General features: G+C 60.8%; 50 protein-coding genes and 2 tRNA genes (1 of these 52 only partly in view). 31 read left to right on the forward strand and 21 right to left on the reverse strand.

Translation table 11 applies throughout. The features are described 5' to 3' along the window. The 3 genes from G5193_RS15730 to G5193_RS15740 all read left to right on the forward strand — a co-directional run. On the forward strand, positions 1-256 hold the end of the coding sequence (locus tag G5193_RS15730; RefSeq protein ID WP_421206343.1) for a serine dehydratase subunit alpha family protein. It extends 1,031 nt beyond the left edge of the window; 256 of the gene's 1,287 nt are visible here — the last part of the coding sequence; its start codon lies beyond the left edge, outside the window; it ends in the stop codon at positions 254-256. 133 nt (positions 257-389) lie between these two features. Then, positions 390-1,790, forward strand: coding sequence for an L-cystine transporter (locus G5193_RS15735; RefSeq protein WP_421206345.1), 1,401 nt, complete (start codon positions 390-392; stop codon positions 1,788-1,790). A gap of 97 nt (positions 1,791-1,887) precedes the next feature. Then, complete coding sequence (locus G5193_RS15740; RefSeq protein WP_421206347.1) at positions 1,888-3,216, forward strand: CoA-disulfide reductase; 1,329 nt, start codon at positions 1,888-1,890, stop codon at positions 3,214-3,216. Positions 3,217-3,288: 72 nt separating this feature from the next. Here the strand turns inward: G5193_RS15740 and arnF are convergent, their stop codons facing one another. From arnF to arnB, 7 genes are read right to left on the reverse strand one after another with little or no spacing between them, the layout of a single operon-like run. After that, positions 3,289-3,696 carry a 4-amino-4-deoxy-L-arabinose-phosphoundecaprenol flippase subunit ArnF gene (gene arnF / locus G5193_RS15745; RefSeq protein WP_216952260.1) on the reverse strand — a complete coding sequence of 136 codons (408 nt, stop codon included), beginning with the start codon at positions 3,694-3,696 and terminating at the stop codon, positions 3,289-3,291. After that, positions 3,693-4,037: an EamA family transporter gene (locus G5193_RS15750; protein WP_421206349.1), complete on the reverse strand. Its 345-nt coding sequence runs from the start codon at positions 4,035-4,037 to the stop codon at positions 3,693-3,695. Before G5193_RS15750 ends, arnF begins: the two co-directional genes overlap by 4 nt. Beyond that, on the reverse strand, positions 4,037-5,680 hold the full coding sequence (arnT, locus tag G5193_RS15755; protein ID WP_421206351.1) for a lipid IV(A) 4-amino-4-deoxy-L-arabinosyltransferase: 1,644 nt from the start codon (positions 5,678-5,680) through the stop codon (positions 4,037-4,039). Before arnT ends, G5193_RS15750 begins: the two co-directional genes overlap by 1 nt. Before the next feature lie 31 nt (positions 5,681-5,711). Beyond that, a complete protein-coding gene (gene arnD, locus G5193_RS15760; protein WP_216952257.1) occupies positions 5,712-6,611 on the reverse strand; it encodes a 4-deoxy-4-formamido-L-arabinose-phosphoundecaprenol deformylase in 900 nt (299 codons plus the stop codon). Beyond that, positions 6,604-8,595, reverse strand: coding sequence for a bifunctional UDP-4-amino-4-deoxy-L-arabinose formyltransferase/UDP-glucuronic acid oxidase ArnA (gene arnA, locus G5193_RS15765; RefSeq protein ID WP_421206353.1), 1,992 nt, complete (start codon positions 8,593-8,595; stop codon positions 6,604-6,606). The genes arnD and arnA overlap by 8 nt, the downstream gene beginning before the upstream one ends. Further along, positions 8,592-9,572 (reverse strand): undecaprenyl-phosphate 4-deoxy-4-formamido-L-arabinose transferase, encoded by a 981-nt coding sequence (arnC, locus tag G5193_RS15770; protein WP_421206355.1) that lies wholly within the window; start codon positions 9,570-9,572, stop codon positions 8,592-8,594. The genes arnA and arnC overlap by 4 nt, the downstream gene beginning before the upstream one ends. A gap of 6 nt (positions 9,573-9,578) precedes the next feature. After that, positions 9,579-10,715, reverse strand: a complete 1,137-nt coding sequence (gene arnB / locus G5193_RS15775) for a UDP-4-amino-4-deoxy-L-arabinose aminotransferase (protein WP_216952254.1) — start codon at positions 10,713-10,715, stop codon at positions 9,579-9,581. Between the two features lie 401 nt (positions 10,716-11,116). On the opposite strand from arnB, the gene G5193_RS15780 reads away from it, so the two are divergent. Together G5193_RS15780 and G5193_RS15785 are read left to right on the forward strand one after the other, a co-directional pair. Continuing rightward, the gene (locus tag G5193_RS15780; RefSeq protein ID WP_216952253.1) at positions 11,117-12,484 is read left to right on the forward strand and encodes a UDP-glucose dehydrogenase family protein; all 1,368 of its coding nucleotides are present in this window, start codon (positions 11,117-11,119) and stop codon (positions 12,482-12,484) included. Then, positions 12,471-14,153 (forward strand): ArnT family glycosyltransferase, encoded by a 1,683-nt coding sequence (locus G5193_RS15785; protein WP_323913234.1) that lies wholly within the window; start codon positions 12,471-12,473, stop codon positions 14,151-14,153. The genes G5193_RS15780 and G5193_RS15785 overlap by 14 nt, the downstream gene beginning before the upstream one ends. Positions 14,154-14,443: 290 nt before the next feature. Here the strand turns inward: G5193_RS15785 and G5193_RS15790 are convergent, their stop codons facing one another. Continuing rightward, positions 14,444-15,199 carry an outer membrane protein assembly factor BamD gene (locus G5193_RS15790; protein ID WP_005339769.1) on the reverse strand — a complete coding sequence of 252 codons (756 nt, stop codon included), beginning with the start codon at positions 15,197-15,199 and terminating at the stop codon, positions 14,444-14,446. Positions 15,200-15,316: 117 nt separating this feature from the next. Here G5193_RS15790 and rluD point away from each other — a divergent pair, with 117 nt between their 5' ends. From rluD to G5193_RS15810, 4 genes are all read left to right on the forward strand, one after another. Further along, positions 15,317-16,297 carry a 23S rRNA pseudouridine(1911/1915/1917) synthase RluD gene (gene rluD, locus G5193_RS15795; protein ID WP_227341786.1) on the forward strand — a complete coding sequence of 327 codons (981 nt, stop codon included), beginning with the start codon at positions 15,317-15,319 and terminating at the stop codon, positions 16,295-16,297. A gap of 212 nt (positions 16,298-16,509) precedes the next feature. Next, positions 16,510-17,247 carry a peptidoglycan editing factor PgeF gene (pgeF, locus tag G5193_RS15800; protein ID WP_421206357.1) on the forward strand — a complete coding sequence of 246 codons (738 nt, stop codon included), beginning with the start codon at positions 16,510-16,512 and terminating at the stop codon, positions 17,245-17,247. A 202-nt stretch (positions 17,248-17,449) separates the two neighbouring features. Beyond that, positions 17,450-20,023 (forward strand): ATP-dependent chaperone ClpB, encoded by a 2,574-nt coding sequence (gene clpB, locus G5193_RS15805; protein ID WP_421206359.1) that lies wholly within the window; start codon positions 17,450-17,452, stop codon positions 20,021-20,023. Between the two features lie 60 nt (positions 20,024-20,083). Next, positions 20,084-20,908, forward strand: a complete 825-nt coding sequence (locus G5193_RS15810; protein ID WP_421206361.1) for an MBL fold metallo-hydrolase — start codon at positions 20,084-20,086, stop codon at positions 20,906-20,908. Positions 20,909-21,117: 209 nt separating this feature from the next. Here the strand turns inward: G5193_RS15810 and asnA are convergent, their stop codons facing one another. Further along, entirely contained in the window at positions 21,118-22,110 is a 993-nt protein-coding gene (gene asnA, locus G5193_RS15815; protein ID WP_005339781.1) for an aspartate--ammonia ligase, read from the reverse strand. 154 nt (positions 22,111-22,264) lie between these two features. On the opposite strand from asnA, the gene asnC reads away from it, so the two are divergent. After that, positions 22,265-22,726, forward strand: a complete 462-nt coding sequence (gene asnC / locus G5193_RS15820) for a transcriptional regulator AsnC (protein ID WP_005339783.1) — start codon at positions 22,265-22,267, stop codon at positions 22,724-22,726. An 8-nt stretch (positions 22,727-22,734) separates the two neighbouring features. Here asnC and G5193_RS15825 read toward each other — a convergent pair whose 3' ends face one another. Beyond that, a complete protein-coding gene (locus tag G5193_RS15825; RefSeq protein ID WP_421206364.1) occupies positions 22,735-23,499 on the reverse strand; it encodes a substrate-binding periplasmic protein in 765 nt (254 codons plus the stop codon). An 87-nt stretch (positions 23,500-23,586) separates the two neighbouring features. Here G5193_RS15825 and G5193_RS15830 point away from each other — a divergent pair, with 87 nt between their 5' ends. Beyond that, the gene (locus G5193_RS15830) at positions 23,587-24,123 is read left to right on the forward strand and encodes a DUF2301 domain-containing membrane protein (protein ID WP_213388076.1); all 537 of its coding nucleotides are present in this window, start codon (positions 23,587-23,589) and stop codon (positions 24,121-24,123) included. Here G5193_RS15830 and G5193_RS15835 read toward each other — a convergent pair. Beyond that, positions 24,120-24,524: a CBS domain-containing protein gene (locus G5193_RS15835; protein ID WP_005356342.1), complete on the reverse strand. Its 405-nt coding sequence runs from the start codon at positions 24,522-24,524 to the stop codon at positions 24,120-24,122. The two genes, G5193_RS15830 and G5193_RS15835, sit on opposite strands and share 4 nt — an antisense overlap. A gap of 162 nt (positions 24,525-24,686) precedes the next feature. Between G5193_RS15835 and G5193_RS15840 the strand changes: the two genes are divergently transcribed. After that, a complete protein-coding gene (locus G5193_RS15840) occupies positions 24,687-25,391 on the forward strand; it encodes an SDR family oxidoreductase (RefSeq protein WP_216979930.1) in 705 nt (234 codons plus the stop codon). On the opposite strand, the gene G5193_RS15845 is transcribed toward G5193_RS15840, so the two are convergent. Next, on the reverse strand, positions 25,317-25,892 hold the full coding sequence (locus G5193_RS15845) for a 2-amino-4-hydroxy-6-hydroxymethyldihydropteridine diphosphokinase (protein ID WP_216979931.1): 576 nt from the start codon (positions 25,890-25,892) through the stop codon (positions 25,317-25,319). The genes G5193_RS15840 and G5193_RS15845 overlap by 75 nt on opposite strands. Positions 25,893-26,016: 124 nt before the next feature. Here G5193_RS15845 and G5193_RS15850 point away from each other — a divergent pair, with 124 nt between their 5' ends. The 4 genes from G5193_RS15850 to G5193_RS15865 all read left to right on the forward strand — a co-directional run bounded on the left by G5193_RS15850 (position 26,017) and on the right by G5193_RS15865 (position 29,414). After that, positions 26,017-26,109, forward strand: coding sequence for a YnhF family membrane protein (locus G5193_RS15850; RefSeq protein WP_216952243.1), 93 nt, complete (start codon positions 26,017-26,019; stop codon positions 26,107-26,109). A 103-nt stretch (positions 26,110-26,212) separates the two neighbouring features. After that, positions 26,213-27,622, forward strand: a complete 1,410-nt coding sequence (locus G5193_RS15855) for a sensor histidine kinase (RefSeq protein ID WP_421206386.1) — start codon at positions 26,213-26,215, stop codon at positions 27,620-27,622. Next, the gene (locus G5193_RS15860) at positions 27,619-28,137 is read left to right on the forward strand and encodes a hypothetical protein (protein ID WP_337073300.1); all 519 of its coding nucleotides are present in this window, start codon (positions 27,619-27,621) and stop codon (positions 28,135-28,137) included. The genes G5193_RS15855 and G5193_RS15860 overlap by 4 nt, the downstream gene beginning before the upstream one ends. Continuing rightward, a complete protein-coding gene (locus G5193_RS15865) occupies positions 28,134-29,414 on the forward strand; it encodes a sigma 54-interacting transcriptional regulator (RefSeq protein ID WP_421206366.1) in 1,281 nt (426 codons plus the stop codon). The genes G5193_RS15860 and G5193_RS15865 overlap by 4 nt, the downstream gene beginning before the upstream one ends. A gap of 1 nt (position 29,415) precedes the next feature. Here G5193_RS15865 and G5193_RS15870 read toward each other — a convergent pair whose 3' ends face one another. Next, positions 29,416-29,898 carry a DUF1097 domain-containing protein gene (locus tag G5193_RS15870; protein WP_421206368.1) on the reverse strand — a complete coding sequence of 161 codons (483 nt, stop codon included), beginning with the start codon at positions 29,896-29,898 and terminating at the stop codon, positions 29,416-29,418. Between the two features lie 369 nt (positions 29,899-30,267). Between G5193_RS15870 and msrP the strand changes: the two genes are divergently transcribed. Beyond that, positions 30,268-31,269: a protein-methionine-sulfoxide reductase catalytic subunit MsrP gene (gene msrP, locus G5193_RS15875; RefSeq protein WP_421206370.1), complete on the forward strand. Its 1,002-nt coding sequence runs from the start codon at positions 30,268-30,270 to the stop codon at positions 31,267-31,269. Continuing rightward, entirely contained in the window at positions 31,260-31,886 is a 627-nt protein-coding gene (gene msrQ / locus G5193_RS15880; protein WP_421206372.1) for a protein-methionine-sulfoxide reductase heme-binding subunit MsrQ, read from the forward strand. Before msrP ends, msrQ begins: the two co-directional genes overlap by 10 nt. Here the strand turns inward: msrQ and G5193_RS15885 are convergent. Beyond that, positions 31,883-32,131: a PepSY domain-containing protein gene (locus G5193_RS15885; RefSeq protein ID WP_013724184.1), complete on the reverse strand. Its 249-nt coding sequence runs from the start codon at positions 32,129-32,131 to the stop codon at positions 31,883-31,885. The two genes, msrQ and G5193_RS15885, sit on opposite strands and share 4 nt — an antisense overlap. A gap of 63 nt (positions 32,132-32,194) precedes the next feature. Between G5193_RS15885 and G5193_RS15890 the strand changes: the two genes are divergently transcribed. The 4 genes from G5193_RS15890 to G5193_RS15905 are packed head-to-tail and all read left to right on the forward strand — an operon-like array spanning position 32,195 to position 35,060. After that, the gene (locus tag G5193_RS15890; RefSeq protein WP_042063810.1) at positions 32,195-32,533 is read left to right on the forward strand and encodes a PepSY domain-containing protein; all 339 of its coding nucleotides are present in this window, start codon (positions 32,195-32,197) and stop codon (positions 32,531-32,533) included. A 21-nt stretch (positions 32,534-32,554) separates the two neighbouring features. After that, entirely contained in the window at positions 32,555-33,211 is a 657-nt protein-coding gene (locus G5193_RS15895; protein WP_005341873.1) for a response regulator transcription factor, read from the forward strand. Next, positions 33,208-34,557: a sensor histidine kinase gene (locus tag G5193_RS15900; protein WP_216952239.1), complete on the forward strand. Its 1,350-nt coding sequence runs from the start codon at positions 33,208-33,210 to the stop codon at positions 34,555-34,557. The genes G5193_RS15895 and G5193_RS15900 overlap by 4 nt, the downstream gene beginning before the upstream one ends. A 41-nt stretch (positions 34,558-34,598) precedes the next feature. Then, the gene (locus G5193_RS15905) at positions 34,599-35,060 is read left to right on the forward strand and encodes a hypothetical protein (RefSeq protein ID WP_216952238.1); all 462 of its coding nucleotides are present in this window, start codon (positions 34,599-34,601) and stop codon (positions 35,058-35,060) included. A gap of 85 nt (positions 35,061-35,145) precedes the next feature. On the opposite strand, the gene torA is transcribed toward G5193_RS15905, so the two are convergent. Then, entirely contained in the window at positions 35,146-37,626 is a 2,481-nt protein-coding gene (gene torA / locus G5193_RS15910) for a trimethylamine-N-oxide reductase TorA (protein ID WP_421206375.1), read from the reverse strand. Between the two features lie 23 nt (positions 37,627-37,649). Further along, positions 37,650-38,780: a NapC/NirT family cytochrome c gene (locus tag G5193_RS15915; RefSeq protein ID WP_216952236.1), complete on the reverse strand. Its 1,131-nt coding sequence runs from the start codon at positions 38,778-38,780 to the stop codon at positions 37,650-37,652. A gap of 275 nt (positions 38,781-39,055) precedes the next feature. On the opposite strand from G5193_RS15915, the gene G5193_RS15920 reads away from it, so the two are divergent. The 3 genes from G5193_RS15920 (at position 39,056) to G5193_RS15930 (ending at position 43,617) form a co-directional block, all read left to right on the forward strand. After that, positions 39,056-41,023 carry an ATP-binding protein gene (locus tag G5193_RS15920; RefSeq protein WP_323913241.1) on the forward strand — a complete coding sequence of 656 codons (1,968 nt, stop codon included), beginning with the start codon at positions 39,056-39,058 and terminating at the stop codon, positions 41,021-41,023. A 55-nt stretch (positions 41,024-41,078) separates the two neighbouring features. Then, positions 41,079-41,576, forward strand: a complete 498-nt coding sequence (locus G5193_RS15925; protein WP_236347921.1) for a response regulator — start codon at positions 41,079-41,081, stop codon at positions 41,574-41,576. A gap of 67 nt (positions 41,577-41,643) precedes the next feature. Next, on the forward strand, positions 41,644-43,617 hold the full coding sequence (locus G5193_RS15930; protein WP_421206377.1) for a DNA topoisomerase III: 1,974 nt from the start codon (positions 41,644-41,646) through the stop codon (positions 43,615-43,617). Between the two features lie 40 nt (positions 43,618-43,657). Here G5193_RS15930 and G5193_RS15935 read toward each other — a convergent pair whose 3' ends face one another. Together G5193_RS15935 and G5193_RS15940 are read right to left on the reverse strand one after the other, a co-directional pair. Further along, positions 43,658-44,098: a DUF417 family protein gene (locus G5193_RS15935; protein WP_199415248.1), complete on the reverse strand. Its 441-nt coding sequence runs from the start codon at positions 44,096-44,098 to the stop codon at positions 43,658-43,660. A 14-nt stretch (positions 44,099-44,112) separates the two neighbouring features. Continuing rightward, positions 44,113-44,646, reverse strand: coding sequence for a carboxymuconolactone decarboxylase family protein (locus G5193_RS15940; RefSeq protein WP_421206379.1), 534 nt, complete (start codon positions 44,644-44,646; stop codon positions 44,113-44,115). A gap of 101 nt (positions 44,647-44,747) precedes the next feature. Between G5193_RS15940 and G5193_RS15945 the strand changes: the two genes are divergently transcribed. Further along, positions 44,748-45,578 (forward strand): cupin domain-containing protein, encoded by an 831-nt coding sequence (locus G5193_RS15945; protein WP_421206381.1) that lies wholly within the window; start codon positions 44,748-44,750, stop codon positions 45,576-45,578. 41 nt (positions 45,579-45,619) lie between these two features. Here the strand turns inward: G5193_RS15945 and G5193_RS15950 are convergent, their stop codons facing one another. Continuing rightward, positions 45,620-46,975 carry a TrkH family potassium uptake protein gene (locus tag G5193_RS15950; protein ID WP_042082855.1) on the reverse strand — a complete coding sequence of 452 codons (1,356 nt, stop codon included), beginning with the start codon at positions 46,973-46,975 and terminating at the stop codon, positions 45,620-45,622. Further along, on the reverse strand, positions 46,972-47,625 hold the full coding sequence (locus G5193_RS15955; RefSeq protein WP_005339863.1) for a potassium channel family protein: 654 nt from the start codon (positions 47,623-47,625) through the stop codon (positions 46,972-46,974). Before G5193_RS15955 ends, G5193_RS15950 begins: the two co-directional genes overlap by 4 nt. Positions 47,626-47,752: 127 nt before the next feature. On the opposite strand from G5193_RS15955, the gene murB reads away from it, so the two are divergent. Both murB and birA read left to right on the forward strand, forming a co-directional pair. Next, a complete protein-coding gene (gene murB / locus G5193_RS15960) occupies positions 47,753-48,790 on the forward strand; it encodes a UDP-N-acetylmuramate dehydrogenase (protein ID WP_421206384.1) in 1,038 nt (345 codons plus the stop codon). Continuing rightward, positions 48,787-49,752: a bifunctional biotin--[acetyl-CoA-carboxylase] ligase/biotin operon repressor BirA gene (gene birA / locus G5193_RS15965; protein WP_227341803.1), complete on the forward strand. Its 966-nt coding sequence runs from the start codon at positions 48,787-48,789 to the stop codon at positions 49,750-49,752. The genes murB and birA overlap by 4 nt, the downstream gene beginning before the upstream one ends. An 81-nt stretch (positions 49,753-49,833) precedes the next feature. On the opposite strand, the gene coaA is transcribed toward birA, so the two are convergent. Then, complete coding sequence (gene coaA / locus G5193_RS15970) at positions 49,834-50,772, reverse strand: type I pantothenate kinase (protein ID WP_005339877.1); 939 nt, start codon at positions 50,770-50,772, stop codon at positions 49,834-49,836. A 263-nt stretch (positions 50,773-51,035) separates the two neighbouring features. Here coaA and G5193_RS15975 point away from each other — a divergent pair. From G5193_RS15975 to G5193_RS15985, 3 genes are all read left to right on the forward strand, one after another. Next, positions 51,036-51,120: transfer RNA gene (locus tag G5193_RS15975), tRNA-Tyr, on the forward strand. Positions 51,121-51,158: 38 nt separating this feature from the next. Next, positions 51,159-51,233, forward strand: a tRNA-Gly gene (locus G5193_RS15980). Positions 51,234-51,401: 168 nt separating this feature from the next. Further along, a partial coding sequence (locus tag G5193_RS15985) for a GTP-binding protein (RefSeq protein WP_021139867.1) occupies positions 51,402-51,721 on the forward strand: 320 nt, incomplete at its 3' end.

Consider the following 51,721-nt stretch of genomic DNA (forward strand, 5'->3'; position numbering starts at 1 on the left):
GATTGGCGATGTCTCCGGCATCATCTGCGACGGCGCGGGCAGCGCCTGCTCCATGAAGGTCTCCACCTCCACCTCGGCGGCGGTTAAGTCTTCGCTGATGGCTATCAACAACCTGCATGTCCCCCAGAGCGAGGGGATCGTCTCCGACGATGTGGACCAGACCATCGCCAATCTGGGCCGCCTCTCCAAAGAGGGGATGCTGGATACAGACATCGAAATCATCAACATCATGCGAGCGAAACAGCAGAAGCAGTGAATCTGTGACAAGGGGGCGATAGACCCCCTTGTTCTTGTCACGACGGCGCAGACCGTCTGACACGGTTGCCAGGGCAAGCATGGCGCTTGCTCTTGTTTCTCGGGCCCAAGCCCACTTTTTGGGGAGTCATACCATGACATTTAGCGTTATCGGCAATCTGGCCATCGCCGCCATCTTGCTGTTCTTTCTCTACCGGTTACAGGAAAAACATGTGAGCTTCACCCGCCGGGTATTTGCCGGTCTGGGGCTCGGTATTCTGTTCGGCGCCGCGTTGCAACTGCTTTACGGTGCAGGTTCGCCCGTCATTGTTCAGACCATCGACTATCTGGATATCGTGGGTAGCGGCTATGTGAAGCTGCTGCAGATGATCATCATCCCGCTCATCATGGTCTCCATCATCAGCGCTATCTTGAAGCTCAATGGTGGCACTGCGCTGGGCAAGATCAGCGCCATGACCATCGGCGTGCTAATCTTCACCACCGCCATCGCCGCCGGGGCGGGCATCCTGATGTCCAACCTGTTTGGCCTGACTGCTGAAGGGCTCACCTCCGGTGCCGCCGAGAGCGCCCGGGGCGCCGCGCTGCAGACCACCCTCGGCAGCGTCGAGAGCATGTCTTTCGCCAAGATGATGCTGGAGTTCATTCCCGCCAACCCCTTCCTCGACATGACCGGGGCGCGCAAGACCTCCACCATCGCCGTGGTGATCTTCTCCATCTTCATTGGCCTCTCAGCTACCGGCATCGCCCGCAAGAAGCCGGAGATCTTCGCCAGCTTCAGCCACTTCGTGGCTGTGGCTCATGCCATCGTGATGCGAATGGTGACCCTGGTGCTGCGCCTGACCCCGTTTGGCGTGCTGGCGCTGATGACCAAGGTGGTCTCCGGTTCCAACTATGCTGACATCCTCAACCTGCTCAGCTTTGTGATGGCCTCTTACGGCGCCATCGCCATCATGTTTGTCGTGCACCTGCTGCTGGTGAGCATGGTCGGCATCAACCCGCTGCGCTTCCTCAAGAAGATCACTCCGGTGCTGGCGTTTGCCTTCACCTCGCGCACCAGTGCGGGCTCCATTCCGATGAACGTGCAGACCCAGACCAAGTCGCTGGGTATTCCGGAGGGGATCGCCAACTTCGCCGCCTCCTTCGGTTCCACCATCGGCCAGAACGGCTGCGCCGGTATCTATCCGGCCATGCTGGCCGTGATGATTGCGCCGACCGTCGGGGTTAACCCGGTGGATCCCGGCTTTATCATGACCCTGATCGCCATCATCACAGTCAGCTCCTTCGGGGTGGCCGGGATTGGCGGTGGCGCCACCTTTGCCGCGCTGATCGTGCTCTCCGCGCTGGACTTCCCGGTGGCGCTGGCCGGTCTGCTTATCTCCATCGAGCCGCTGATCGACATGGGCCGTACCGCGCTCAACGTTTCCGGCTCCATCACCGCAGGGACGGTCACCAGCCGCCTGATGGGCGAGACCGACATGCATGTGTTCAACAGCGATCACGAAGTGAGTCTGGACGGCGAAGAGTCCACCGTCTGATTTGCGTCGGTTGATCTGCCAGTGGAAAGGGGCGACCCTTTCCCGTCATAGACCGCAGGGAGGGCATGCCCTCCCTGCGCCATTGAGAGGAAAAACAATGAGAATTCTGATCATCGGTGGCGAAGCCGCCGGTATGAGTGCGGCGGCCAAGGCTCGCCGTCTGGCCATCGATGCCGAAATCGTGGTGTATGAGGCCTCCGAAGTGATCTCTTTCGGTGCCTGCGGCCTGCCCTACTTCGTCGGTGACGAGTTTCAGGAGCCCGGCTACATGGCCGAGTTCACCCCGGAGCAGTTCGCCGCCAAGGGGATCGAGGTCAAGATTGGCCATCGGGTATTGAGCGTTGACGCAACTGCCCAGACTCTGGTGGTGGAGCACAACGGCGACACCTTCACCGACCGCTACGATCGGCTGATGATCGCCACCGGCGCCCGTGAAGTGATGCCTCCCATCCCTGGCTTGCAGCAGCAAGGGGTATTTGGTCTGCGCCGGATGGCCGACGGGCTGGCGCTCAAAGCTGCGGTACAAGACAAGAATAATCGCCGCGCAGTGGTGATCGGCTCCGGCTTTATCGGGCTGGAAGTGGTCGAGGCGCTGGTCCATCAGGGCAAAGAGGTGCGTCTTATCGAGCTGGCGGATCGGGTCATCCCCGATGCGTTTGATGGCGAGATCACCCAACACATCGAAACCGAACTGCGCGAGCAGGGGGTCTCTCTCCATCTGGGTGAGCGAGTTGAAGCGCTGCTGGGGGATGGTCGGGTGACCGGCGTGCGCACCAGCCAGGGCGAGTACGAGGCCGATATCGTGGTGGTCTGTACCGGGGTCAAGCCCAGCACCGAGTTTCTGGCCGATACCGGCATCGAGCGGCTCGGCAACGGCGCCATCAAGGTGGATCGTCAGGGGCGTAGCTCGCTCGCCAACGTCTGGTCGGCCGGTGACTGTGCCAGCGTCTGGCATAGCGTGAAGCAGCAGCAGGTCTATGTGCCGCTCGCCACCATCGCCAACAAGCTGGGGCGCATGGTGGGTGAGAACCTGGCGGGGGCCGAGCAGGAGTTCCCGGGCACCCTCGGCTCTGCCGCGCTCAAGGTGCTGGGGCTGGAGGCGGGCCGTACCGGCCTCTCCGAGCAGGAAGCCAGGGCGATGGGGATCGACTATCGCACTGTGGTGATCAAGGACAAGTGCCACACCAACTACTGCCCAGGTCAGTCCGACATCCACGTCAAGCTGGTCTACGAGGCGGGCAGCAAGCGGCTGCTGGGTGGCCAGATCCTCGGTCGCAAGGGGGCGGTCCACCGCATCGACGCGCTGGCGGTTGCCATCACCATGGGAGTGACCACCGAGCAGCTCGGCATGCTGGACTTTGCCTACGCGCCCCCCTTCTCCCGCACCTGGGATGCCCTGAACGTGGCGGGCAACGTCGCGAAGTAACAGGCGCTGGTCAGGCGGAAAATGAGAAGAGGCGGCACAGAGTGCCGCCTCTTCTTTTTGTTTAAAGCTGCCTCAGGGATTGGCAGGGGGATCTTGCCGCTCCGGCTTGCCTGTCGCCGGTTTGCTGCCGACCAGCACGGCGCCGAAGAAGATAAGCGCAACACCTGCCGCCTTGCTTGCCACCAGCGGTTCGGCAAAGACCGGCATGCTCACCGCCAGCAGATAGACCAGCCCGTAACTGGTGCTGAGCAGTGGGTAGGCGATATTGAGCGGTGTGGAGTGCAGCGCGGCCAGCCAGCAGAGCAGCGATAGCCCGTAGCAGAGGATGCCGATGACGATGGTGAGGAGTGGCAGGGGGTGAGCCAGCATCACGGCGGGATCGGCCTGCCATGCAGGGAGGCTGATCGCTCCCCACTTCATGCAGAGCTGCGCCACCGTCACCAGCACTATGCTGCCTAACACGTAGAGATAGCCCTTCATAGCAGACCTCCCAGCAGCAGGGCGCCGACGATGATGGTGGCAGCCCCCAGCCAGTTGTGGCTGCTCACCGGCTCGTGGAAAAAGTGGCGCGAGCCGAGCAGCACCAGCACCAGATTAATGCTGAGCATGGGGTAGGCCATGCTCAGCGGCAGTCGTTGCAACAGATAAATCCAGAGCAGCATGCCACTGCCAAGTGCTGCCACGCTGGCAACAAGCCAGGGGGAACGCAGCTTTTGCAGGTGGTTACAGGGGTTACGCTGCCAGCAGATAACGGCCTGCTTTTGCAGCATCTGGCCGCTGCTGGTCAGCAGGCACACCAGTAATAGCAGCACTATATCCATCAGCGTACTCCATGGTAGATGAGCAGGGTCAGCCGGTGGCTGACGAGGGTCTCGTCGGCAGGGGGCAGAGGGCCGGTCTCTCCGTCGTGATCGGTCTTCATCAGCAGGGCAACTTGCCCCTTCTCACGCGCTTGTGCCAACCATCTCGGGAACTCTGCACGGGCAACATAGCGGCCCTTGGCATCCGGATAGCCCAGGCCGTAAGCTAGCTCTCCTTTGTCGTCGAACAGCATGATCTCGCCGCGCCGGGTGCTCCGGGCGAGAGCGGATGCCAGTCCCGGATCGCTGGCCAGCAGAGTCTCTGAACCCTGCAGCACGGCCTGATTAGTCTCGATGAAACGCTCTGGCAGCTTTGAGTCGATCAGTGATTGCGGCAGCGCCCAGGGCAGGCCGATGGCCAGTATCATGGGGCAGAGCGCGCTCAGGACCCAGCGGCGACTGACCGCCTGCAACTGGATGAGTCCGAGCAGGGACCAGCCGATAAAGATGGCCATGGCCACCGACAGTGCCCCGTGATCCTCTTCACCGTAGATGGCTTGGTCGCGGGATAAAGCCAGCACGGTCAGCACTACCAGTCCGATGAGGCCGAACAGGCCGTTCAGCCAGGCGTTGAGTTTGAAGGCCCGCTCTTTACCTTCCTTGATTTTGTCCACGGCGCTGGTGGCCATCAGCATGGCCAGCGGGGCGAAACAGGGCAGGATATAGGTGAGCAGCTTGCCTTTGGCAATGCTGAAGAAGAGCAGCGGCAACACCACCCAGGCCAACAGATAGAGGGTTTCCGGGCTGTTCTTGCGCGCTTGCCATCCTTGCTTCAGTGCCCCCGGCAGCAGGCCGAGCCAGGGCAGGGTGCCGAGCAGCCCCATCGGCAGGTAGTACCAGAATGGCGCCTTGTGCTGCGCATCTTCCGAGGCGAAGCGCTGGATGTGCTCAATCCAGAAGAAGTAGTGCCAGTAGTCCGGCTCGCGCAGGTGTACGGCGATGGCCCAGGGGGCGACCAGCAGAGCCGCGCTAAGGATGGCCAGCGGCCCGAAACATACCAGCTCGCGCAGGCGGCGCTGATAGATGGCGTAGGGCATGATGGCTACCACGGGTACCGCCAGTGCGATAAAGCCTTTGGTGAGAAAGCCCATGCCGCAGGCGAGGCCGAACAGCAGATAGCCTGCCACTCTGCGACCGGGCGGCCCTTCTTGCCGGATGAGGTAGAAGCTCACCATGGCGGCATTGAGCCAGAGGGTGACCATGGCATCCAGCACGCTGTAGGTGCCGATGCCGTAGACGATCAGGGTCGAGAGATAGATCAGGCTGGCGAACCACGCTGTACGCCGGCACTGCCACAGCTGCAGAGCGAACCAGAAGATCAGCAGGGCGCTCAGGCCGGTGGCTGCGGCCGAGGCGAAGCGGACCGCAAAGTTGCTCTCGCCAAACAGCAGCTGGCTGAGGCTGTTGAACCAGTAACCGGCGATGGGTTTCTCGAAGTAGCGCAGGCCAAGGAAGTGGGGCACCACCCAGTCACCCGTGGTGATCATCTCCCGGCTGATCTCGGCGTAACGGTTTTCGTCCGGGCTCCACAGCATCCGCTGGTTGAGTGGCAGCAGGTAAAAGGCGAGGAAGAAAAGGGGCAGGGCCCATCGGGTCATCTTCATGAGATTCTCTGTTGCAATCTGGCGAGCGGGTTCATGGCGTCATCTTGCAACCGAGCCACCCTTCGCGTCCTGGCAGGGAGCCGCGCAGCAGATGGCTGGTCGGCAAGAGGGCTGGGTCGGGGGGAAGCAGGTTGCCAAGGGGGATGAAGTGGATGCCGCGCGACCTGGCTTCATCGAGCAGGAGATCGAACTGCTCGGCCATGACGATCCCCTCCACCTCGGCGTGGATGGTGTAGACATGGGGGCCCGGTTGCGGTGCCGCAGTCAGCTGCTCCAGCAGGAAGTGGTTGAAGCGCTCGGCCGTCACCTGGCTGCCAATCACCTCGTCAAAGGTGGGCAGGTTGACCGGGATCTGCGGGGTGCCGGGCCGACCATCCTCCAGAATGGGACGGAACAGGCCGCAGCCACGGCAGTCACTGTTGTAGCGAAAGCCGAACTGCTCCTTGGCCTGGGTGGTGAGGGGATCGGCTCGCCAGCCGGCGGCGGCGGAGCAATCCACTTCGCGCCCCAGGATCTCGCTCAGGGCATCGACTCCGAGCCGGGTCTGGCGGATCAGTTCGGCTTCGTCCCAGCGACCGGTATTGGCCTGCCAGCCGTGGTGATCCCAGGCATGCAGCCCCACCTCATGGTGCGCCTTATCGGTGTCGCGCATCAGGGAACCCAGCTCTCTGCCGATGGACTTGCCGGGCCAGGCGGTGCCAGCCAGCAGGATATCGAGCCCATAGAGGGATGCGGCGTTGGAACGCAGCATCTTGAGCAGGAAGCGGGGTTTTAGCAGGCGCCACAGGTGGCGCCCCATGTTGTCCGGACCGACCGAGAAGAAGAAACTCCCCTTCACCTGATGCTTGTCGAGCAGTTGCAGCAGGCGGGGAACCCCGTCACGGGTTCCCCTGAAGGTATCGACGTCGATCCGCAGACCCACTTCAGTCATGCTCGACTCCCGTCGTGACCGCCCCCTGCAGGAAGAAGTCCAGCGTCTTGCCGATGGTCTCTTCCATCTCGATGGTCGGTTCCCAGTCGATCAGCTTGCGGGCATTACGGATGCTCGGGCGGCGGTGGGAGACATCCTGATAGCCGTCGCCGTAGAAGGACTTGCTCTCCACCAGATTGAAGCCGGCAAATGGCGGGAAGTGGTGGCGCAACGGGTGGGCCTCGAACTTGGCGAGCAGCACCTCGGCCATCTCGCGAATGCTCGCCTCGTTATCCGGGTTGCCGATGTTGATGATCTGGCCGTTGCAGCGATTGCCCCTGTTTTCGACGATGCGGAACAGGGCTTCAATGCCATCCTTGATATCGGTGAAGCAGCGTTTCTGGGCGCCGCCATCCACCAGCTGGATCGGGGTGCCGTCCACCAGATTGAGGATCAGTTGGGTGATGGCGCGGGAACTGCCGATGCGGGCAGAGTCCAGGCTGTCGAGGCGTGGGCCCATCCAGTTGAAGGGACGGAACAGTGTGAAGTTGAGCCCCTCTTTTTTGCCGTAGGCCCAGATCACCCTATCCAGCAGCTGCTTGGAGACCGAGTAGATCCAGCGCTGTTTGTTGATGGGGCCGACGATGAGGCGGGATTCATCTTCGTCGAAGCTGCGGTCGTCGCACATCCCGTACACCTCGGAGGTGGAGGGGAAGATGATGCGCTTGTGGTACTTGACGCAGTAGCGGACGATCTTGAGGTTCTCTTCAAAGTCGAGTTCGAACACCCGCAGCGGGTTGCGGGTGTACTCGATGGGGGTGGCGATGGCCACCAGCGGCAGGATCACGTCGCACTTCTTGATGTGGTACTCGATCCACTCGGTGTGGATGCTGATGTCCCCCTCCACGAAGTGGAAGTGGGGGTGGCCGATGAAGCGTTCCACTGCGCTGGAGCCGATGTCGAGGCCATAGACCTCGTAGCCGCCATCCTTGAGCAGGCGCTCGGTGAGGTGGTTGCCGATAAAGCCGTTGACGCCGAGGATCAACACCCGGGTCAGCCGTGCCTTGCGCATGGCCTTGCTCGCCTTGTCGCCGATCTTCATCCCTTCCATCAGCCCCAGCTCGCGGGCAAGTTGGGCGCCGCGTACATAGAGCCCCCCTTCGACCTGACCGGCCAGGATCTCCAGCACCCCTTCACCACAGGCCACCCGCAGCGGGTCGTGGGAGAGAATGGTGCCCGGCTGCTGGTCGCTCTGGATCGCCAGCGGCTTTGCCTGCCAGACCGTCAGCTTGCGATCACCGGCGAAGCTGAAGGCTCCCGGGTAGGGCTGGGTAACGGCACGTACCAGGTTATAGAGATCCCTGGCGGGCTTATCCCAGTGCAGTTCGCCATCGGCCGGGGTGCGGCGACCATAGTAGCTTGCCTTGCTCTCGTCCTGCGGGGTGAAGGTGGCGTCACCGCGCTTGAGTTTGACCAGCTCCCCTTCCAGCAGGGCGCGGGCTGCCTGGCGCATCTTGCCATGCAGGGTCAGCGCGGTGTCATCGTGGGCAATGGTTACTGCCTGTTGGGCAAGGATATCGCCGGCATCGGCACGGGCTGTCATCCGGTGCAGGGTCATGCCGGTTTCGCGTTCGCCGTTGACCAGACACCAGTTGATGGGCGCCCGGCCACGATAGGCAGGCAGCAGGGATCCATGCAGATTGAAGGCCCCGACGGTCGGGATATCGAGGAGTTCCTGCTTGAGCAGGTTGCGGTAGTAGAAGGAGAAGATGGCCTCGGGCGCCAGTTCGCGGATACGCTCGACCCAGAGCGGGTGGTTCACGTCTTCGGGAGAGTAGACCGGCAGGTCATGTTCGGCGCAGAGCTGGGCCACCGAACCGAAGAAGCGGTTCTCGCCCGGATCATCGGCGTGGGTGAAGACCGCCTGGATCTGATAACCGGCCTGAAGCAGTGACTCGATACCGGTGCAGCCGATATCGTGATAGGCAAAGACGACAACGTTCATGATTGAGTTTCCTGTTGCGAAGCATCCGGTGTGGAGCGAACGATTTGGTGAATGAAGTAGCGGGGGCGGGCGCGCACATCGGTATACATGCGGCCTATGTACTCACCCAGCAGCCCCATCCCGATCAGCTGTACGCCGACAAAGGTGAAGAGAATGGCAAACAGGGTGAAGACGCCATCTGCTGCCCAGTCGGCGCCCAGTAACAGACGCAGCAGCAGCAGCAGGATCGAGAAGGTGAAGCCGATCCCCGCCACCAGGCTGCCAACGATGCTGAGCAGGCGCAGCGGGGCCGTGGTCATGCAGGTGACCAGGTCGTACATCAGGTTGATAAGGTGCATCAGGCCATATTTGGATTCGCCGTGGGCCCGTTCGGCGTGGCCCACCTCCAGCTCGGTGGTGCGGCGGGCAAAGCTGTTGGCCAGGATGGGGATGAAGGTGCTGCGCTCCTGACAGCAGAGCATGGCGTCGATGATGTGGCGGCGATAGGCACGCAGCATGCAGCCGTAGTCGCTCATCTGGACGCCGGTGGCCCGCTGTACCGACTTGTTGATAAAGCGTGAGGCTGTCTTGCGAAACCATGAATCCTGCCGGTTGCGGCGGATGGTGCCGACCACGTCATACCCTTCCATAGCGGTGGCGACCAGCCGCGGGATCTCTTCCGGCGGGTTCTGCAGATCGGCATCCAGGGTGATCACCAGATCCCCTGTTGCCGTCTCGAAGCCGGCCATGATGGCGGCATGCTGGCCATAGTTGCGGTTGAGCAGCACGGCGACCAGCTTGCTCCCTTCGCGATTGGCGGCTTCGCTGATGATGGTGGCGGATCGGTCGTTGCTGCCGTCGTCGATCAGGATCACTTCGTAATCCTGGCTCAGCAGCCCGCAGGTGTCGGTCACCCGTTGCAGCAGTTCCGGCAGGCTCGCCTCCTCGTTGTAGACGGGGATGATGACTGAGACCCGTTTGATGTCGTTATGGTTCACGTATTGTTACTCCAGTATGTCGGTCAGGGCTGCCACAACCCGATCCACGTCGGAGAGCGTCATGTCGGGGAAGAGGGGAAGGGTGCAGAGCCGTGACGAGTTCCACTCTGTGTTGGGTAGCGAAAGATCCGGATAGCGCTCCCGGTAGTACTTCTGGGTGTGGGCGGCGCGAAAATGCAGGCCACTGCCGATGCCTCGCTCCTGCAGCGCCTGCATCAGCTGATCGCGATCGAGGCCGCACTGCTCGGGGTCGACCCGCACCATGAAGAGGTGCCAGGCATGCAGATGGGGGTAGGTGGGGATGGCCAGCGGTGCCAGCGGCAGGTTGGCCAGACGTTCATGGTAGCGAGACACCAGTTCGACCCGCTTGGCATTGAGCTCGGGCAGGCGGGCCAGCTGCACCAGGGCGATGGCGGCGTTGATGTCGGCCAGGTTGTATTTGAAGCCCGGCATGATCACCTCCGCCTGCGGCTTGCGTCCCTGCGTCATGCGGTCGAAGGCATCGACTCCCAGGCCGTGAAATTTCAGCATGCGAGCCTTGTCGGCCAGCGCCTGGTCATCGGTCACCAGCATTCCTCCCTCGGCACAGGTAAGATTTTTGATGGCGTGGAAAGAGAAGATGGCGGTGCCGGTTTCCCCGACCCAGCGCGCGCGATAGCGGGTGCCGACTGCATGGGCGGCATCTTCGATGACTGGAATATCGTGCTGGCGACCCAGGGCGAGGATGGGGTCGAGGTCGACCGGTGCCCCTGCGTAGTGGACCGGGATGATGGCCCGGGTGTTGGGGGTGATGAGCGGCGCTATCTGGTCGGCGCTGACCATCAGAGTATCCCTGTCCACATCGACAAAGACCGGGGTGGCCCCCAGCAGGGTGATGATGTTGATGGTGGAGACCCAGGTCTGGGAGGGGGTAATCACCTCGTCACCCGGGCCAATCCCCAGCGCCATCAGGGTGACATGCATGCCCGCGGTCGCGGAGCAGAGCGCAACAGCATGCTGGCAGCCAAAGGTCTCGCAGAAACGCTGCTCCAGCTCATGATTTTTCGGGCCCGTGGTGATCCATCCCGATTGCAACACCTCGCTGACGGCACGGATCTCGGCCTCGCCCATGGCAGGCTTTGAGAATGGCAGAAAGTCTTTCATACGACTCCGGTCTTAATGTCGCAAAAAATAAAATGACGATGAAAATCTGCATTGCTGATTTTCACTGGAAATATGCTTGGGGAAAGTGTCGAGATTGCTCGATATATTTTGAAAGTAGCTGAATAACGAGTTTTTATTCAAGCGCACAGCAACACTTGGTAACAATTGCTGCCGTTTTGATGGCGTGGCTTAATATGGAAATATCTCGTAACAAAAAATCGCTTGGCTTTATTTTAGGTTGGTGTTTAGCCACTTTTTTGACTGTCGCCACCTAAATCATCTGCTATTGCTCAACAGGTTGGGTGTCATTCAGAATTGACATTGCTTGTTACAAATTGCCCGTAGTGCAATTGAGTAAAGGATGTAAAGTTTCCATCATTACGCATTATGGAAAAATCGTTATGAATATCACAGTGTTTGGCAGTGGCTATGTCGGACTGGTACAGGCAATTGTATTGGCAGATGTAGGGCACCAGGTTGTTTGTATCGATCTCGATGCAGATAAAATAAATAGATTATCCCATGGCGAATTACCAATATATGAGCCGGGACTGGATGTGTTATTACACCAGACATTGCAAAATGGCTCGCTGACATTCACCACGGATATTCCCATGGCGGTTACCCATGGTGACGTGCAATTTATCGCCGTCGGTACGCCCCCTGATGAGGATGGTTCGGCCGATCTGAGCGCCGTCAGGGCGGTGGCGAGATCGATTGCCCAGCATCGCGCAGATGAGGTGATCATCGTCAACAAATCCACCGTGCCGGTTGGTACGGCAGACAAGGTGTTTTACTGGGTCAGGGAGCAGCAGGCCGAACTTGGCAAGCAGTTTGAATTCGATGTGGTCTCCAATCCGGAATTTCTGAAAGAGGGGGCGGCCGTCAGGGATTGCCAGCGCCCGGATCGCATTGTTATCGGCACCGGCAAGGAGCGTTCCAGAGCCGTGATGCGCGAGTTGTATGAGCCATTTAATCGCAATCACGACCGCATTCTGTTTATGGATGTTCGCAGTGCCGAGCTGACCAAGTACGCCGCCAACTGCATGCTGGCCACCAAGATCAGCTTTATCAACGAGATGGCCGGGCTGGCCGAGCGGGTCGGTGCCGATATCGAGCTGGTGCGGCAGGGGATTGGTGCCGACCAGCGCATCGGCTACCAGTTTATCTATCCCGGTTGTGGTTATGGCGGATCCTGTTTCCCCAAGGATGTGAGGGCATTTCTGGCGACTGCAGCGGCCCTCGACTACGACACGCCGCTTATTCGTGCGGTGGAGCGGGTCAACGAGCGGCAGAAGTTCAAGCTCTTCGACACCCTGGCCTGCCACTTTCACGAGCGAGGCGAGTCGCTGGCGGGCAAGACCATCGCCATCTGGGGACTCGCCTTCAAGCCCAATACGGATGACATGCGCGAAGCGCCGAGCCGGGTGTTGATGGAGGCGCTCTGGCAGGAGGGGGCCCGGGTGCAGGCCTTCGATCCGGTGGCGATGAAGGAGGCACAGCGTATCTATGGTTGCCAGCCCGAGCTGTCGCTGATGGGGACCAGGGAGGCAGCGCTGGCGGGGGCGGATGCGTTGGTCATCTGTACCGAGTGGAACGAGTTCAAGGCGCCCGATTTTGCCCAGATCAGGAAGATGCTGGCGCACCCCCTCATCGTCGATGGTCGCAATCTCTACGATCCGCTCAAGATGAAGGGGCTGGGCTTTTCCTACTATGCCATCGGGCGTGGGGAGACCATTACAGAAGGTATGAGCCATGCAGAGTGCTGATATTTCGGAGCGCACGCTCTGCTGGATGTTGCTGCTGGTTACGCTGGTGCTGCTGTTTGGCCAGTTTGACCATCAGCTCTGGACCCCTGACGAGCCGCGTGAGGCAGCCATTGCACTCGAGATGTACCGCAATGGCGATTGGGTGGTACCGACCCTTGGCGGGCACAGCTTTATCGAGAAGCCGCCGCTCTTCTATATGGCCGCTCTGCCGTTTCTTGATGGGTTTGAATCCTGGCTGGGGGTGACCAATAGCCTGCGGTTGGCGGGCGTGGTCTGGGCGGCGGGTATGCTGCTCTTTACCGGCCTGCTGGCCTATCGCCTGCTTGGCAATAGATCGGCCGCGATCTGGTCGGTGATCGCACTGGGCACCATGGAAGGATTTATCATCAACACGCACTGGATTAGAACGGACAGTGCGCTTGCCTTCTTTGTCATATTTACCCTTTGGGCATTTTCAGAATATTACCTTGTAAGCCGTCGGTGGATGGCGATACTGGCCGGAATAGGGTTGGCGGGCTGTTTTATGGCAAAAGGTCCTATTGGGCCACTGACAGTTTTTTTTGGCTGGTTCCCGCTATTCTTCTTCGCTGCAAGATGTGCCGCCATCGACAAAAAACTGCCAGGATTTATCTGGCAGCATCTGCTGATGCTGCTCTGTTTTATATTGCCAGTGGCAGCGTGGATTCGTGAATTAATTAATCATGTCGATGGCGATGCTTTATGGAATGAGTGGTTCTGGCAGAATCAGGTAGGCCGCCTGACAGGCACCTCGACCGAACTCGGCCATATCAAGAAAGGGGCATATCTTTATTATTTATGGGGGATGGCTGAATATACCATCCCCTGGTTGCCATTCATTTTCTATTGGGGTTGGCAAACCATCAAACAGCGACGCTGGAGTCGTGAGAGGTTATTTCTGTTGTGCTGGGCAGTGGGCACCCTTTTGCTGTTAACCCTCTCATCCACCAAGCGCACCCTCTATCTTTTTCCGTTGTTGCCGGTATTTGCCATCATGCTGGGTCAGGTCAGCCTGAACTGGCCGGGATGGACGGCTCGCTATGGTCGGGGATGGCTCTGTTTCATGCTGCTGTTCTGTGTCGTGGTCATAGGGCTACCTCTGCTGGGCCCTTCACTACCGGTGGCCAGTCATGTTCCGGCAGACGTGCTACAGGTCGCCAGCAAGCTGGGGTGGCGTTATATCCCCGCCAGTATGCTCTTCGTGATTGCGCTGGCGCTGTTGTTGCGGCGCAAGGAGGTGCATGGCGCTACTCATGTTGCCAGCTCGGTGGCCATCATGTTTCTGCTCACCTTTACACTGGTTTACCCCTTGATCGATGCCGCCAAGGGAGTATCGGGAAAGATGGCCCGGTTGCTTGAGGGAATACCGCTCGAGAAGCGGGATCGCATCGCCGGCTGGCAATTGGGGGAAACGGAGCTTGGTCTGCTCTCTGCCTATGAGCAGATGCAGGTAATGAATCTGGACAGGGAGAAAGTGAGGGATGTGGTTGCCTGTCGTGATGCCCGGTTTGATGCCGTGTTGGTCAATGGTACGGCCGGGGAGAGGGTCAAGCTGCTGGAGGGGATTCCCTATCAGTTGCTGGCCCAGACCGCTCTGCGCTCGGACAAGGGGCAACTACTGACTCTGGTGACAGGATTACAGTGCCATTAAGCCATCTATTCCCATTCAGGGGCACTGTATGAGGCAATATGGCCGTGTGGTGACGGTTCCGCTCTTCCCGGCCTGGCGTCGGGCTGACAGCGGGTTTGCAACCCTTGGTGATAAGCGAACTTCACGATGCGGCCATCTCGCAGGTGGCTAATGAATGGGATAGATGGGGTGTGAGGGGCCGCGACCGCTATGGGTTGCAGGAACTTCACCCAGCCGGATTGGTGGATTGCAAAGATAAAAAAACCGATGCCTTGGCATCGGTTTTTTTATTACCGGTTTATCCGTATCACTCAGCCACGGCCGAGGCGGTTCTCCGGGTAGTTCTTGGCCAGCACTTCGCGGGCATGCTTGGCCAGCTGCGGCATCTTCAGGGCGTCGTAAGACTCGACCATGATCTCCAGTGCCTTCTCGGTTTCGGCTGTGTCGGGGTAGGTCTCGACAATCAGCTTGGCCCGGTTGGCGGCCGCGACCAGTGCATCACGCTTCACGTAATACTCGGCCACGCTCAGGTCATATCGGGCCAGACGATTCTTCAGGCCAATCATGCGAGCGCGGGCATCGGCGGCATAGACGCTGTTGGGGTAGTTTTGCAGCAGGGTCTTGAAATCCTGGAATGCCTGACGGGCATAAGCCGGGTCTTTGTCGTCCCGACCGATACCGAACAGGCTCTGGAAGAAGTTGTAATCCGCCGCCATGTTGGTCAGGCCGCGCATATAGAATACGTAATCGATGTTTTTATGCGCCGGATTGAGGCGGATAAAACGGTCGATATTGGCGATCGCCTGAGCGGTATCATCCTGCTTGTAGTAGGCATAGATGAGGTCAAGCTGTACCTGGTTAGAGTAGGCGCCGAACGGGTAGCGAGAGTCCAAAGCCTCAAGTAATTCAGTGGCTTGCACGTAATTGCCAACGTCCAGTTTGAGGCGTGCTTTCTGGTACAGGGTCTCCGGCGGTTCGTCGGGTACCTTGGGTTTGGTGCTGGAACAGCCTGTGATCAAGGTAGCGACCAAGGCGAGCGACATCAGCAGGTGAGACTTCTTTCCCATCAACAACATCCGGTCCATTTCCACGAAATTGGCAAAGTATCCGTTATGCTTGGCTAAAAGAAAAGCTAGAATACCCGGATTATTTCGAATTGATACCCCCCGCTCAAGAGACCATACATGAGCCAGCATATTGAACTGACAGGCGAATTCCAGGATCACCAATTCGGGCAGCGACTCGACCAGGCCCTGGCCGAATTGTTTCCAGACTACTCCCGCACCCGCATCAAGGAGTGGATTTTACAGGACAGAGTGACCCTGGACGGTCAGGTTGCCAACACCCCGCGCGAGAAGATTTTGGCCGGGCAGCAGGTGCATGTGAATGTCGAGCTGGAAGATGATACTCGCTGGGATGCCCAGGATATCGAGCTCAACATCGTTTATGAAGATGAACACATTCTGGTGATCGACAAACCAGCCGGTCTGGTGGTTCACCCGGGCGCAGGCACGCCGGATGGCACCATCCTCAACGCCCTGCTGCACCGCTACCCCGGCATTGCCGAGGTACCCCGCGCCGGTATCGTGCATCGTCTGGATAAAGACACCACAGGTTTGATGGTGGTTGCCAAAACCGTACCCGCCCAGACCCATCTGGTGGAAGCGTTGCAGGCGCGCCAGATCACCCGTGAGTACGAAGCGATCGCCATCGGTCACATGACCGCAGGTGGTACGGTTGATGCGCCCATAGGCCGTCACCCGACCCAGCGTACCCATATGGCCGTGGTGCCCAATGGCCGCCCCTCTGTGACCCACTACCGGGTGCACGAGAAGTTCCGTGGCCACACCCGTCTGCGTCTGCGTCTGGAAACCGGCCGTACCCACCAGATCCGTGTCCACATGGCGCACATCAAACACCCGCTGGTGGGGGATCCCGCCTACGGTGGCCGTCTGCGCCCGCTGCGCAACGCGACCCCCGAGCTGACCGAGGCGCTGCGCAACTTCCATCGTCAGGCGCTGCACGCCACCATGCTGCAGCTGGCTCATCCCATCACGGGTGAAGTGATGCAGTGGCACTCCCCCACGCCGCAAGACATGGTGGCGCTGATGGAGGTGCTGCGTGCCGACACCCTCGCCAATCCGGATGAATTGGTCTGGAAATAGTGCTTGATTGAGGCACTGCACTCCTGAATAGCCCTCGCCAACCTGGACGAGCTGGTCTGGAAAGGGTGATGAATCTGGCGGTATTGCGACAACTTCTGCCGTAACCCGCCGATACAGCGCGTAACACACAGAACCTTGAAACGGGGCGTCTTGACTGGTTGCAGCCAAGCGCCCCGTTTCCATTTGAACGATAGAGCGTGAAGGAGTGAGCAATGAAATGGCTTGAACCCGACTGGCCGGCACCAGCGTGCGTCCGTGCCCTTTCGACCACCCGGGATGGCGGAGTAAGTGAAGGGGTCTTTACCGGCCTCAATCTGGGGGCCCACGTGGGTGACGAACCGGTGCGAGTCGAGGCCAATCGGGCCCGGCTGCAGCAGGCGGCTGCCATCCCGGGGCCCCTCAACTGGCTTAATCAGGTGCACGGCACCGTGGTTCATCAGGTCAGCAGCCATTATCAGCAGGCGCCGGATGCTGATGCTGCCTGCGCCCATGAGGCGGAGCAGGCCTGCATCGTGATGACTGCTGACTGTCTGCCGGTGTTGTTCTGCGATCGGGCCGGTACCGTAGTGGCTGCCGCCCACGCGGGCTGGCGTGGACTGAAAGAGGGCGTGCTGGAGGCGAGTATCGCTGCCATGGGTTGCGAGCCGGGTGAGATCCTGGCCTGGCTTGGCCCAGCCATCGGCCCCACAGCGTTTGAAGTGGGTGGCGAGGTGCGCGAAGCCTTTATGGCTGAGCAGGCTGAAGCAGAAGCGGCGTTCGTCCCTTCGTCCAACGATGGCAAATGGTTGGCGGATATCTACCAGCTGGCGCGGTTGCGCCTCGCCCGTGCTGGCGTTACCGCCGTCTATGGCGGCGAATACTGCACCTTCAGCGATAGCGAGCAGTTCTACTCTTATCGTCGCGACGGCCAGACCGGCCGTATGGCCTCCCTCATCTGGTTGGCCCGCTAAGCAATCACCCGCCAACTAATACCCCGTCTCTCTCAAGAACAGATCCGTATGAGAGAGGCGGGGATCCTGCCCTCTCCCCGCTTTGCAGAAAAAATAACCAGCCCATGCCCTTGAAATAGCCCGTACGGGCCTCATCTTTCATCTCAGAAAGTTATGTTGTTTGCCGCGCAAGCGGCGTCTGCCTGTTTGAAGGGGGAGTGCAATGCGCCTCGATCGCCTTACCAGCAAATTCCAGATTGCTATTTCCGATGCCCAGTCTCTTGCGCTGGGTCGTGACCACCAATTCATCGAACCCGTTCACCTGATGACCGCGTTGGTCAATCAGGATGGCGGCTCCATCCGTCCGTTGCTCACCCTGACCGGGATGGATATCAACGCCCTGCGCTCCCGTCTCGGTGAGGAGCTGGATCGCCTGCCGCGCGTCAGCGGCGTGGAAGGGGACGTGCAGCTCTCCAACGGCCTCGGCCGCCTGCTCAACGTCTGCGACAAACTGGCCCAGCAGCGCAAGGATCAGTTCATCTCCTCCGAACTGTTCGTGCTGGCTGCCCTCGACGACAAGGGAACGCTGGGCGAGCTGTTGCGCGCTCAGGGGCTGACCAAGGAAAAACTCGAAGCGGCCATCGACAAGGTGCGTGGCGGCAAGAAGGTGGAAGATGCCAACGCCGAGGAGAACCGTCAGGCGCTGGAGAAGTACACTATCGATCTGACCGAGCGGGCCGAACTCGGCAAGCTCGACCCGGTGATCGGCCGTGATGATGAGATCCGCCGTACCATTCAGGTGCTGCAACGCCGCACCAAGAACAACCCTGTGTTGATCGGTGCTCCCGGTGTCGGTAAAACCGCCATCGTCGAGGGGTTGGCCCAGCGCATCATCAACGGCGAAGTGCCGGAAGGGCTCAAGAACAAGCGGGTGCTGTCGCTGGACATGGGGGCGCTAGTGGCGGGGGCCAAGTATCGCGGTGAGTTTGAAGAGCGGCTCAAGGCCGTGCTGACCGATCTCGCCAAGGAGGAGGGCAACGTCATCCTCTTTATCGACGAGCTGCACACCATGGTCGGCGCCGGCAAGGGCGAAGGGGCAATGGACGCGGGCAACATGCTCAAACCTGCGCTGGCCCGTGGCGACCTGCACTGCGTCGGCGCCACCACCCTGGATGAGTACCGTCAGTACATCGAAAAAGATGCCGCGCTGGAGCGTCGCTTCCAGAAGGTGCTGGTGGAAGAGCCGACAGTCGAAGATACCATCGCCATCCTGCGCGGTCTGAAGGAGCGTTACGAGCTGCACCACCATGTGCAGATCACCGACCCCGCCATCGTGGCTGCGGCCCAGCTGTCGCACCGTTACATTGCAGATCGCCAGCTGCCGGACAAAGCCATCGATCTCATCGACGAGGCGGCAGCCAGCATCCGGTTGCAGATCGACTCCAAGCCGGAGGCGCTCGATCGCCTCGAGCGACGCATCATCCAGCTCAAGCTGGAGCAGCAGGCGCTGATGAAGGAGGACGATGACGCCAGCCGCAAGCGTCTGGAGCTGATCAATCAGGAGATTGGCGAGAAGGATCGGGAATACAACGAGCTGGACGAGGTATGGAAGGCCGAGAAGGCCGCCCTTGCCGGCACCCAGCATATCAAGGCTGCGCTGGAGCAGGCCCGTCAGGATCTCGATGTGGCGCGCCGGGCAGGCGACTTGGGTCGGATGTCCGAGCTGCAATATGGCCGCATTCCGGAGCTGGAGAAACAGCTGGATCTCGCCACTCAGGCCGAGATGCAGGAGACCAGCCTGCTGCGCAACCGGGTCACCGATGTGGAGATCGCAGACGTCCTGGCCCGCTGGACCGGTATTCCGGTCGCCCGCATGCTGGAAGGGGAGCGCGACAAGCTGCTGCGGATGGAAGATCAGCTGCACAGCCGGGTAATTGGTCAGGAAGAGGCGGTCGATGCGGTCTCCAACGCCATTCGTCGCTCCCGTGCTGGTCTCTCCGATCCGAATCGCCCCATAGGCTCCTTCCTGTTCCTGGGGCCCACCGGGGTGGGCAAGACCGAGCTGTGCAAGGCGCTGGCGGAGTTCCTGTTCGATACCCAGGATGCCATGGTGCGGATCGACATGTCCGAATTCATGGAGAAACACAGCGTGGCCCGTCTGGTGGGGGCGCCTCCCGGATATGTGGGTTACGAAGAGGGCGGTTATCTGACCGAGGCGGTACGCCGTCGCCCCTACTCGGTGATCCTGCTGGACGAAGTGGAGAAGGCGCACCCGGATGTGTTCAACATCCTGTTGCAGGTGCTCGATGATGGCCGCCTGACCGATGGTCAGGGTCGGACCGTCGATTTCCGCAACTCGGTGGTGATCATGACCTCCAACCTCGGGTCGGATCTCATTCAGGAGCACCACTCCGAGAAGGATTACGACGAGATGAAGGCCATGCTGATGGATGTGCTGACCCGCAGTTTCCGGCCGGAGTTTATCAACCGGATCGACGAGACGGTGGTGTTCCATCCCCTCGGCGAGGATCACATCAAGTCCATTGCCCGCATCCAGCTCAAGAGCCTGATGGGCCGTCTCGAGGCTCAGGGTTACGAGGTGGAGGTGAGCGAAGCGCTGCTCGAGAAGCTGGTGCATGCCGGGTTCGACCCCGTCTACGGGGCGCGTCCCCTCAAGCGGGCGATCCAGCAGAAGGTGGAGAACCCGCTGGCGCAGGCGCTGCTCTCCGGCCGCATCGTGCCGGGCAAAAAACTGGTGCTGGGGGCCGACAGCAACGGCCTCACCATGACCCAGTAATGGGATTGTCGATGAAAAACGCAGGCCTCGTGCCTGCGTTTTGTTTTCAGGGGGAGCGAGATGCTGAAGTTTTCCGTGCTGGTGGATGATGACGTTCATCTGCCTGGCTGTCTGCCCGAGCGAGGGTTGGCGTTGCTGCTGGAGTGTGACGGCCTCAGGGTGCTGTTTGACAGCGGCCGTGGCCGGGTGCTGCGCCACAACGCCGCCGTGATGGGGATCGATCTCGCCTCGCTCACCCATGTGGTGCTCTCCCACGGTCATTACGACCACGTGGGCGGGGTCGGCTCGCTGCCTGCCTATCCAAGACCCATCCCGCTCATCGCCTGTCCGGATGTGTTTTGCGAGCGGGGCTACTTCCTGTCGCTGCCCTTCTGGCGGCGCAACCTCTATCGCCTGTCGGGGGAGCTGGCTCGGGAGTCGCTGCCGGCCAAGGGCTTGCTTCCCCACTGCTCGGCCGAGCCGGTGTGGCTCTCGGATCATCTGGTGTTCCTCGGCAGCATTGTGCGGCGCGACCGGGCTGCGCCTTCGCTGCTCGGCTACATAGTGCGGGGTGGGCGGGTGGAGAAGGATCTTATCAGTGACGACTCGGCGCTGGCCTACAAGAGCGAGCAGGGGCTCATCGTCTTTATCGGCTGCGGTCACGCCGGGGTCGAGAACATCATCGCGCGGGCCAAGGAGGTGTGTGGCGACGAGCGGATCCACGCCGTCATCGGCGGCCTGCACCTGAAGTTTTCCAGCCCACAGCGGGTGGTGGCGCTCGGCACCTATCTGCAGGAAGAGGCGGTGGATCAGTTGTTTGCCTGCCACTGCACCGGCAGCAGAAAGGCGAGGTTGCCGCGCCAGCGCCAGATCGGGGCCGGGTTCGATCACAGTTTTTCGGCCTAAAAAAACGGCAATCCGAAGATTGCCGGGAGGAATGTAGTGAAGCGACCTGACGTGGGTTGAGCGGGTCGCAGGGGCAAGCCCCCGATTGCGAAGCGCGGCCACTGCTGGCCTCGCCTCTTACAGCCTGCCGGGGATGCGCTCGCTCAACCCCGACGGCCACCTGCCTGTTGCCATGCCGGCGGCGATGACGCCGGCATGGCTTTCATTCGTTACAGCATGCCTTGCACGGCGGCTTTCATCTCGGCCGGCCAGACGCCGACCTGAACTTGGCCGATGTGCTCTTTTTGCAGCAGCAGCATGGCCAGACGGGATTGGCCGATGCCGCCGCCGATGGTCTGCGGCATCCGTGCGGCCAGCAGGTCCTGATGCCAGTCGTACTGCAGGCGATCCTCGTCGCCGGTGATGGCCAGCTGGCGGCGCAGTGCTTCGGCGTCGACCCGGATCCCCATGGAGGAGATCTCGAAGCTGTCTTGCAGCACCGGGTTCCACACCAGAATGTCACCGTTCAGGCCTGCCAGACCCAGCTCGCTGTGGCTGCTCCAGTCGTCATAGTCCGGGGCACGCACATCGTGACGCTCACCGTGGGAGAGGGCACCGCCGATGCCGATCAGGAACACGGCCCCCAGCTCTTTGGCGATGGCGCGCTCGCGCCCCTTGGCATCGAGGTCCGGGTAACGGGCCAGCAGCTCTTCGCTGTGCAGGAACTGGATCTCGGCTGGCAGGAAGGGGGTCAGCTCATGCTCGGCGCAGACTGCGCGCTCGGTGGCCTTGATGGCGGCCCAGATGCCGCGCACGGTTTCCTGCAGATAGGCCAGATCGCGGCGCTCGCTCGGCATCACCTTCTCCCAGTCCCACTGATCCACGTAGACGGAGTGGATGGGGGTGAGCTTGTCTTCATCCGGACGCAGTGCCTTCATGTGGGTGTAGATCCCTTCGCCCGGACCGAAGCCGAAGCGACCCAGGGTCTGGCGCTTCCATTTGGCCAGTGAATGGACCACTTCGTAGCTGTGATCCGGCAGAGTTTTTACTTTGACCTGCACTGCATTCTCATGGCCAGAGAGGTTGTCCTGAGTGCCATCACCGACCCGGCTCAGAATGGGGGCTTGCACCTCCATCAGACCCAGTTGTTGGGCGAGTTGGCGGGAGAACATCTCTTTGACGAAGCTGATCTGCTGTTGGCTGCGAATGTAGTGCTGTTTCATGCTGAATTCCTGTTTCAAACCCCGTTGGATGTGGTGATTCTTCAACGGAATGCCAACTAAATTCAATATTCGATAATAGAAATAGGCTTTGTGTATTTTTTTATTCAAAATAAGCCGTTTTTTAATGAGGTATCGTCAACGGGAGTGCAAAAAAATGCCGGAAAATTATCGGATCGATAATCTCGATCAGGCCATCCTCACCGCTCTGATGGAGAATGCGCGGATCCCTTACGCCGAACTTGCGAAACAACTGGCGGTCAGCCCGGGCACCATCCATGTGCGGGTGGAGAAGATGAAACAGGCGGGGATCATCGAGGGGACACGGGTGCAGGTTAACCCCAAGAAGCTGGGTTACGACGTCTGCTGCTTTATCGGGATCAATCTGAAGAGTGCCAAGGATTACCCCTCGGCACTGGCCAAGCTGCAAGCGCTGGACGAAGTGGTGGAAGCCTACTACACCACGGGCCACTACAGCATCTTCATGAAGGTGATGACCCGCTCCATCGACGAGCTGCAGATAGTGCTGATCAACAAGATCCAGACCATCGACGAGATCCAGTCCACTGAAACCCTGATTTCGCTGCAGAATCCGATCCTGCGGGACGTGAAGCCCTGACCGGCTGATCAGGGTTCGATATAGGGGATGGCGTACTTGTCGTAGAGGGCCTTGAGGCTGCCGTTGCGCTTCATGCGCAGCAGTTCGGCATCGTAGGCCGCCATCAGGGCGGGGGTCTGTGCATCCGCTCGTGCGCGGGCCCAGGTGTTGAAGTAGGGGCTGCTCTTGAGCGGTTTGGGCAGGTAATCGACCTTGCCCGTCAGCCCCTCCTCTTTGATCTGGGTGAAGGCGGTGACCAGTGGCATGGGCACGGTATCGATGCGTCCTGCCAGCAGTTTGCGCAGTTGCAGCTGGTTCATGGTGATCTCCTGAAACTGATAGGCCGGGTCGGTCATGGCCGCTGCCAGTTCAGGGGTATAGGAGAAATCCTTGGTCACGCCGATGCGCCAGGGTTTGAGATCGGCCAGCGTTTCGTAACGGATCTTCAGCAGGTCCGCCTTGCGCACGAAGAAGTGCCAGCTGTGGCGTAGATGGGCCTGTTGGGGATAGATGAGATAACTCTCCCGCTCTGCCTTGTAGGAGTGGGTCATCACTAGATCGCAGGCGCCGGTTTCGGCATTACGGGTGAGGCGGGCGCCGGAGTCGGCCAGCTCGACCCGAAAGGGCGTCTCCAGCTTGTCGAATATGGCGGTGACTATATCGATATCGAGCCCATGGGGTTTCTGATCGGCATCGATATACTTGAGCGGGGGCTCCATGGTGCCGCAGATCACCAGCTCCTTGGCGGGCAATCCGAGTGGAAACAGCAACCAAAACAGGGGGATCACACGCAAACTACGTCTCCTGAGCCCGTTTGAAGATATTCCAAGACCTGATTCCAGTATATTGGATGGCACCTGATCCGTTAGAAGCGACTGTTTATGGCAAATCCTGAAATCGAGAGCCCGCTGGACGGGATCGACAAGTTGACCGTCTCGCTCTACCGCCTTGGCTTGAGTGCGGCTGCCCTGTTGCTGCTTTGCCGCGGTGCGGCGCTGCTGAGCGGGATGGCACTGCTTCCGTCGGCACAATGGTTGATGTCTCTGGCAGTGGCAAGCGCAATCTGCGGCTTCTCGCTGCATATCTACGACAAGCGGATTCGCCTGATTCTGCAGGGATTTGGTTGGGGCGCGCTGGCCCTGGCTGCGGTAGGAGCGCCGGATGCGCTGGTGCTGGGAGCGGCCTTGGCGACCCTCTCCGGGCTGGCGTTCAAGGAGCAGTTTTGCTTCTCGATTCCCGGCATCAAACTGGTGCCCATTTTGCTGCCGGCGTTATGGCTGCTGGAGTGGTTGCGGGTGGAGTGGGCCGCCGCACTGGTGGCGCTGGTATGCGGGGCCCTGTTGACCTTGCTGGCGCTGGCCAAGTGGCGGATGCCCCTGCACTTCGATATCGGTGACAAGGGGCGTTACCAGATCTAGGTCTGCTGGCACACCTTCATCTGCTGGTTGAGGGCCTGCATCACCTGACGGCGGCTGATGATGCCGATCACCTTGCCCTGTTGCAGCACCGGGTAGATCTTGGGCTTGGCATCGGCCATCTGGCGAGCCAGATCCAGAATGCTCTCATCCGGCCCGACCGAGAGGGGCGAGCGGTTCATCAGATCCTCCACCCTGGTGCGGGTATCGCAGTGGTAGCTGCCGGTGAGCAGGCTGGGAATGCAGTCTTGTTCGGAAAGAAAGCCGATAAGCCGTTTTTGCTCATCCAGCACCGGCAGGCCGCCAAGACCCGATTGATGCAGGCGATCCAGCGCCTCGGCCAGGCCGAGTCCGGCAGTGAGGGAGTGGGTCAGGCGACCCATGTGGTGGTGTACTTTCAGCATGGTGGTGACTCCGCAAGAGGGGGATGCCGCCACTATGACGCGGGTGGGTGGCCCGCGACCAATGGCTTGTGCCGCAGAGATTGATAGGCACCGGCCATCGGCGGTGATCCGCTGGCAGGCGGGCTTCGTTCATGCAAGACCATGAAAGGGAAAGGAGATCGTATGCGTGCATTGGTTACGGGCTGCGGCCGTCGACTCGGATTTTATCTCTGTGAACAGCTGGTGGCAGCGGGTTGGCAGGTGACGGGCAGCTATCGCAGCGAGCGGCCGGAGCTAGCCACGCTGGCAGCACTGGGGGTCGAACTGGTGCTGGCGGATTTTGGCCGGGAAGATGACGTTGGCAAGCTGATCGATGTGCTGGCTGCCCATCAGGATCTGGCGCTGGTGATCCACAACGCCTCGGCCTTCGAGCCGCAGGCAACTGATCCGGCGGCGCAACTGGCCCAATTCGAGCAGTTCTACCGGGTACACATGGCGGCCCCCTTCCAGCTAAACCGGGCGTTGGCCCCCCAGCTTGCCAGCAACCCCAACGCCAGCATCATTCACATCACCGATATCTATATCCATGCCCCGGCCCCCCGTTTTGCCAGCTATGTGGCGACCAAGGCGGGAGCCCATTCGCTGGCCATGAGCTTTGCCCGCGAGCTGGCGCCTGCGGTGCGGGTCAACACTATAGAGCCGGGGCCGATCCTGTTTCTCGACGAGCATGACGAGGCATGGCGCCAGCAGGTGTTGGCGAAAACACCGCTGGCGCGGGAGGGTGGACTTGAGCCCATCTGGCAGGCGGTGCAGTTACTGATGGGGAACAGTTATATGACGGGGGCCAGCATCAAGGTAGATGGCGGGCGGGCGCTGGCCACCCTCTGATAGGTTGCCGAGCACCAGCGGCCCCAGCCCGACCTGCCGAGTCAGCAAGCCTTTGCCGGGTTTGAGTTTGCCCGACGGGGCGGGGAGCGTCACTTGCAGCGCCACCTTGGGCTCATGCACCTCGCCATGGCCATAGAGCTCGGCCAGCAGCTCCGCCAGATAGGAATCGACCTCTGCCGAGGCAAAGTCACCGCTCCTGTTGCTGGCCAGAATATCGATGTCGAGCGGCCGATCGTGCACCTTGCAGAGTGGATCGCTGCGATCCCGGCCGTGAGCTACCTCAAGGGCGACAAAGTGCTGCTTGAGGCGGGCGGCATCGAGCGGGCTCTCCACCACCAGCAGGCAGTTGAGAAAGTCGTGGCAGGAGTGCATTCCCACCGGCTTGGTGCGGATCACCGAACTCAGCCGCAGGGGGCCGACGTTCACAAACAGCTCGGCCAGCGCGCGGCTGACATGGATGTGCGGGTCAATATTGGATCCAATGCTACACAGATAGAACATGCTCACCTTCCCGGGGTTGGGCTCATCTGAAATGTATACGCAGCTCACGGTTATCGGATTAACTATGGCTTAACATTGTCTTATCTATTGTGATCCGGCACTGATTGGCAGAAAGGAGGTTTGCATGAGTGTGGAGCTGAAATGGGCGCTGTTGACCGCTTCGGGTGCGCTGGCGCTGATCATGATTATCTGTCTGGCCTCTGTCGCGTTGGCGTGAATCACCACAATCCAGATAATCCAAACCGGCCTGTTGGCCGGTTTTGTTTTTCTGGGCGGTGCAGCTATGCTGGCGCACCGGTGAGAACGCAAGAGAAGAGATGATGACCAAGGTTCGCCCACGCTCCCTGCTGCAGGTGGTATTGATGGGATTCGTGCTGGTATTGATGCCGCTGGGCGGCATGATCTGGCACAACAGCACCTCCCTTGCCCACCTCAGCCAACTCACCAGCGACGAGATGGAGCGGGCGGTCAAGGATACCCGCCGCGCCACCCTGCTGACGGCGCAGGCCATCGATATCGAACGCACCTTGCGCCGCTTCGCGGTGCTGGGGGATCGCCGCAGCCTCACCAGCTATCAGCAGCAACTCGACGGGTACCGGGTGTTGCTGGCAGAACATCGCAGCTCTATCTCCGACGGTCAGCTCTACAGGGGGCTCGATCAGGGGCTGGCCTGGCTCGACAGCTTGCAGGATGCCGCGCTGGCCCAGGCTGCGGTGGCGGGGGACAAGCTAGAGCTGTTTAACGATGCCAACAAGCAGCTTGAGATGGTCACCCGCAGCCGGGTTGACGAACACATGGAGCGGGTGCGACTCACCATCGCCGGACTGACCAGGGAGCTCTGGTGGGTGAGCGGCGCTGTAGCGGCGCTCAGCCTGCTGATGGTCTTTATCTTCACCTACCTGATCATCCACCCGGTACGACAGATTGAGTCGCGCATCTTGAGCCTAGGGGCGGGGGTCGAGCCGGATCCAAGGCCGGTAGATGGCCCCGCCGAGCTGGTGTTGCTGGGGGAGCGGATCCTCTGGCTTTACGACAAGCTCAAGGAGCTGGAGCAGCAAAAGTACCAGTTTCTGCGTCATGTTTCCCACGAGCTCAAGACCCCGCTAGCGGTGCTGCGGGAGGGGTCGGATCTGCTCTGCGAGCAGCTGGTCGGGCCGTTGACGCCGGATCAGCTGGAGATCTGCCAGATGCTGGACGAGAGCAGTCGGCGTTTGCAGACCCTGATCGAGCGGCTGCTCGACTTCAACCGGCTCAGTCAGCAGGAGGTCTTCGAACTGGAGCCCGTCCCCCTGCTGCCCATGCTGTCAGAACTCACCATCGAGTACCGGTTGGCATTGGAGTCCAAGCAGATCCGTGTACACTTGCCGACCGGGCCGGTTACCCTGTGGGCGGAGCCCTACCGGTTGAGACTGATCCTCGATAACCTCTTCTCCAACGCAGTCAGTTACGGCGCCAGCGGGGGCAATATCTGGATCAGGGCAGGGCAGGATGAACAGACAAGCTGGCTGGAGGTAGCCAACGAGGGGCCAGAGATCCCCGCTGCCGATCAGCAACGTATTTTTGAACCCTTCGAACAGGGCAGTACAGTGCGGCAAGGTGTATTGAAAGGCTCTGGTATGGGTCTCTCTATCGCCCGTGAGTCTGCCCATAGCCTCGGAGGTGAGTTGGTTCTGGTAAGAGATGAACAGGCAGATGTCTGCTTCAGGTTGACGTTGAAAAGAGAACTATGAAGATACAGCGCGTATTTCCAGCCCTGATGATGGGGTTGCTCGCGGGTTGCGGCCTGCTGCCACAGCACGAGCAGCAGAACTCCTCCGATATCGCTTTTGCCAAGCGGATGGAGTTTGCCAACAAGGAGATGCAGGTACGTCTGCAATACTCCGACTGGTTGCTGGCCAGCCATCCCCAGCAGCGTGTGCAGGAGCGTCAACGCCTGAAAGGGGCGGGAGATCTTGAGAGCCGGGTCAGTCTGGCGATGGTGGATTCCCACCCGGCCGAATCGGTGGCCAATCGTACTGCCGGGCTGGTGCGCCTGAAGCAGATGCTGCCCGAGCTGGGTCTTGATGCACAGGCTTTTTTGCGCAGCTGGATCGCTCTCGGAGAGCAGTTGCTGGCTCGCGACAGCCGGCGTGATGATCAGAGTCAGGAGATCCAGCGGCTGCGTCGTCAGATCGAGCAGCTGACTGCCATCGATGACCAGCTCAACCAGCGCAAGCTGAACGAGAATCGTGAGGCTATACCATGAGCCGGATCCTGTTGGTGGATGACGACGTCAGCCTGCTCAAACTGATGAGCATGCGGCTGCGCAGTCAGGGTTATGAGGTGGATACCGCCGACAGTGCGGAGGGAGCCCTTGATCGGCTGCGCCAGCAGCGGGCCGATCTGGTGTTGAGCGATTTGCGGATGGGGGGGATGGATGGCCTTGCTCTATTCGAGCGGATCCAGGCCCAGTGGTTGGGGCTGCCGGTCATCATCATGACTGCCCACGGCACCATACCGGACGCTATTCAGGCCACCCGCTCCGGCGTCTTCAGCTTTTTGACCAAGCCCATTGACAAGGATGAGCTGCTGGCCACCATAGAGCATGCTCTCAGCCTGACCCGGCCGAAACAGCAGCAGGAGTGGCAGTCACTGATCCTGACCCGCAATCCCCAGTTGGAACAGTTACTGATCCAGGCTCACAGCATCGCCACCATGGAGGTGCCGGTACTGATCATGGGGCCGTCAGGCTCCGGCAAGGGGGCGATGGCGCAGGCGCTGCACCAGGCCAGCCAGCGCCGCGACAAGCCGCTCCATACCATCAACTGCGCCGCCATTCCGTGGGCGTCACTCGACTTGCAGCTGTTTGGTGAAGATGGCCAATCCGGTCTGTTCGAGCAGGCCAAGGGGGCGACCCTGTTTCTCGACGAAATTGGCAGCCTGTCGGAATCCTTGCAGGCCAAGCTGCTGCAGGTGATGGAGGAGTATGGCCAGGGCACGCCGGAGGTGCGTGTGCTCAGCTCCAGCCATCAGGATCTGGTCAAGGCGATGGAGGAGGGACGCTTTCGGGAAGATCTCTTCTATCGTCTCAACGTCGCCAATATCACCTTGCCGTCTCTCAGTGCCCGCAGTGAAGACATTCCGCTGCTGGCCAGACAGGCGCTGGATGATTATCGCTGCCGCCACAGCGACTGCGCCGCCATGGGCTTCTCGCCGGAGGCGCTGGCGATGCTGGCCGCCGCTGCCTGGCCCGGTAACGTGCGTCAGCTCTGCAATCTGGTGGAGCAACTCGCCAGCCTCTGTTGCAGCCCGGTGATCGGGGTCTCCATGGTGGAGTCCGCCCTGAGCGGTGGTGGCGGCGGCATCCCCTCGTTCAACGAGGCGCGGGCCGAATTCGAGAAGGAGTATCTGATCCGTTTGCTGCGCACCACCGAGGGCAACGTGACCCTGGCGGCCAACATGGCGGGCAGAAACCGTACCGATTTTTACAAGTTATTGAATCGGCACGGTATCGAAGCTGCAAACTTCAAATCGAAGGGATAAATCAGGCGGGATCAACTACCGCCGGAGCGGCATCGGCTTTCTGGGTTTTATGGGAGAGCCAGAGGCCGCTCGCCTTCATCAGGTAACCGAACAAGGCGCCAATGATGAGGGAGGGTAGGATCAGCCGCCACTCGCCAGCCGCCCCGAAGGTGGCACAGCAACCGGCAAAGGTGCCGGGAATGTAGCCGAGCCACTGCTGTTTGGCCTGCACGCACATCAGGGTGGCGACCACCCCCGTCATCACATAACCCGCAACACCCGCTCCCCACAGACTGTCGCCATGGATCAGCAGCAGCGCCCACAGCATGCCGCTGGCGTTGCAGAAGATGGTCTGCAGCAGCGCCTTGTAACCACCGCTTGACGCGAAATAGCTGGTGCAACCGAGGAAGCCGACCCAGGAGAGCAGGCCTAGCGCGACGGCCAGCCAGCCCCATACGGCGGAGAGAATACCTGTGGTGATAGCGATGGCGATCAGTGGGCTCATGGCGTGACTCTTCAGTTGGCTTCACGAAAACGGGCAGCCTACCCCTGGCAATCGGGGCGGCAAGCGGGGGCGGAATTGTGTGTGATCTCCATCACCTTTTTCAACTCAGGAATACGCTTGCGCTCGCGAAAAAAATTCATTGGTGACCGGCCTGACAGTCGGCCATAGTTAGAGGCCCTGTCCTGCTCATGGAGTGAGTCTGATGGCGCCAAATGTGATCGTTCCCCTGCTGGTGTTCGTAGTCCTGTTTCTGGTCGGCACCATGGCCAAGGCTCTGCCCCTGCACCACATGATGTAAATTTGTGTGAAATAAAAATCTGCCGGGGCGGGTCTTATCCGTAGTGCCTCACTCAGCCCCGGGAGTTTTTCATGTTGATCAAGCGTCGTACCGCCCACCCCCTCACCGAACAGGATGTCACCCCGGAAGCTGTTTATCAGGACCGCCGCCTTATTCTCAAGGGGCTGGGTCTGGGCGCGGCCACCCTGGCGTTTCCCACTCAGGCCGGAGTGCTCGACCTGCTGCGCGGCAAAGAGGATGCTCCCCAGTTAGCCACCAGGCCGCTCAACAGCAAGCCTGCCGAGCGCCCGGCCAATATGGTGCTGACACCGGAAGAGAAGGCAACCAGTTACAACAACTTCTATGAGCTCGGCACCGACAAGTCCGACCCGGCTCGCAACGCACATTACCTCAAGCCCGAACCCTGGACCCTCAAGGTGGAGGGGGAGGTGGCCAAGCCCTTTACCCTCGATGTGTGGGACCTCATCAACAAGAGCGAGTTGGAGGAGCGGATCTACCGACTGCGCTGTGTCGAAGCCTGGTCCATGGTACTGCCCTGGAACGGCATCTCGCTGGCGGAGATTATCCGCCGTGCCGAGCCCACCAGTCGCGCCAAGTTTGTTGCCTTCGAAACCCTGTTTGATCCGAAACAGCTGCCGGGGCAGGCCTCCAGGTTGGGGGGCGGCATCGAGTATCCCTACGTCGAAGGGCTGCGTATCGACGAGGCGATGCACCCTCTCTCTTTCCTTGCGATGGGGCTCTACGGCAAGACCCTGCCCGCCCAGAATGGCGCGCCGATCCGCTTGGTAGTGCCGTGGAAGTACGGCTTCAAGAGCATCAAGAGCATCGTCTCGATCCGGCTGGTGGAGGAGATGCCGCCGACCACCTGGAATCTGCTGGCTCCCAACGAATATGGCTTCTACGCCAACGTCAATCCGCAGGTGGATCATCCGCGCTGGAGTCAGGCCAGCGAGCGCTTTGTCGGCGAGGGCGGGGTGTTTGGCGCCAAGCGTCAGCCGACCCTGATGTTCAACGGCTATGGTGACGAAGTCGCCTCGCTCTATCAGGGGATGGATCTGCGCCAATGGTACTGAGATTGAAACCGGCCCATATCAACGGCTTGCGGGCACTGGTGCATCTGGGCGCTCTCGGCTTCCTGCTCTGGCTGTGGTTTGCCATTCCGGCAGGTCTGCTGGGGGGCGATCCGGTGCCAGAGCTTATCCACTACCTCGGCAAGGGGGCGCTCAACCTGCTGCTGCTCACCCTGCTGGTGTCGCCGCTGGCCAAGCGCTGGCGGCAGGGGCAGCTTATCAAGCTGCGCCGCCCCCTCGGGCTCTGGTGTTTTGCCTGGGCGCTGCTCCACTTCATGGCGTGGCTGGGGCTGGATCTGCAGTTTGACTGGGGGCTGATTGGCGGCGAGCTGGTTAAGCGCAGCTATATCGTGGTGGGGATGGTGGCCCTGTTGCTGCTGGCCGCCCTCAGCATCACCTCTCTGCCCGCATTGCAGCGCCGCATGGGTGCCGCATGGCAGAAGCTGCACAACTGGGTCTATGCCATCGCCCTGCTGGTGCCGGTGCATTACTGGTGGTCGCTCAAGAGCGGTTGGGGGGAGCCCCTCATCTACCTGCTGCTGGCCTGCGCCCTGTTCTGGCCGAGGCGAGAGAAGCTGCTGCGTCCCTGGCGGGGACGCTGGAATGCAAAAGAGGCCTAATCGGCCTCTTGTTGTTTGATCTCGCCAGTGTAGGCATCGACGATGAGATGCACCTTCTGATCCTGGCGATTGAGGGTTTTGACCTCGAATTTGTCCCCTTCCAGCTCCACTTCCCGAATGTCGTGATACCCTTGCGCCAGCAACAGTTTGACCAGCCCGGCCATGTCGAGACGGCTCTGGGCCGCCCAGCTTGTGGCACTCAACAGGCAGAGGATCAGCAGGAAACTGCGCGGGATCATATTCATTCCGGATTCATGGCTGGCAGACTATAAACGCCATTATGTTAGGTTTTTGGAGATGAATCATCCATGAATAGAGCGCTCCCTCTGCTCGGGTTATTGCTGCCGGTGCTGGCACAGGCGGTCACGCCTGATGAAGCCCAGCTGCAGCAAGCTGTCCATGAGGGACGGGTTCGGCCCTTCCATGAAATGATGGAGGTGGCGGCCAGGTTGCCGGTACGGGTGTTGCGGGTGGATCTGGGAGAAGAGGATGGTATCTGGCTCTATGAACTGCGCGTCATCGATCGGGAAAACAGCGTGATCAAGGTAGCCTATCGGGCCGACAACCTTGAGCTGGTGTGGGCCAAGGGCCACCATCTGGAGCGGCTGTTCGAGCCGCCAAAGCCCCCGGTCGAGGATGATGAATAACCCCTGTGTGGAAGCCTGTTCATGCGAATTCTGATTGTTGAAGACGAAAAAATTCTGGCTGGCCAGCTGGCCGAACAGCTGCGCCTCTCCGGCTTTGTCACCGACCTCTGCCATGATGGCAACGAGGCCGGTTTTCTCGGAGAGACCGAACCTTACGATGCCATCATTCTCGACCTCGGCTTGCCTGGGCGCGATGGCCTGAGCGTGTTGAAGGAGTGGCGCAGCAAGGGAATCGATACCCCGGTGCTGGTACTGACCGCCCGTGGCCAACTGCACGAGAAGATCGAGGGGCTCAATGCCGGTGCCGATGACTACCTCACCAAGCCGTTCCAGGTGGCCGAGCTGGTGGCGCGGGTGCATGCGCTGGTGCGCCGGGCGGCAGGCAACGCCAGCTCCGTTCTGGAGATTGGCGGGGTACGGCTCGATATGGCGGCTTCCCAGGTGTGGTACGAAGGGACCCCCATCAAGCTGACCGCCCACGAGTTCCGGGTGCTGGGTTACCTGATGCAGCATCGGGGCAAGGTGGTGTCGCGCAGCGAGCTGATCGATCACATCTACGCTCAGGATTTCGACCGTGACTCCAACACAGTAGAGGTGTTCATCGGCCGGATCCGCAAGAAGACCCATCCCGACTTGATTGAGACAGTGCGTGGTCTCGGATACCGGATCAACGAATGAGGCTGGTCCGAACCCTGCGGGGGCGGCTGCTTGCCATTGCGCTGGTGTGGTGCGGGCTGTTCCTGTTCGCCACCGGCTTCAGCCTGCAGACCATGATGCGCAACTACTGGCAGGAGGCAGAGGCTGACGGCTTGCGCCTGCAACTCTACGATCTGCTCTCCCGGCTGGAGGTGGAGAAGAGTGGTCTGCCTGTGGTGATCGAACCGATGGCCGATCCCCGTTTCAGCCAACCTTACTCCGGCTACTACTGGCAGCTGGAACTGGGGGAAAATGTGGTGGGCCGCTCCCGATCCCTGTGGGACACCCATCTGGTGAGCCGTGGCCTCAAGTCTGCCTTTGGCGATCCTGACCTCTTTTTTGGCAAGGGCCCCAACAAGGAGCCGCTGCTGATCATGACCCGCACCGTGCTGTTGCCCGGTTCGGATCGGGTCTTTACCCTGGTGATGGCCAAGGACAGCAGCACCCTGATCCAGACCCTGAAGAAAACTCGCATCAGCCTGTTCCTCGGTCTCGGCTTTGCCGCCGCCGGTCTGGTGCTCGGCTTCATGTTCCAGATCGTCTATGGTTTGCGGCCGCTGCATCTGCTGCGCCGTGAACTGGGGCGGGTTCACGAGGGTCATCAGGAGGGATTCCGGCTGCGCTATCCGCTGGAGATCCAGCCGCTGGTTGAGGATATCAACCGGCTGCTGCACCACTACGGCGAGCTGCTGCAGCGTGCCCGTGCCCACACCGGCAATCTGGCTCACGCCCTCAAGACGCCGCTCAGCATCATGCGCAATCAGGTTGCCCAGTTGCCGCCGGAGGATCAGGCCGCCATCGGCGAGCAGCTCGACCAGATCCAGCGCCATATCGACTATCACCTCGGTAAGGCGCGGGTGACCGGCGCCGCCAAGATCCTCGGGGTGTCGACCCCGGTGCGGGCGCGGGTGGAGTATATCTGCCGCGCCTTCTCCCGCCTCTATCCGGGCAAGACGGTGGATCTGCAAGTGCCCGCCAATCTGGCGGTCGGGGTGGAGGAGCAGGACTTCGACGAGATGGTGGGCAATTTGCTGGAGAACGCCTTCAAATGGTCCGCCAGCGAGCTGCGTATCTCCAGCGCCGAGCTGGGGGGCTGGATCACCCTGCGTATCGAGGATGACGGCCCCGGCATGAGCGAGGATCAGATCGCCAAGGCGGTGCTGCGCGGGGTGCGGCTCGACGAGAAGGTGCCGGGTTCCGGTCTCGGTCTCAACATCGTCTCCGATCTGGCGGAAGCCTATCGCGGCAGCTTTATTATGGGCCGCGCCGAACTGGGCGGGCTGGCCGCCTCCCTCTCGTTGCCCAAGGTGGCAAGGGTCGAGAGCTAGGCATAAGATATGGCATTTGTTTTAGCCTGAGGAAGAGAACCATGACCGACGATCCGTGGGCCCTGTGCCATCTTGACGATTCATTCGATGCCTCTGTACTGGGGGTCAAGGGCGCCCAGATCCAGTGGTTTGAAGATCGGGATGGCCTGATTGCCTATCTGCTGGAAGATTTTGTCGACCTGCTGGCCGATGTGGGCGAACTGGACGAGGAGCAGACCGAGCAGGCGCGCGAGCGCTTCACCCTGCTGGTGGAGCAGAGCTTCGACGATCGCACCCTGATGGATGCCATCAACGATCTCGCCTCTGGGCTGCGCCGCATCGCCTGGTTGGGGCCGCTCTCGGAGCTGGCCGAGATCAGCGACGAGTTTGCCTCCGGCCTGCGCCGCTATTTCTGGAGCCAGTACGACGGGGATGAAGATGACCCGGACGCCTGGGTGCCGGAAGAGCTGTGGCCGCAGCTGGTGGAGTGCGCGCAGGAGTATATGGAAGAGGGGGATTTTTAAATCCGTCCGGACTATGTGTGCTCTTTGGCAGACAGATAAAGAAACGGCGCCTTGATGGCGCCGTTTTTATTGGGTGGCAATCGCCTTAGCCGTTGGCCGGTACCGCGTGGGCGGTGTTGGCCAGCATCGGGCCAGTGTACTTCTCGATCTGCAGCTGGGCCATGTGGCCGCAGTTGCCCTGCGCCAGACTGGACGAGCCTTCGTCGAAGGTGAGGCAGTTGACGTTGCCGTTCTTGCAGATGCTGCCCGCTTCGCCCGGCTTGGCCGGGTCATACCAGGCCCCTTCGCAGATCCGCACCACCCCTTGGCGCACATCCTCGGAGAGCAGGGCGCCCACCAGGATCTGGCCGCGCTCGTTGAAGGCGCGCACCAGATCCCCCTGGGCGATGCCACGAGCCTTGGCATCCAGCGGATGGATCATGATCGCCTCGCGGTCGGCGATGGCGAACTTGTCTCGCAGCGGAGTGTTGTCGAGCTGGGAGTGCAGCCGCTGGGTCGGGTGGGAGGTGTTGAGCGACAGTGGATAGCGCGCCGCCACCTCGCTCTTCACCCACTCCTTGGGCTCATACCACTTGGGATGGCCGGCACAGTCGGCATAACCCATCCCCGCCACAGTGTTGGAGAAGATCTCGATCTTGCCGGACGGGGTGCCGAGCGGATTGAGCAGCGGATTCTCGCGAAAATCGGCGTGACGGATCCACTGGCGGTTGGCCTCGGGGATCGGGAAGCGGATGTAGTTGTTGGACTCCCAGAACATGTTGAACGGCGGCAGCGCCACGCGGGCGCCGCGGGCCTGCGCCGCCATGCCGTCGTACATCTGCTTGAGCCACAGCATCTCGTCCTTCCCTTCGGTGTACTGCTCCTGCACGCCCAGCTTGGCGGCGATGGCGCTGAAGATGTCGAAGTCGTTGCGGGACTCGTGCTGGGGCGGGACGCACTGGTGCATCGGGAACACATAGCGCTGAGAGTAGTCGCCGCCCATCTCCAGATCGTTGCGCTCGTAGCTGGTGGTGACCGGCAGCACGATGTCGGCGTGTTTGGCGGTGGCGGTCCAGTAGGGCTCGTGAACGATCACGGTCTGCGGTTTGCGCCACGCCTGCAGCAGGTTGTTGGTGTCCTGATGGTGGTGGAAGGGGTTGCCGCCCGCCACGTAGACCAGCTTGATGTCCGGATAGGTCACCTTGCGGCCGTTGAAGTCGATGGTCTTGCCCGGGTTGGCGAGACAGTCGGCGATGCGCGCCACCGGGATCGGTGCCGGGCTGTTCTTCGGTGCGTTGCCGGCGGAGATGCCCGCCAGAATGCCGCCCTTGGCGGTGGGGCTGCCACCGGAGGAGTAGTGGTAGCTGAAGCCGTAGCCGCCGCCCGGCAGGCCGATCTGGCCCAGCATGGAGGCCAGAGTGACCAGCATCCAGTTCGGCTGTTCGCCGTGCTGCTGACGCTGCATGCCCCAACCGGCCATGATCATGGTGCGCTTGGCGGCCATGTCGAGGGCCAGCTGGCGGATCACCTTGGCATCGACGCCGCAGACAGTGCTCGCCCACTCGGCGCTCTTCGGTTGGCCGTCATCCTTGCCGAGCAGATAGTCCAGAAACTTGTCGAAGCCGACGGTGTAGCGATCGAGGAAGGCTTGAGCGTGCTTCTTCTCGCTGTAGAGGGTGTGAGCCACACCCAGCATCATGGCCACGTCGGTGTAGGCGTTCGGGGCAATCCACTCGGCGCCGACCAGCTTGGCGGTCTCGTTGTAGATGGGGTCGATGCTGATGACGCGGGTACCTTTCTCCTTCAGCGCCATGAAACCGGCCTGACCCTCGTGATCCGGCATGTTCCAGCTGTTCTTCAGGGTCACCTGAGCGTTGACCCCCCACAGCACCACCAGTTCGGCGTTCTCAACCACATTGGGCCAGGCGGTCTGCTGCTCGTACACCTCGATGGAGCCCATCACATGGGACATGATCACCTGGGCGGCACCGGTGGAGTAGTCACCGGCATAACCGGTGAAGCCGCCGGAGAGGTTCATCAGGCGGTGCAGCAGGGTGCGGCTGTTGTGGAACATGCCGACGCTTTTCCAGCCATAGGAACCGGCGTGGATCGCTTGCGGGCCGAAGTCAGACTGGACGCGCTGGATCTCGCCGGCCACCAGTTCGATCGCCTTGTCCCAGCTCACTCGCACCCACTCGTCGGCACCGCGCAGCTCGGGTTTGGCGCCCGGGCCATGCTCCAGCCAGCTTTTGCGCACCATGGGGTATTTGATGCGGTTTTTGGCGTGCACCTGGAACGGCGCCATGTCGATGAGATCGTTTGGCGCCGGATCATCGGCCACCGGCTGGACGCGCACCATGCGCCCATCTTCGACGATCGCCTCGAAAGCACCCCAGTGGGCGCCGGTCAGAATGCCCTTCTGGGCGGGCACCAGAGTCGGGAACTGATTCAATGCGGTGCTGATGGCTTGCGCCAGCGCACTCTTGGGAAAAATGCCGCCGAGCAGGGGCAGGGCTGCGCAGGCGCCGAGCCCCTTGAGCAGGTTGCGGCGGGACAGATTGGTCTTCTTGTCATTGAAAAAAGTCATAACGGTTTTCCTCTGTGCCAGCCTTAGTGGGCCGCGCTCATGTCACTGGCGTGTTTCTGGACATACTGGGTCAACATGCGAGCCTGTTCCGGGGTCAGGGAGGTACGAGACTCCATCCCCTTGATGACGCCGATCCACTGGTTGGCATTGAAGTGATCCAGCGCGGTGAGGCCGTGGCAGCCGGTACAGTTGTTGGACATCAGGGTGGAGGCGTATTGCCACAGCTTGCCCTGATCGCCGATGAGCTGGCTCTGGTCGACCCAGGCGGTCAGCTTGACCTGATGCCAGGTGAGGTTGGTGGCGCTGTCGGTTTCGCTCTGGCCGGTGACCAGCGCTTTCTTGGCGGCATCGCCGACCAGTACGCTGAGGATCCGTTTGCCCGGTGCGGCGTAGAACACTTCGCTCACACCATCCTGTTGCCAGCCTTCGATCTGCACCTTGGCGCGGCCGTTTTCGTTGGCCAGCACTTCCACCTTGGTGGAGGGCATCAGGGTGCCTTCGTCGGTCTTGGCTGCGGCATCGAGGAACAGCGGGGTGGTAGCGATGGCGTAACGGGTGGTGATGTTGGCCGGGGTCTGGGCCGCAGCCTGCGCCAGCTCACTGGCACCGGCGGCAGCCAGGCCGCTCATGTCTGGCATGATGTGGGCGACACCGCGGTGGCAGTCGATACAGGTCTGGCCTTCCTTGATGGCGACCGGGTGCTCGGCACGGGCATTGGGGCGCTGGGCCAGAATATCCATCGCCTCGTAGCTGTGGCAGCTGCGGCAGGTGGCGGAGTCGTTGGCTTTCAACTCGTCCCAGACGGACTGGGCCATCCGCAGCTTGTGGGCTTCATACTTTTCCGGGGTATCCAGGGTGCCGATCGCCTCGTGATAGATATCCTTCACGGCGCGGATCTTGGTCCACAGGTAGGAGGTGGGATCGCCCGGGATGTGGCAGTCGGCGCACTCGGCGCGGATCCCCTTGGTGTTCTGGAAGTGGACACTGCCCTGATACTCGGCGAGCGGAGTCTGCATGGAGTGGCAGGAGACGCAGAATTCGGTGGAGCTGGTCTTGTGCAGCACGGTCACGGTGACACCCAGTGCCGCGACACCCAGCAGGGCCCCGAGCAGCAGGAGCCAGAACCAGGTTTTTCTTATCAGTTTTCCAATCATGGCGGCGTTTTCCTACGGTCAATAATTACCTACATAGTACTAGTCCAATAGTAGTAGTAATGATAGGGATAAGGCGTTGACCTCCATCATGGTTTATATTTTTGATTGTTGTCACATTTTGCCTTTTATTTCGCCATTGATACATTTATCGAATTAAATTCAGTTTTTTCTGTTTTATCTATTTGTGCACTTTCCGCGACAGCTGTTAGCCCCCTCGCAAAACCCCACAAGATTCGTTGATATAGTGAACAGTGAGCCACAACGGAGTGTCGCCGATGAGCCCTTTCTCACTGCTGTGTGTCGCCGCCAACGTGCAGCTGCTGACCGAATTCGAACAGGAGCTGGCCCCGCTGCTCGGCCATTTTGCGCTGGTGGTGGTGGTCGGGCAGGAGTCGGCGGAGCTGGCCCTCGACGAGCTGGACCGCAAGGGGCAGCCGCCCGCCGTGGTGGTGTGTGACAGCGAGCTGGGGGATGGGCGAGGGGCCGATTTTCTAATCCGCCTCGGCAGCCGCCACGAGGCGTGCCGCAAGATCCTTTTGGGCAGCCAGCCGGAGATGAAATCGATCATCGAGGCGGTCAACCTCGGTCGTCTCGACTACTACCTGCAACGCCCCTGGCGCGATGGCAGCCTGCGCCGGGCGGTGATCGAGCAGGCCAGCCACTTTGTGCTGCTCCAGCCCGAGGCTGACCTGCTGAGCTATGCCGCCGTGCTCGACAACCAGAAGTTGCTGCGGGTCCACGTCGATCGCCAGTTGGCGGCCTATCGGCAGGGTTTTATGGATTACACCCACTGCAGTGATGAAGAGCTGTCGCGGGTGGTGATCGACGGTCTCTACCAGTTTTTCGATGGCAATGACGAGGCGCGGGTCTGCCGCCACTACAGTCCGGGCCATGTGCTGACCCGCGAGGGGGAGCCCAACAGCTTTCTCTGGTTTATCGCCAAGGGGGAGGTGGTGCTGCGCAAGCGGGACGAGCAGGGGATCGATCAGGAGGTGGTGCACTACCGCACCGGCTCGCTGGTGGGGGGGATGTCCTTCGTGACCGGCGAACCCGCTTTCACCACCGGCGTGACCCTGACCGGTGCCGAGGTGATCAAGCTCGACAAGCTGCAATTCTCCCGGGTGATGCAGGCGCGCAGCGAACTGCTCCCCTCCTTTACCAACCTGCTGCTGCGCCACTTCAACCGCCGCCTGCAAAACAGCATCCGTACCGAGATGCGGCTGCAACAGACCCTCAACTCCCTTGATGCCGCTCACGCCCAGCTGGTGGAGAGCGAAAAAATGGCGATGCTGGGTCAGCTGGTGGCCGGTGTCGCCCACGAGCTCAACAACCCGGTGGCGGCCATCATCCGTGGCAGCGAGACCCTGCGGGCTGCCATCCCCGATCTGGTCAATCTCGAACTGCCTGCTCCCATCAAGGGGCTGGGCAACCAGACCCTCTGTCAGGCGCTGACCGCACAGCCGGTTTCGACCAGCGAGATCCGCGACAAGACCCGGCAGGCGGAGGGGCGCTTTGGCGATCGTCAGCAGGCACGGCTGGCGGTGCAGATGAATCTGGATGACGAGCTGAACTGGCAGCGCTGGTTTGCCAGCCGCACCGCCGTCGAGCGGGAGGCGCTGCTCTCCCGGCTGGAGCTGTTCCAGCAGACCGGTAGCTTCCTGCGCAATATAGAGGTGTGCGCCCGTCGCATCGGCGATCTGGTCAAAAGCCTCAAGCAGTATGCCCGGCAGGATCGGGCCGAACCCTCGCTGGTGGATCTGCACGAGGGGCTGGAAGATACCCTGATGATTTTCGAAAACCGCCTCAAGCATCATGAGCTCTGCAAGGAGTACCAGCCGCTGCCGCTGGTACGCTGTCACCCTATCGCCCTGCAACAGGTGTGGACCAACCTGATCGCCAACAGTCTGGATGCCATGAGCGGTCCGGGGCGACTCACCATCCGCACCGGGTTGCTGGATCCCGAGTGGATCATGGTAGAGATCGAGGATAATGGCTGCGGCATCGAGCCCGAGCTGTGGCAGCGGATCTTCGATCTCAACTTCACCACCAAGCGGGAGGGGCACTTCGGTCTCGGCATTGGCCTGAGCGTCTCGCTGCAGATAGTGCAGCAGCACCACGGCCGGATTGAGGTGGCCTCCGAACCGGGCCATTACACCCGGATGCGGGTCTGTCTGCCGCTGGATGGCATGGGGCAGGCCGGTTACGGGGGCGAACCTCATCACAACAAGGAGCATGCGGCCTGAGCCGTCGCCAGCATCAATCGCGCGGCGTGCCAAACCATGTCGCCAAGGAGGAGCAATGAACAAACACTATCTGATCCTGTGTGTGGACGATGAGCGGGAGGTGCTGGATGCGGTGATCCACGATCTCGCCCCGTTCCGTTCCCACTTCGAACTGGAAGCCGCCGAGAGCGTCGACGAAGCGCGGGAGGTGGTGCACGAGTGGGAAGAGGAGGGGGGCAAGCTGGCGCTGATCCTCTGCGATCACATCATGCCGGGAACTTTGGGGGTCGACTTTCTGGTGGAGTTGAACCGGCGTGCCACCACCCGTGCCAGCCGCAAATTGCTGCTGACCGGGCAAGCGGGGCTGGAAGCGACCGTCGAGGCGGTCAATCGTGGCGGGTTGCACTACTATCTGGCCAAACCGTGGAAGCTGGAGACCCTGCAAGAGGCGGTGCGCGAACAGCTGACCGACTACCTGCTGGCAGAAGATGGCGACAACGCCTTCCACTATGCGCCGCTGCTCAATCAGGCGCGGTTGTTTGCCGCTATCCACGATCACCCGTTCGACGAATAGGGGCAGTTGGGCTTTCGCGGTGGCAGTTGTATACTGTCTGCATATACAGTATTGCAGGTAGCTACCGATGCGACTCTTTATCGCCGAGAAGCCCACGCTGGGCCGCGCCATTGCCGATGCCCTGCCCAAGCCCCACAAGAAGGGCGACGGTTTTATCGAAACAGCCCAGGGGGATGTGGTCACCTGGTGTATCGGCCATCTGCTGGAGCAGGCCGAGCCCGATGCCTATGACGCTGCCTTCAAGCAGTGGCGGATGGAGCATCTCCCCATCGTCCCCGCCCAGTGGCAGCTGGTGGCCAAGCCCAAGACCAAAACCCAGCTCACCGTCATCAAGCGGCTGATCAAGCAGGCGGATTGCGTGGTCAACGCCGGTGACCCGGACCGGGAAGGGCAGTTGCTGGTGGATGAGGTGATCGACTTTCTCGGCTACCCGAAGACCAAGCCGGTGCAGCGCTGCCTCATCAGCGATCTCAACCCGCCCGCGGTGCGCCGCGCCCTCGAGAAGCTGAGGGATAACAAGGAGTTCGTGCCGCTGGCGGTCTCGGCGCTGGCCCGCAGTCGGGCCGACTGGCTCTATGGCATCAACATGACCCGCGCCTACACCCTGCTCGGGCGCAAGGCGGGTTGCAGCGAGCTGCTCTCGGTCGGTCGGGTGCAGACCCCGCTGCTGGGGCTGGTGGTGCGGCGGGATCTCGAGATCGAGGCCTTCGTCCCCAAACCCTTCTACGAGGTGCTGGCCCATCTGCTGACCGATAGTAACGAGCGCTTCACCGCCAAGTGGCTGCCATCGGAAGCCTGCCTGCCGTGGCAGGATGAGGAGGGGCGGGTGCTCAATCGGGCGCTGGCCGACAAGGTGGTGAGCAGGATCAACGGCCAACCCGCACAGGTTGAATCGGTGGAGGAGCAGGCCCGCAAGCAGGCGGCGCCGCTGCCCTACAACCTCTCCAGCCTGCAGATCGATGCCGCCAAGCGCTTCGGCATGGATGCCAAGCGAGTGCTCGACATCTGCCAGAGCCTCTACGAGCGCCACAAGCTCATCACCTATCCGCGCTCCGATAGCCGCTATCTGCCGACCGACCACTTCAAGCGGTCCGAGCAGGTGCGCGGTGCCATCGCCGCTACAGCGCCTGCACTGGCCAAGGCGGTGAGCGAGGCTGATGGCAAGATCCGCAGCAAGGCGTGGAACGACAGCAAGGTGGATGCCCACCACGCCATCATCCCCACCGAGAAGCAGGGCAACCCCGCCACGCTGGGGGCCGACGAGGCGAAGCTCTATGGCCTGATTGCCCGCCAGTATCTGCTGCAGTTCTATCCCCCGTTCGAATACAACGACAGCAAGGTGCTGCTGCGCATCGCCGGTGGCCTGTTTCAGGCCAAGGCGCGGCGCATTCTCAAGGCGGGCTGGAAGGTGCTGCTCGGGGTGGAGGAGGATGACGACGAAGAGAAGGCGGGCACGCTGCCTGCCCTGAAAGAGGGAGAGCAACTGCTGTGCGAGCGGGGCGAACTGCAGGAGAAGATGACCCAGCCGCCCAAGTCGTTCACCGATGCCACCCTGCTGGCGGCTATGACCGGCATCGCTCGTTATGTACAGGATCCCGAGATCCGCAAGACCCTGCGCGACACCGATGGTCTCGGCACCGAAGCGACCCGAGCAGGCATTATCGACCTGCTGTTCAAGCGTCGCTTTCTGGTGCGTCAGGGCAAGAGCATCAAGGCGACCCCGACCGGGCGGGCGCTGGTGCAGGCGCTGCCTGCTACTGCCACCACGCCGGATATGACGGCGCTGTGGGAGCAGAGCCTCGGCCAGATCGCCGAGCGCCACGGCAGCTACCAGCAGTTCATGGGGCCGCTCACCGAGCAGCTCAACGGCCTGATTGAAGGGGCGCGGCAGGACTCCGGCGCCAGCTTCAGCGCCCTACCCAAGGAGGCGCCGGGTGCCGGCAAGCGGCGTTTTACCAAACGCAAGAGTCCGGCGGCCTGCACGACTGGCGGGCCCCGACCGCGCAAGACGGCCAGCAAGCGCCAGACCAGGGCGGCATAACGAAAAAAGGCGCCCATCCCGGGCGCCAAAGGCATTGTTGTCAGGCTGCCTGAGTGGACAAGCTGGCACGGATCCTGTGCTGGTAGTGCAGAACCACACCGAGAAACACCAGATCCTTGAACAGGAAGAACTCGGTGACTGGCACGCCGTCAACCATCTTCCAGACACCTGTCAGAGTCAGCAGGAAGCTCAGCGTCGCCAGGAAGGTGACGATAGCCCCCATGCTGCACCAGTAACCGATGCGAGGTTGCCACAGGCCCACGACCAGCCCGATGGCGATCACTATCTCGACCACCCCGATCAGGTTCGATACGTTCTGTTCCGACAGGGGGCCATAGAGCCAGCTCATCAAGGGGTGGCTGGCTACCAGTGGTTTGATGGCGGCTGCCTCTGTCGGGGTAAACTTGAAGACGCCGATCCAGAGCAGGGTCAATACCACGCCCGCCAGGGCGACCAGAAAGCCTTTGTCATGTTGCTGCATGGGGGGCTCCTTGTTTAAGGGGTCAGAGTGACGGGCGGGAAGTCGATCTCGGTCGCCGCCAGGTGGTTGCCATAGTTGGTCAGGGTATTGACCACCACCTGGCCGAGCACCTCCAGCAGCAGTTCGTCATCTACGCCTGCGGCCCGGGCGCTAGCAAGCTGCTCGTCACTGATCACTCCGCGCTGGTTGACCAGTGCCGTTGCCAGTTGCAGCAGGGCGTGATCAAGGGGAGCCGAGGCCTGGCCGAGCCGGGCAGCCCGGATCTCCTGGGCCGAGAATCCGGCCTTGCTCGCCAGTAGTGTGTGGGCAGACAAACAGTATTGGCAGACGTTGGCTTGACCTATGGCCAGTGCCAGCAACTCCCGTTGTGGGGCAGTGAGGCGCCCCTTGCCAAGCGCCTCGGCAAAGGCCAGGAAGCCATTGAGCAGGGCTGGCGAGTGGGCTAGGGTGGCGTAGAGGTTGGGCACCATGCCCAGATTGCGGTGCAGGGTGGTCAGGGTCTGGGCGGCTGCGGGTTGCGGTTGGGATACGGGTTGGATACGGCTCATGATCTTCTCCTGTGGTAGTGAAGGTTCGGGAGACAGTGTGTCGTCATTCGTGATACGGTTTATCACTCATCGTCTGCAAATAAATACCATTCGTCTCAAATATGGATCCGCTCTCTGCCCTGTTGGTTCATGCCTCCCCCGAAGCCAAGATCTTCTTCGCCGGCAACCTGTGCCAGAACTCCTCCAGTGATGATTATCCGAGTGGCGGACATCTTCATCTGCTGCGCAGCGGTGCCGTCATGTTGCGTGAAGAGGGGGGAGCCAGCTTGCTGCTCGAGGAGCCGACCCTGATCCTGTTCCCTCGGGGACGTCCTCACAAGCTTGAACCCAGAACGTTGGGGGGTTGCGATCTGGTGTGTGCCAATGTCGCATTCGGCAAGGGGGGCGCATCGCCGTTGCAACTGGCATTACCGGGCTCGCTGGTGCTGCCGCTACGTGAGTTGCCTGTCCTGACACCGGTGCTGAGTCAGCTGTTTGACGAAGCGTTTCACCCCCGCTACGGGCAGGATCCGCTGATCTCCCGCTTGCTGGAGATACTGTTGATCCTGCTGCTGCGTCATCTGGTCGAGCAAGGGGTGTGTCAGCAGGGGATGTTGGCAGGCATTTCCGATCCCCAGTTGGCCAAGGCGATCTCGGTGATGCATCAGCGTGGGGATGAACCCTGGACGGTGGCCACGCTGGCGCGGGAGGCCGGCATGTCGCGGGCCCGCTTTGCCGCGAGGTTTCAGGAGCGGGTCGGTCAAGCGCCGCTTGGTTATCTGATCCGCTGGCGCATGGCGCGCGCCTGCCAGCAACTGCTGGCGGGGGAGCCCATGGTGCAGGTGGCGTTGGGGGCGGGGTATAGCAGCAGTGTTGCCTTTGGTCGGGCATTCGAGCGGGAGCTGGGGGTGAGCCCGGGGCGCTGGCTCAAGGCGCAGCAACAAGCCGAATAAAAAAACAGGGCAGCCAGTGGCTGCCCCGTGTTCATGGCTGGTCAGCCGGTATAGACGTTCTCTTCCGGATAGCGGATGCGGGTCTCGACCGGGCGGGCCAGCATAAAGGCCAGGGTCAGGGGGCCGAGACGGCCGCAGATCATCACCAGCACCAGGATCAGCTTGCCCGGCTCGCTCAGGGAGGCGGTGATGCCGGTGGAGAGGCCGACGGTGGCAAATGCCGAGATGGTCTCGAACATGATTTTGTCGAACGGCAGATCCTCGGTCACCATCAGCAGGAACATCGCCAGCATCAGCACCATGGTGCTGACGATGATGATGGCCAGCGATCGGGTCACGATCTGGGGCGACAGGGTGCGGCCAAAAGCGGTGACATGGGGCCGTTTGGTCAGAAATGCCTTGGTCGCCAGCAGCACGACTGCGAAGGTGGTGACTTTGATACCACCACCGGTTGAGGTGGCACCGGCACCGATAAACATCAGCATCATCAGGAACAGCAACGCCGCCGGGGTCATCAGCCCGATATCTATGGTATTGAAACCGGCGGTACGGGCGCTGGCAGACTGGAAGAAGGCCGCCAGCAGCTGGCCACCGACACCGGCCTTACCGAGGGTGCCGGGGTTGTTGTGTTCCAGTAGCCAGAACATCAGGGTACCGGCCAGCAGCAGCGCCGGGGTCATCAGCAGCATCAGCTTGCTGTGCAGCTTCAGCTTGCGCCAGCGGCGGTTGCGCACCAGATCGACGATGACGGTAAAGCCGATCCCCCCGAGGATCAGCAGGCCGGCGATGGTCAGGCTGATGATGGGGTCGTCCCTGTAGTCCATGAGGTTGTTGGCAAACAGCGAAAACCCGGCGTTGTTGAAGGCTGATACCGCGTGGAAGAAGCTGACATAGAGGCCGTGCACCCAACCCATCTCGGGCACCCAGCGGATCGCCATGATGCCGGTACCGATCAATTGGGCGATAAAGGCGAACAGCACGATCCGTTTGACCAGCTGAATGATGTTGACCGAGCCCTCCTGTCCCAGCGCCTCCTTGGCCAGTACCTGTTGGCGCAGACCGACCCGCTTGCTGAAGATGGCGATCAGCAGCAGGGTCATGGTCATCTGGCCCAGACCGCCGATCTCCATCAGCATCAGCAGGAAAATCTGCCCCTGCAGGGTGAAGGCGGTGCCGGTATCCACCACGCCAAGACCTGTCACGCTGATGGCCGAAGTGGCGGTAAACAGGGCGTTGACGAAGGTGACCTCGCCATTGTGGCTGGAGGGTTGCACCAGAAAGATGGTGCCAATCAGCAGAATGATCAGAAAGCTACCGAGGATCAGCCGGGCTTCGCTCCAGCGAGAGTCCTGCTCCCGATGGAGGGCGAAGGCGTAGCTGCTGCGCCAGTTGATCATAGGGTTTCGAGCCAGTGGTCGATGGCGTGCTTGTTGCCCGCCAGGATCAGGATGTCGCCCAGTTGCAGCTCCATTTTGCCGGTTAGTACGTTGTGCAGCACATCACCACGCTTGATGGCGAGCAGCTGGAAATCGCTCTGTTGCAGCAGGTGGAAGTCGCCTAGTTCCCGGCCGTTCTGTTGCAGGCCAATCACGAACTCGGTCAGCACCATGTCGTGACCCAGCTCCAGATAGTCGAACAGCCGGTTGTCCAGCATGCTCTGGGCGACCCGGCGGCCCATGTCCCACTCCGGGTTGATCACCTTGTCGGCGCCCACTTTCTGCAGGATCTTGGCGTGGAACTTGTCGCGCGCCTTGACCCACACCTTCTTCACACCTGCCTCTTTCAAGACGAGGGTGGTGAGGATGCTGGTCTCCAGGTTGTCACCGATGGCAACGAAGACGATATCGAAATTGGCCAGTCCCAGCTCGGCCACGGTGGCCTCATCGGTGGCATCCGCCACGATAACGTGATTGCAGAGGGCGGCGATTTGCCGGGTCTTGCTCTCGTCGATATCGATGGCCAGTACTTCGGCATCTTGCCGTTGCAGCTCTTCGCACAGCGCGCTGCCAAACAGGCCCAGGCCGATGACGGCAAACTGGTTGTTCATGAGTTATTCCTCAGCAGTTGAAGTCGCCTACTCTAAACCACTGTTATTCCCCCGAAAAGGGTTCGGGTTTTTCGTCATGGGGCAACTTGAGGTAGACTGCGCCCTTGCACCAAGCCGGGATAGACCGATGAAACTGAATGCCAACGCCTCCTTGTTGAAGCTCAACACCCTTGCCCTCGATGCGTATTGCCTCTGGCTGGCCGAGGTGGAGCAGGTTGCCGATCTGGCGCCCCTGCGTGCTGATCCACAACTCAACCAGTTGCCTCGCCTCAACCTGGGCGGCGGCAGCAACATGCTCTTCACCACCAATTTTCTCGGTCTGGTGGTGCTCAACCAGCTCAAGGGGATTACCGCTGAAGATGGTGGCGATCACTGGTTGCTCCATGTGGCGGCCGGTGAAGATTGGCATCAGCTGGTGCGCCATACCTTGCAACAGGGCTGGTTCGGGCTGGAGAATCTGGCGCTCATTCCCGGTACGGTCGGTGCCGCGCCGGTGCAGAACATCGGTGCCTATGGCGTTGAGCTGGCCGACTTCTGCGCCTATGTCGAGGCGTTCAACTGGCAGAGTGGCGAGATTGAACGGATCGCGGCGGCAGAGTGCCGCTTCGGTTATCGCGACAGCATCTTCAAACACGAGTATCAGGATTCCCACCTGATCACCGCCGTCGGGCTCAAACTGCCCAAGGCGTGGCAACCGGTGCAGGGCTATGGCCCACTGGCTGCGCTCGGTGACGCGCCTTCGGCGCAGGCCATCTTCGATACCGTCTGTGCCACCCGCATGGCCAAACTGCCGGATCCTGCGGTGCTCGGCAATGCGGGCAGCTTCTTCAAGAATCCGGTGGTGCCTGCCGCGCTGGCGGAGAATCTCAAGGCGCGCTATCCGCAGATGCCCTGCTATCCGGCTGGAGAAGGGCAGGCCAAGCTGGCGGCGGGCTGGCTCATCGATCAGTGCGGTTTGAAAGGTTTCGCCATTGGCCGTGCCGCTGTTCATCAGGAGCAGGCGCTGGTGCTGGTCAATCTGGGGGGCGCCAGTGCCATGGAGCTGATCGCGCTGGCGGCTCATGTCCGCGACAGCGTGGAGCAGACGTTTGGCGTGGTGCTGGAGCACGAGGTGCGCTTTATGGGTGCGCATGGTGAAACCTGGCTCGACGAGGTGCTCTCATGACGTTGACTCCCATCAGACAGACCCTGATCACCCTGCTTAGCGACGGCCAGTTTCACTCCGGCGAACAGCTGGGTGAGCAGCTCGGCATCAGCCGGGCGGCGGTGAGTAAACACATGGCGGCGCTCAAGGAGCTGGGGTTGGATCTCTTTAGCCTGACCGGCAAGGGCTACCGGTTGGCGGTGCCGATGGCGCTCTATGATCAGGCTACCTTGCAGGCACTGGCCCCGATGGCACCGGTGCACTGTTTTCCGGTCATTGGCTCGACCAATCAACACCTGCTGGATCGGGTCAATGAGCTGCGCTCTGGCGAGAGCTGTCTGGCCGAGTGTCAGACAGCCGGGCGCGGTCGTCGTGGCAAACCCTGGATTTCGCCGTTTGGTTGCCAGCTGATCCTCAGCATGTACTGGCGACTCGAACAAGGCATGGCGGCGGCCATGGGGCTGAGTCTGGCGGTCGGCGTGGCAGTGGTTGAAGCGCTGGAGTCCCTTGGCTATCAAGGCGTCGAGCTCAAGTGGCCGAACGACCTCTACTATCAGGGCCGCAAGCTGGCGGGAATACTGGTGGAGATGAGCGGTAGCGCCGGGGCCAGTTGTCATCTGGTGATCGGCATTGGTCTCAATCTGGCGATGCCTGCCCGCGAAGGTGAGAAGATTGATCAGGCCTGGGCTGAGCTGCGTCACATCAATCCGGAACTGGTGGATCGCAATCAGTTGGCGGCCCGGATGATCGTCCATCTGCAGCGGGCGCTGCACACCTTTGAGCAGCAGGGGCTGGCAAGCTTTGTCGATGAGTGGAACCGGCTCGATCACTTTGCCGGTCGCCCTGTGCGCCTGCTGATGGGGGATCAGGAGATCCGCGGCATCGCTCGTGGCATCGACGATCGCGGCGCCCTGCGACTGGAGACAGGTGAAGGGATCAAATACTATCTGGGGGGCGAGCTCTCCCTGCGCCGGGGCGACTGAGGGTCAGCAAGGCCGCTCATGATGCCAAACAAGAAGAGGGGGCCCGTGGGCCCCCTCTTCGTTATCCGGCAACCGCCGTCATCATTTGCGCAGTTTGATCTGCTCGATGGCGTGCTCATGGCCCTTGGTCATGATCAGGTTGGCTCGCTCACGCGTTGGCAAGATATTTTCTTGCAAATTCAGATAGTTGATATCTTGCCAGATGTTGCTGGCGATCTGGGTCGCCTCACTCTCCGCCAGCTTGGCGTAGTTATGGAAGTAGGAGTCGGGATCCGAGAAGGCGCCGCTGCGGAATTTCAGGAAGCGTTCGATATACCAGGTGCGCAGCAGTTCGGCATCGGCATCCACATAGATGGAGAAGTCGACGAAGTCCGACACGAAGACCCGATGGGGCTCCTGAGGGTAATCCATGCCGCTTTGCAGCACATTGAGCCCTTCCAGGATCAGGATGTCCGGCTGCTCCACCACCTTCTTCTCATCGGGAATGATGTCGTAGATAAGGTGGGAGTAAACCGGCGCTTCGACCTTCTCGTGACCAGCGCGGATGTTGGCGACAAACTCCACCAGATGGCGGATGTCGTAGGATTCCGGGAACCCCTTGCGGCGCATCAGGCCGCGCTCTTCCAGTACCTTGTTGGGATAGAGGAAGCCGTCGGTGGTGACCAGCTCCACCCGTGGATGTTCCGGCCAGCGCTCCAACAGGGCCTGCAGAATACGGGCCGTGGTGCTTTTGCCCCCCGCCACGCTGCCGGCAATGCTGATGATATAAGTGCCCTTGCCGCGGGACTGGCCGAGAAACTGCTCCAGCACCCGGCTGCGACGCTGTTTGGCTTTGACATAGAGATTGAGCAGGCGGGAGAGAGGCAGATAGATCTCTTCCACTTCCCGCAATGACACCTTCTCGTTGATCCCGCGCAGGGTCTGCAGATCGTGTTCGGTCAGGGTCAGGGGGACCGAATCGCGCAATAACGCCCATTGTTCGCGGGTGAATTGCAGATAGGGGTTATGCTCTGTCGTCATGGTGTCATCACTGTTTCTTGGGCACGGCGACCATACACCAAGGGTGGGGGAGCGACAAGGGACGCAGCAGGATTGGCTTGTTTGCCCCCGCTTTTTTGCAAACTTCCCAGCAATAAAGCATATTTTGCCGGGTTCAATGGTTGCATCCCCCAAAACCTTACAATAAAATGCGCGACGCTTGACTGTCTGTCGTCTATTTGCGGTGCAAAAGCGATAAACACAACGGGTGCAAGCAGAATTACCGTTGTGACAATCTGGCGTCTGGAGGGGTTCCCGAGCGGCCAAAGGGATCAGACTGTAAATCTGACGGCTCTGCCTTCGAAGGTTCGAATCCTTCTCCCTCCACCATATTTCTCTGCGGTTTGAGTTCTTTGGGTTAGAGAAATGCGGGCATCGTATAATGGCTATTACCTCAGCCTTCCAAGCTGATGATGCGGGTTCGATTCCCGCTGCCCGCTCCAAGATGCTGATATGGCTCAGGCGTTAGCAGAGCCGCACCCTAGGGTGAGTTCGGCAAGCGAACCAGCCATCAGTACCTCTCTCTTTCCCACCAGATTCAAATCCATCATATAAACTGTTCTGTGGTTAGCTTGCCACCGCGTACTCAGCGTTAGTTTAGAGGGACGATCATGTCTAAAGAAAAATTTGAGCGTAATAAACCGCACGTTAACGTGGGTACCATCGGCCACGTTGACCACGGTAAAACCACCCTGACTGCAGCTATCACCAACGTGCTGGCCAAGCACTTCGGTGGTAAAGCTTTCGCCTTCGACCAGATCGACAAGGCACCGGAAGAGCGTGAGCGTGGTATCACCATCAACACCTCCCACGTAGAATACGACACCGCTACCCGTCACTACGCCCACGTAGATTGCCCGGGTCACGCCGACTACGTTAAAAACATGATCACCGGTGCTGCCCAGATGGACGGCGCGATCCTGGTAGTAGC

This window comes from Aeromonas sp. 601027, from assembly GCF_049174455.1.
In the GTDB taxonomy this organism is placed as follows: domain Bacteria; phylum Pseudomonadota; class Gammaproteobacteria; order Enterobacterales; family Aeromonadaceae; genus Aeromonas; species Aeromonas veronii_A.

Excerpts from the sequence above, each read along its gene's own strand:
- G5193_RS15870 (WP_421206368.1), bottom strand. The coding sequence starts at position 29,898 with ATGAGCCCACTGATCGCCATCGCTATCACCACAGGTATTCTCTCCGCC.
- arnF (WP_216952260.1), bottom strand. The coding sequence starts at position 3,696 with ATGAAGGGCTATCTCTACGTGTTAGGCAGCATAGTGCTGGTGACGGTG.
- G5193_RS15735 (WP_421206345.1), top strand. The coding sequence starts at position 390 with ATGACATTTAGCGTTATCGGCAATCTGGCCATCGCCGCCATCTTGCTG.
- G5193_RS15890 (WP_042063810.1), top strand. The coding sequence starts at position 32,195 with ATGAATAGAGCGCTCCCTCTGCTCGGGTTATTGCTGCCGGTGCTGGCA.
- torA (WP_421206375.1), bottom strand. The coding sequence starts at position 37,626 with ATGACTTTTTTCAATGACAAGAAGACCAATCTGTCCCGCCGCAACCTG.
- birA (WP_227341803.1), top strand. The coding sequence starts at position 48,787 with ATGACGTTGACTCCCATCAGACAGACCCTGATCACCCTGCTTAGCGAC.
- arnA (WP_421206353.1), bottom strand. The coding sequence starts at position 8,595 with ATGAACGTTGTCGTCTTTGCCTATCACGATATCGGCTGCACCGGTATC.
- G5193_RS15855 (WP_421206386.1), top strand. The coding sequence starts at position 26,213 with ATGACCAAGGTTCGCCCACGCTCCCTGCTGCAGGTGGTATTGATGGGA.
- arnT (WP_421206351.1), bottom strand. The coding sequence starts at position 5,680 with ATGAAGATGACCCGATGGGCCCTGCCCCTTTTCTTCCTCGCCTTTTAC.
- G5193_RS15835 (WP_005356342.1), bottom strand. The coding sequence starts at position 24,524 with ATGCTGAAAGTACACCACCACATGGGTCGCCTGACCCACTCCCTCACT.
- G5193_RS15920 (WP_323913241.1), top strand. The coding sequence starts at position 39,056 with ATGAGCCCTTTCTCACTGCTGTGTGTCGCCGCCAACGTGCAGCTGCTG.
- pgeF (WP_421206357.1), top strand. The coding sequence starts at position 16,510 with ATGAAATGGCTTGAACCCGACTGGCCGGCACCAGCGTGCGTCCGTGCC.
- G5193_RS15950 (WP_042082855.1), bottom strand. The coding sequence starts at position 46,975 with ATGATCAACTGGCGCAGCAGCTACGCCTTCGCCCTCCATCGGGAGCAG.
- G5193_RS15840 (WP_216979930.1), top strand. The coding sequence starts at position 24,687 with ATGCGTGCATTGGTTACGGGCTGCGGCCGTCGACTCGGATTTTATCTC.
- rluD (WP_227341786.1), top strand. The coding sequence starts at position 15,317 with ATGAGCCAGCATATTGAACTGACAGGCGAATTCCAGGATCACCAATTC.
- G5193_RS15865 (WP_421206366.1), top strand. The coding sequence starts at position 28,134 with ATGAGCCGGATCCTGTTGGTGGATGACGACGTCAGCCTGCTCAAACTG.
- G5193_RS15780 (WP_216952253.1), top strand. The coding sequence starts at position 11,117 with ATGAATATCACAGTGTTTGGCAGTGGCTATGTCGGACTGGTACAGGCA.
- murB (WP_421206384.1), top strand. The coding sequence starts at position 47,753 with ATGAAACTGAATGCCAACGCCTCCTTGTTGAAGCTCAACACCCTTGCC.
- arnB (WP_216952254.1), bottom strand. The coding sequence starts at position 10,715 with ATGAAAGACTTTCTGCCATTCTCAAAGCCTGCCATGGGCGAGGCCGAG.
- G5193_RS15900 (WP_216952239.1), top strand. The coding sequence starts at position 33,208 with ATGAGGCTGGTCCGAACCCTGCGGGGGCGGCTGCTTGCCATTGCGCTG.
- G5193_RS15895 (WP_005341873.1), top strand. The coding sequence starts at position 32,555 with ATGCGAATTCTGATTGTTGAAGACGAAAAAATTCTGGCTGGCCAGCTG.
- G5193_RS15860 (WP_337073300.1), top strand. The coding sequence starts at position 27,619 with ATGAAGATACAGCGCGTATTTCCAGCCCTGATGATGGGGTTGCTCGCG.
- G5193_RS15945 (WP_421206381.1), top strand. The coding sequence starts at position 44,748 with ATGGATCCGCTCTCTGCCCTGTTGGTTCATGCCTCCCCCGAAGCCAAG.
- G5193_RS15740 (WP_421206347.1), top strand. The coding sequence starts at position 1,888 with ATGAGAATTCTGATCATCGGTGGCGAAGCCGCCGGTATGAGTGCGGCG.
- G5193_RS15750 (WP_421206349.1), bottom strand. The coding sequence starts at position 4,037 with ATGGATATAGTGCTGCTATTACTGGTGTGCCTGCTGACCAGCAGCGGC.
- G5193_RS15930 (WP_421206377.1), top strand. The coding sequence starts at position 41,644 with ATGCGACTCTTTATCGCCGAGAAGCCCACGCTGGGCCGCGCCATTGCC.
- asnA (WP_005339781.1), bottom strand. The coding sequence starts at position 22,110 with ATGAAACAGCACTACATTCGCAGCCAACAGCAGATCAGCTTCGTCAAA.
- G5193_RS15790 (WP_005339769.1), bottom strand. The coding sequence starts at position 15,199 with ATGGGAAAGAAGTCTCACCTGCTGATGTCGCTCGCCTTGGTCGCTACC.
- G5193_RS15940 (WP_421206379.1), bottom strand. The coding sequence starts at position 44,646 with ATGAGCCGTATCCAACCCGTATCCCAACCGCAACCCGCAGCCGCCCAG.
- G5193_RS15925 (WP_236347921.1), top strand. The coding sequence starts at position 41,079 with ATGAACAAACACTATCTGATCCTGTGTGTGGACGATGAGCGGGAGGTG.
- G5193_RS15850 (WP_216952243.1), top strand. The coding sequence starts at position 26,017 with ATGAGTGTGGAGCTGAAATGGGCGCTGTTGACCGCTTCGGGTGCGCTG.
- arnD (WP_216952257.1), bottom strand. The coding sequence starts at position 6,611 with ATGACTGAAGTGGGTCTGCGGATCGACGTCGATACCTTCAGGGGAACC.
- G5193_RS15830 (WP_213388076.1), top strand. The coding sequence starts at position 23,587 with ATGGCAAATCCTGAAATCGAGAGCCCGCTGGACGGGATCGACAAGTTG.
- asnC (WP_005339783.1), top strand. The coding sequence starts at position 22,265 with ATGCCGGAAAATTATCGGATCGATAATCTCGATCAGGCCATCCTCACC.
- G5193_RS15810 (WP_421206361.1), top strand. The coding sequence starts at position 20,084 with ATGCTGAAGTTTTCCGTGCTGGTGGATGATGACGTTCATCTGCCTGGC.
- coaA (WP_005339877.1), bottom strand. The coding sequence starts at position 50,772 with ATGACGACAGAGCATAACCCCTATCTGCAATTCACCCGCGAACAATGG.
- G5193_RS15785 (WP_323913234.1), top strand. The coding sequence starts at position 12,471 with ATGCAGAGTGCTGATATTTCGGAGCGCACGCTCTGCTGGATGTTGCTG.
- msrP (WP_421206370.1), top strand. The coding sequence starts at position 30,268 with ATGTTGATCAAGCGTCGTACCGCCCACCCCCTCACCGAACAGGATGTC.
- msrQ (WP_421206372.1), top strand. The coding sequence starts at position 31,260 with ATGGTACTGAGATTGAAACCGGCCCATATCAACGGCTTGCGGGCACTG.
- G5193_RS15935 (WP_199415248.1), bottom strand. The coding sequence starts at position 44,098 with ATGCAGCAACATGACAAAGGCTTTCTGGTCGCCCTGGCGGGCGTGGTA.
- G5193_RS15915 (WP_216952236.1), bottom strand. The coding sequence starts at position 38,780 with ATGATTGGAAAACTGATAAGAAAAACCTGGTTCTGGCTCCTGCTGCTC.
- G5193_RS15845 (WP_216979931.1), bottom strand. The coding sequence starts at position 25,892 with ATGTTCTATCTGTGTAGCATTGGATCCAATATTGACCCGCACATCCAT.
- G5193_RS15955 (WP_005339863.1), bottom strand. The coding sequence starts at position 47,625 with ATGAACAACCAGTTTGCCGTCATCGGCCTGGGCCTGTTTGGCAGCGCG.
- clpB (WP_421206359.1), top strand. The coding sequence starts at position 17,450 with ATGCGCCTCGATCGCCTTACCAGCAAATTCCAGATTGCTATTTCCGAT.
- G5193_RS15885 (WP_013724184.1), bottom strand. The coding sequence starts at position 32,131 with ATGAATATGATCCCGCGCAGTTTCCTGCTGATCCTCTGCCTGTTGAGT.
- G5193_RS15905 (WP_216952238.1), top strand. The coding sequence starts at position 34,599 with ATGACCGACGATCCGTGGGCCCTGTGCCATCTTGACGATTCATTCGAT.